The organism is Cohnella sp. (assembly GCF_041641335.1).
In the GTDB taxonomy this organism is placed as follows: domain Bacteria; phylum Bacillota; class Bacilli; order Paenibacillales; family Paenibacillaceae; genus Cohnella.
Genome location: NZ_JBEPYQ010000012.1, coordinates 1 through 57,671, shown reverse-complemented (window position 1 = coordinate 57,671; position 57,671 = coordinate 1). Strand labels below are relative to the sequence as shown.

Below are 57,671 nucleotides of genomic sequence, written 5' to 3'. Positions count from 1 at the left end.
TCTGCTGCCGAAATAAAACCTTCATCCCGCATTAAGCCGAGCACGAGATTTCGTCGTTCCAATGCGAGCTCCATGTTCTTAAGCGGGGAATAACGACTGGGAGCTTTCGGTAGTGCGGCCAATAAGGCAGCTTCGGCTAACGTCACCTCTTTCGTATCTTTACCGAAATAACGCCTGGCTGCTCTTTGTATCCCCCATTGACCTTCACCGAAATAAATTTGATTCAAATACATTTCGAGAATCTGGTCTTTACTATAAGAAGACTCAATCTTGAGAGCGTAAGCCGCTTCCGTCAGCTTGCGTGAGAACTTTTTTTCTCCGGTCAAAAATACGTTTTTAGCAAGTTGTTGGGTTATCGTGCTTCCGCCCTGCGCTGCGCCGCCTTCCTTCACATTGCGGAACACGGCTCGGGCAATTCCTAAGACGTCCACTCCTGTATGGTCGTAAAATCGCTTATCTTCGACCGCGACGATCGCTTGCCGCATATGCAACGGGATTTGGGCGAGCGGAACGGATTCGATTTTGACGGAGTTTATCTGGGAGCTGGGGTTCCCATTCTTATCTATCAATTGAGTCGGAGCCAGTACCGGAACAACCAACTTCTCAATATCAAGAGAATGTATCCAATAGACTCCGTAAGCCGCCAGCGACAAAAGTCCGAGAACGGTTGCGATTATCCAGATCCGGAATCGCAAGAGCAGTCGGTAGAAGCCGGGCAATCCGGAAAGTCTGCGAAGTTTTTTTTGTTCCTTATGTACATTCTGTTCTTTCATATCTGTCTCCTAATGGGGTATATCGTGTAGGTAACCCAATATATATAAGTTGAACCAAATAGATAGCTTTTAACTTAATAATCGTAGGGGGAACGACTGTAGTCAAATGAATATTCTACCAATTGATTGCGCCGCCTCCGTCAGCGCCTATGAAAATCGCCGCTCTTCTTCCGATGGCTTGGAAGAAGAGCGGCGACAGGGTCATCTAATTCACGCGGTGTAGCCCAAAGGTCAGCCGGAGTTACACCTTGAACCGGCTGACGGCTGTGTCCAACTCGGCCGACAGCGCGCGAAGCTGCTCGGAGGAGTTGGCGACTTCTTCGACCGACGCAAGCTGCTCCTCCGAAGCGGCCGCGACTTGCTGGGCGTGCGCGGAGGAAGACTGGGCGATCCGTTCGAGCTCGTCCAGGGAAGCGGCGATTTCCTCGCTTCCGGCCGACATCTGCTCGGAGGCGGCGGATACTTCCTGCACTTGTTCGGACACTTCCTTGATCGAGGACAGGATAAGACGGAACGTATCTCCCGTCGCGTTCGCCAGCTGCGTGCCTTCGCGGGCCTCATCGGCGGATACCTCCAAGGAAGCGGCGACCTCCTCGGAACGGGACCCGATCGTATGCAGAATCTCGGCGATTTCCTGCGAAGATTCTCTTGAACGTTCGGCCAGCTTGCGGATCTCGAGGGCGACGACGGCGAAGCCTTTGCCGTGTTCTCCCGCGCGGGCGGCCTCGATCGAAGCGTTCAGCGCAAGCAGGTTGGTCTGGTTGGCGACTTCGGCGATATGGGAGAGAATGTCTCCGATTTTGCCGCTGTACTGGTTCAACTCCCGCATGGAGCTGGCCGCGCCGAAGACGTGGGACTCGATTGTCTGCATCTGACGCACCGTTTGCTCGACGACCGCGGCTCCTTCCGAGGCCTGCTTGGCCGCGTGCGTGGCAAGGTCGGAGACGACGGTGGAGGATTCGGCGATTCGCTGGATGCCGACGGCCATCTCCGTCATCGCGCGCTGGCATTCTTGGGAGCTGCCGAGCTGCGTTTCCGTGCCTGCTGCGACGTTCTGAATGGCCGAGGCGATCTCGTTGGTCGCCTGGGCCGTTTGCTGCGCCGTCATTTTCAAGTCCCCGGAGGAGGTCGACACTTCGCGGGAGTTGCTCTGAACGCGAAGCGCAAGTTCTCTAAGATTGCCGATCATCGCGTTAAAAGAGGCGGAGGCTTGCCCGATCTCGTTGCCTGTCGTGACCGGCACGGCGACGGTCAGATTGCCTTGAGCGGCCTCGTTGGCCGTAAGGGCCAGGAGGCGCAGCGGAAGAACGATTTGGCGTACGAGGTAGAGGACCAGCGAGATAGCGGCCAAGGCGGCGATGACTCCGAATGCGATCGCTTCCCATAATATCGATATCATCCGGTCCTGAACCCGGTCGTAATCGTAGTCGATCCCGAAAACGGCGATCGTTCGCCCCTGGCTGTCGACGATCGGGGCCGCATAGGTGATCCATTCCCCGAATTCGTCCGCGTAGGCGGGGGTCAGATGCGCTTCGCCTCCGACGGCGCGATCAAAGGCGTCGACGAACACTTCGGGCGGGATGAATTCCGAGCCCGCACCGCTCCCTGCCGAGCTTAGCGATTCACTGGTTTGAAGAAAGCGCATAACGGCCCGATCATCCTTCTTCTCGGTGACGGAGGAGAAGTAGTAGGCATTGATCATCAGATCGTCGTCCGTCATGCCGTTCAGCAACTTTTCCAGAATGGCCGACTCGTTGGCAGGCGGTTCTTCTCCGGCCTTCACCGCCTCTGCGACGGAGGAGATGAGATTGGAATTGGCTTGGGCCTGCACTCGGAGCTTGTCTCCAAGCTCGATGAATTGACGATACGCGTCTCTTTTTTGCACGTTGTACAGCACGGCGACCATGACGCCGATAACGATCAGGAACAGCAGGGACAATACGGCGGAGCTGGTGTACAGCAGGCTTTTGCGTTTAAGCCATTTAATCAAGAAGAAACACCTCGCGAATCGGTTAAAGTTAGCTCACATTATAAACGGGAAATGTTAGTTAAATTCGCGATTAATCGTTTGGACGATGTGAGGAATATAATACGAGCTATCCATAAGCGATTCATTCAGAGCCGTAGGCCGACTGCATCGGGTTAGAGAGGGAAAGAGGCGGGATGTGGGAGCTGCAAGCCGACTGCGTCGGGTTAGAGCGGGAAAGCCGTAAGCCGCCAGTGTCGGGGTAGAGCGGGAGAGTATCAGTAGTGGACTAAAGAGCCCTGCCTCGACAAGTCGCAAAGAGCTTGTCCAGACAAGGCCTTTCCTTCGATTATCCCCCAGCGAAACGAATCGCCCGGCTGATCAAACCGGGCAGCAAGGAGACGTGGTTCTCGTCCTCGAACGATCGGTACTCTACGCGCAGCCCCGGCCGGTTCAGAGCGTTCAGCCTCAAGCCGAGCTCATGGGCATGGTCGACCATCCTGCTCTTGTGGTTTTCCTCTAGCGATCCGACGGCGATCAGCAGGCGGATTTCCTCATTCGCTCCGCTGTCTCGGGAGGCAAAAGCCGCCTCCTCCGCGAGAATGGATCCCTTGTTCCAATGAATCGACGGGCTTCCCGCTATGTATGTGCGGAAGGCGCCTGGGGAAGCGAACAACGCGTACAGCGTGAACAGCCCTCCGAGCGAATGTCCGAATAGCGTCTGCCTGGAAGCGTCCACGGCATAGCTCCGCGCGATTTCCGGTTTCAGGCAGCGCTCCAGGAAGCGCAGGAATTGCCGGGCTCCTCCCTGGGGCGGCCATTGTTCGCCTCGCGGATGGGAGGGCAGCACCGCCGGATCGCTGTCCAGGGTGAAGTCGTAGTGCCGGTCGGGAGGGAACGGTTCCTCCGAAGAATAGCCGATCCCTACGACGAGCGAAGGAGCCACCCCGGTCTTGTCGGAGCGGCGCCCTTGAACGTTCACGGCTTCCGCGGCTGTGCCGAATACGGCATTGGCGTCTAGCACGTAGAGGACGGGATAGCCCGATGGCGGGGGAGGCTGCGTCGGCTTGGCTATCCGGATCCGGTACGTCCGGCTGCCGTTCTCAGAACGCATAAGTTTCTCTTCGATGTGCATGGCTTACATTCTTCCTTTCCGGCGATACAGCAAATAGACGAAGCTCGGCACGCCGAGAATGGCGACGATGATGCCGGCGGGCAGCTCGACCGGACTGAAGACCGTCTTGCCGATGAAGTCCGCGGTCAGCACCAGCAGCGCGCCGACGATGGCGCAGATCGGCAATATGCGCTGATGAGCGCTGCCGACCAGCCGCTTGGCGATATGCGGCGCAATCAGGCCGATGAAGCCGATGCCGCCGGCCACGGATACGCATGCGCTGACGAGTCCGATGCCGCTCAGCAGCAGAATGGCCTTTTGCCTCTCCAGGCGAACGCCGATGCTGCGAACGGTGTCGTCGTCCAGTTGAAGCAGATTCAACGTGTGCGATCTGGCGTAGACGACGGGCATCAGCACCGCGAACCAGGGTAAAATGGACACGATATACTTCCAATTGGCGTTGTAAATGCTGCCGGACGTCCACACGGCGACCATCTCGAAGTCCTGGGAGTTCATGCGCAAGGTCAAGAACAGCGAGATCGCGCTAAGGCCGGAAGCGATCGCAAGGCCGGTCAGCAGCAGCCGCTGAGGCTCCAGACGCCCGTGCTTCCAGGCGAACAAGTAGATCAGCAGCGCCGCGAGCAGTCCTCCGAACAGGCCGAACAGCGGCATGGCCATGACGGACAGCCAGGTGACTTCGCGAATCTGCCCTTGATAGAAGTACAGGAAAATGACGATGGCGACGCCTGCTCCGGCGTTAATGCCGAGCATTCCCGGGTCGGCCAGACCGTTGCGGGTCACACCCTGAATCACCGCTCCCGCGACGCCGAGTCCCATGCCGACTAGCACGGCGATGACGATGCGCGGCAGGCGAAACTCGAAGACGACGAGATCGTGGTCGCGATTCTGATCGATGCGCAGCAAGGTACGGACGATGTCCTTGACCGTAATGTCGAATTCCCCGTTCGTCAGACTGACGTACACCATCGTCGCGATCAGTCCCAAGCCGACGAGAAGCAGGAGGGCGAAGGCTCCTTTAATTTTTGCGGGCACGCATTCCGCCTCCCTTCGTTCGGATCAGGTAGAGGAAGAAGGGCACGCCGAAGATGGCCGTGACGACTCCGATCGGCATCTCGAACGGGTAGTTCAGGAAGCGGCTGCCGACGTCGCACAAGACCAGGAACAGTCCTCCGAACGCGGCGGACAGCGGCACGATCCAACGGTAGTCGACGACGCGGGCAAGCATGCGGACGATATGGGGAACCAGCAGTCCGACAAACCCGATTCTTCCCGCGAGCGCGACGGCAATCCCCGTCAGCAGCACGACGCTGAGCATCGCCGTCAGCTTAACCGCGGTCGTCTTCACGCCCAGGCCAGCGGAGACGTCCTCGCCCAGGGAGAGCATCGTAATCGACTTGGCGACGAGCATGGCGAGCAGCAGGCCGACGACGGCGAACGGAATCGCCAGCTTGATCATATTCGGTTCCAGCTGGTGCAGACGCGCATTGTACCAGAAGCTGACGTTCTGGGATACTTGAAAAAACATTCCGACCGCGGCCGCTACGCTGCTCAAGAAGGTGCCGATGACCGTGCCCAGAATGGCCAAAGAGACCGGCGAGAGCCGGGTGAACACGGATGCGGCCAACCCGAAGACGATGGCTACGCTGAATGCCGAGCCCATCAGCGAATAGAAAATCATCGTGAGCATCGGGGCGTTGGGGACGACGACCATGCAGACGGTGATGGCGAACATCGAGCCGTCGGTCACGCCCAATATAGAAGGGGATGCAAGGTAGTTCCTTGTCATCCCCTGCATAAGCGCTCCGGATACGGCCAGGAAAGCTCCGATCAAGAGAGCCCCGGCCGCCCTGGGCAGCCGGGAGTGTCTGACGATCTGATGATCTACATTGTCCGGATCGAAGTGCAGCAAGGCGTCGCGAATCGTATCCAGCGGAATGGCCTTAGATCCGTACACGACGGACAGCGTCAGCGCGAACGCGATGGCGACCGGAGACAATGCGAGCAGCAGAACCGGCAGAGTGGCTTTGAATTTCATGTTGATCTTCTCACTTGCCTTTATAGAGCTTGGTTTGCTTCAAAGCTTGAAGGAAAGAAATTTTGCTGTAAGCCGTACCGCCTTGAGCGAGCGGATCGACGATGTTGACATAGACGTGGCCATTTTTGACCGCTTTCAGGCTCTTCCAGATCGGATTTTTTTGCAGCTCTTCGAGCGCCTTAGGCTGATCCGCGTTCTCTTCCGGAGAGAACTGGACGAACAGGTAGTCCGGGTTGATCTCGGCGAACTTCTCCAGCGAGAGGTTCTGCTGCGCTTTCGCCGCGGCAACTTCCTTCGGCACGGATGCGCCCAAATCCCTGTACAGAGACGGGTTAAAGAAAACGTCCTTCGGATAGATGAACAGATTTCCCGCGCGGATGCGGATCGCCATAACCGTCTTGTCTTCAAGCTTCGGGGCGAGCGCCTTTTTGACCAATGCCAACTCTCTCTGATACTGAAGAACGGCTTGCGTAGCCGCGTTCTTGTTGCCGATCAGATCGCCGAGCAGCTTCAAGTTGTTAACCCAGTCGGTCGAGATGTGCGAGACGGGAATCGTCACGGCGATTTTGCTCAGCTTCTCGTTCGTCTCGGCCGGGAATTTCGTGCTGGTGAGAATAACGTCCGGCTTCAGCTTCAGGATCGTTTCCAGGTTAGGCTGCGTTTTCTCGCCGATGCCTTGGACGCCTTTCGTAATCCGGGAGAACAGGGCCGGGAATGTGCCGCCGGTCGTCGGCGCGCCAAGAGGTTTGAAGTTCAGGACCAGCGCGTCTTCCATCGCTTCCAATGCGCCTACGATGACGATTTTGTCGGTTTTGACCGGTACGGTATAGACTTGGCCCTTATACGTAATCTCCCTCTTTGAATTTGCCGCCGGCGCCGCGCCAGCGACGGACGTAAGACCGAATACAAGCGCGCAAGCCATGACCAGCGCGGTTAATTTCTTAAACATAACCTCAACAACTCCGTTTCCTTGATCAGTAATGATAATCATTCTCACCAAAGGATTATATACGGAAAACGAACCGATGAACATGGATAATCCCCGGATTTAATCTGGACGATCTCCGCATAGGCGACGCGCCAGATCATCCGTCATCCGGCTTGCGGCATGAGCGGAGTACTCGCGCCACGGATCGGAGGGAAGTTCGTATACTTTGTTCCTGCGAACCGCCTTCAGATCCTGCCACAGGGAGGAAGCCTGACGGATTCGCCATTCGGCGAGCGTCTCGGGTTCTTGGCAGACGTTCAGCAGAATGCGGTCGGCATCCAGTTCCGCGATTTTGTCCGCTGCGATCGGCGTGTTGTACCGGGCTTCCTCGAAGGGGCCGAGAAGATTCAACCGCAGCTCCTGCCGCACGACTTCCGTCATGCCGCGCGTCGGGCAGTAGTAGAACTGTCCTTTGAAGAAGCTGAGCGGGAGAACCGACTCGTCGCGAAGCTCGCGGCGAACGCTCTCCCGAACGAACTTAAGCTTGCGTTCGAATTGCGCCAGCCAAGTCTCCGCGTCCCCGTCGGCGTTCACGAAGCGGGCGATCATCCGCAATTGCTGGCGCCAGTCGACCTCCTTGGACGGGATAACGAGCAGCGGGCCGATCGCTTCGAGCCGTTCCCTTTCTCCCTGATGCAAGTAATCGAGCGTGATGATCGCGTCGGGACGGGTATCCGTCAATGCGGCGATATTGGCTTCCCAATCTTCGTTAAAACGGTAGGCGCTGAGATGGAGCGGGATGTCCGTCCGGTAGACATTGTAATAGTAGGGCGTCCACTTCGGATGGAGAGGAGCGGCGTAAGGCATCAGGTTGAGCGCTAGCAAATGGCCGGCAACAGGCGACATGTAGGCCGCGACTTTGCATCGGCGGTTTTTCGCGTAAGCGGACGGCGTCAGCCCGGTCGCCTGCTTGAACTTGCGGCTGAAGTAGAATTCGTCGTTGTAGCCGACTTGGTGGGCGATGTCGCTCAGCTTCATATCCGATTGCGCGATTAATCGCTTGGCATGGTTCAAGCGCGCTTCGGTCACGTAATCGATGGTGCTGACACCGTACGTCTTCTTGAACAGCTCGGCGAAATATTTCGGGCTGAGCTCGGCGATTCGCGCCAGCTGCTCGAGCGTCAGATTTTCATGATAATGGCTGTCGATATAGGCTTTGGTTCGTTCCAGCGCCGCCCGGGAATTGGCCGCGGACGTCCGCGGAATCGGCTTCAGAATCCAGTAAAGCCACTCCTGCAGGACGGCTTGCGCGCGGAGACGCTCCAGCGGACCGCCTTCCGTCCAGTGCTGGTGAAGCGCCTCGCTGCTTGTCCCGGCTTCCGCGTGAGGAGGAGGCAGCTTTCCGCTCGCTGGAAGGTTGGCCTCCGAACCGTCCTCGCGCTTGACGCGAAACCGGATCAGATAGAGGGAGAACGGATCGTCGCCTTCCGGATAGACGGCGATCGTCTGTCCGGGAGAGACGAGATAGGAGATATCGGCGTCCACCCTGCTCTCTTGAAGGTCGATCGTCAGGCGTCCCTTGCCTTGCTTGATGACCAGGATCGCATGCGAATCGACGAGCTGCGGCTCGATTCGTCCGCGGGGAATCCATTCCGAGCCGGTCAGCTTGACCCAGAGGGAGTCAAGCTCGTGGAGGGACTGCACATCGTGCGAGAGGAGGTCGGGCACCGTCATCGTCCTTTCGGGCAAATTTTCATTATTGAGAATAATTATCAATAACGTAGCATGAAGGCGCTAAAGGGTCAAGGTTAACGGCGCGACAGACCGTTAACGGGCCCAAAGTTGGAGGTTTCGCGGAAATAACGGTGCGACAGACCGTTAACGGGGCCAAAGTTGGAGGTTTCGCGGAAATAACGGCGCGACAGACCGTTATCGAGCCCCAGGTTGAGGGGTTTATGGGCCCCGCAAAATAGCGATGGCCCGGACCGGGACCGCGCAGAGGAACGCGGTACCAGGTTCGGGCCAAGCCGGTTTAGTCTTTTTTCTTTTCCATTGCCGCTTTCAACAGATCCCCGAGGCTCGTGCCGAGAGGCTCCTGCTGCTTGGAATATTGACTAACGAGCCGCTGCTGCTCGCGTTTGTTCATGTGCATGCTGTCTTTGTTCAACGTCTCCGTCAAGCCGCACGGCAGACACTGCACGTATTTGCCCGCTTTGCCTTCCTTCAGCACCATTTTCTTATGGCACTGGGGACAGCGCCGGTTCGAGAGCTGCTGCTCGCCGGAGCGCCGATAGCCGCAGTCTTCGTTGGGGCAGGTAAGCAGCAGGCCGCGCTTCGTCTTCTTCTCCAGCATTCGCGTGCCGCAATCCGGACAGTGGCTGGCCGAGACGTTGTGCGGTACATAACTGGCCTCGCTGTTCTTGACGCCGGAGACGAGCTCGCGGGCCATGTCGCGAATGCCCTTCAGGAACGGATCGGCTTTGCCTTGTCCGCGGGCGATCCTCTCAAGATCCGCTTCCCAGCGCGCCGTCAGCTCCGGCGTGCGCAGGTCCGAAGGCGCCAGCTCGATGAGCTGTTTGCCTTTGCCCGTCGGATGAAGCAGGTTGCCCTGCCGTTCGATCGTATCCGAGCTGACCAGCTTCTCGATAATGTCCGCGCGGGTGGCCGGCGTTCCCAGGCCGTGCTTCTCCATCTGCGTCAGCAGGGCGGCTTCGGTGTACCGCTTCGGAGGCGACGTTCTTCCGGTCTGGAGGCGACATTGCTTGATCTCGACCGTCTCGCCTTGACGCAGCTCCGGCAGCACGGTGTCCTTGTCTTCCGAGGAATCGTCGTTCTCTTCGTCCTCCATCGACTGTCCGTCGTAGACGACTCGCCACCCGGCATCCTTAATCGTCGTCCCCTTGGCGGACAAAGTTTCTCCTGCCGCCTCGACCGTTACCGCCACCTGATCGAAGCGGGCCGGTCCGTAGAACAAGCTGATAAACCGCCTCACGATCAGATCGTACAGCTTCCGTTCCTCGTTGCTGAGCGCGTTCAGCATCACGACCTGCTCCGTCGGGATAATGGCGTGGTGGTCGGTCACTTTGCTATCGTCGACAACGCGCTTGCTCAGCGGCAGCTGGCCGCGCAGCAGTGGACGCGCCAGCGGCGCATACGGCCCGATAGCAACGGCGGACAAACGCTCCTTCAACGTATCCGTCATATCCGAAGTCAGGTAGCGTGAATCGGTACGCGGATAGGTGACCAGCTTGTGCTGCTCGTACAGCCGCTGCAGCACGTTCGACGTCATTTTGGCGGAGAAGCCGAGCAGCCGGTTCGCATCCCGCTGAAGCTCCGTCAGGTCGTAGGCGAGCGGGTGCGGAACCGACTTCTCGCTTTTCTTCAGAGAGGAGATGCGGCCGCTTTTTCCGGCGAGCTTATCCTGCAAATCCTTGGCCTTGGCAGCATCGAAAATTCGCGAATCCCCGTTCGCTCCCCGCCATAACGCTTCGAACTTGCCGAGGTTGACGCGCAACTGGCTATATTCTTCCGAGTGGAAAGACAAAATCTCTTTCTCCCGCTGCATGATCATGCCCAAAGTCGGAGTCTGCACGCGGCCTGCGGAGAGCGGCGAACCGAACTTGCATGTCAAAGCGCGCGTAACGTTCAGCCCGATCATCCAGTCTGCCTCCGCCCGGCAGCGGGCGGACTGGTACAGACGTTCGTACTGGCTGCCCGGCTTCAGGGAGGCGAAGCCTTCCTTGATCGCCTTGTCGGTCTGGGAGGAAATCCAGAGCCGCTGGAACGGCTTTTTCCATTTGACCATGTCGATGATCCACCGGGCCAGCAGTTCGCCTTCCCGCGCCGCATCCGTTGCCACGATCAGCTCGCCGATGTCTGGCCTGCGCATGAGCTGCTGCACCGCCTTGAACTGATGACTGCTTTCGCGCAACACCTTCAGCTTCATGCTCTCGGGCAAGATCGGCAGATCCTCCAGCGCCCAGCTCCCGAGCTTGGCGTCGTAATCCTCCGGCTCCGCAAGGCCCACCAGATGCCCCAAAGCCCACGTGACGACATACTTCGGTCCTTCGATATAGCTCTTATTCTTATTATGGCTGCCCATCACCCTGGCGATTTCCCGCGCGACGGAGGGCTTTTCCGCTAATACCAATGTTTTCATAAGTTTGTCGGACACTCCTTCCTTCGTTCATTATACTATTCGGGACGCGAAATTGCAGGAATGCGCGGGCTCGGAGTGTAACGTATTGCTCTATCTGAAGCGGCAATTATGGTTATCGCTTATGTTGAGCGGCATAGGCAAGAAGTGTGTTTCAGGCGGCATCGACATTAAACTATAATTGGACAAAAGGGGGCGATAATAAATGAAGCTTCCAACTCTGTTGGAGCAAGTCGTCGAGTGGGAGAAAAGTGTCGCGGGAAGGCTTCCGGATTGGGCGGCGCCCTCGGGTCTGATCTTGGGAGTAAGGGGAGACGGAGACGGGGGATACGAGTGCACTCCGGAGCGTTCGATTACTTTCGCGCACACGGGGGGCGACGGCATCCATTTCGCCTGGATTGCGGATCGGAGAGGAGCCTCCGACGATCTGTGGGAAGCTCCGGTCGTCTGCGTGTCTCCGATGGATTTCGACAATCCCGTACGGGCCGTGGCGCGGAATATCCGGGATTTTTTCTCTCTGGTGTTCTATGGCCACGATCTGCTGTTGAATAACGACTTCGGCAGCCGGGAGCATTACGAGAAGGCATTGCGAGAGCAGGAGCAATACGATGCGGAGTCCCCGTATCTCCAGAAGTGGGGAGAGGAGGCACGCAAGCTCGCGCTGGAGGCCAGAGCCAAATTCGGACTGGCTCCGATCGACGATCCTTATGGCTATATTCGACAGGTTCGTTCCGAGATCTCAAATTTCGGCTGATCGTTCTTAATTTGCTACGTTTTTTTGCTCAGTAGGAATAGCAAACGGGTCGGACATTAGCGCGATGGCCAGCTTTGCTCCGTCACGCATTCCTTGTAAGTATAACCGTTCATTTTCCAAGGCTCGACAGTAATGATGCTTGTCTTCCCACTCCATAAACTCGGGACATTGCGTTGTATCCACCCTGGCAAACAGCTCTTCAAAAACGTTTTCTCCTCTGCCCGGTGCTTACTCAGGTCCGGGTGGAATTGAATTCGCGCGGATACTTCATGGTCGGAAAACGGATCCGTGAAATTAGAAAGGCGCAGGGGTTATCTCAAAGCGCTCTTGCTGAAAAATGCGGATTTACTTTTTCATATATTGGCGGTGTGGAGAGGGCTGAAAAAAACTTCTCACTGCTTAATTTAGATAAAATAGCCGAAGGCTTGGGTGTAGGTGTACATCAATTTTTTACGTACTCGTACCAATATGAGCAACTCCCCGTCAGTGAAAAAGTAATCCGAGAAATCGTCTCCATGCTCGTCCGACACGACGAACAAACGATTGAAATGGCAAGAAGTCTTAAAACATTCCAGCAAGTAAGCCATGTCGACCAAATCGGCATGGCTTATGTTTTTTTCTACAACTGGCCTGATCCTAAGAGGTGATCAACCGCTAAAATCCGCCCGCGTAACGACCTCGCAGACCGCAAAAAGCGTTCAACCGCAGGAACCCGCCCGCGTAACGGCCTCGCAGACCGCAAAAAGCGTTCAACCGCTCAAATCCGCTCGACAACGGCCGCGCAGACCGCAAGATGCCGAGCCAAATGGGGCACCTTTAAAAAACAAACATCAACTCTTAAGTAACTTTATTGTTCGTCCATGCGCTTGGGCGGATAATGGGGCTATCACAACATACAAGGGGGATGTACGATGAAATTCCTGAACAGAAAGATGCTTCTCTCCGCTATGGCAGGGGTGCTTGCAGTCAGCTTGGCCGCTTGCGGATCTTCCGGCAACAACAAAAACGATACGAGCTCTCCGGGGAGCAGCCCCGCGGCTTCCGAATCGCCTAAATCCGGCGGCGGCAACGAGAAGGTCACCATTACGTTCCAAAACATTTATCCCGACCCGACCGATCCGAAGTACAGCATGCTGCGCAAGATCGTCGCGCAGTACGAAGCGGATCATCCTAACGTCAAGATCGAGTTGGATTCGCTTAACACCGACCAGCAGAAGCTGAAGCTGAAGACGCAAGCCGCTTCCAAGGAAGTTCCGGACATCACGATCGTGAACCCGGCCGCTCAGATGAAGCCTTTCGTAGACGCGGATCTGTTCGCTCCGCTGAACGAAATGGTCGAGAAGAACGGACTGAAGGACACTTTCCAAGAAGGCATCCTGGATTATTATTCGTTCAACGGCAACCTGTACGCTTTGCCGGACGGCAACAACATCGCTCTGATCTATTACAACAAGAAAATGTTCGAAGAAGCCGGCGCGAAAGTGCCGACGACGTTCGAAGAGCTGGTCGACACCGTCAAGCAGCTGAAATCCAAAGGCATGACGCCAATCGCGATCGGTGAGAAAGATTCCTGGACCGGTTCGTTCCTGTTCATGAACGTGCTGCTTCGCACGAACGGCGGTCCAGGCTTCCTGCAAGACGTGCTGGACGGCAAGAAAACGTTCGAAGATCCGGCATTCGTAGAAGCGGTTGACGCGTTCCAAAACCTCGTTCAAGCCGGCGCGTTCCAAGAAGGCGCGACTTCCTTCGACTACAATGCGGGCGAGAACTTGTTCAAAACGGGCAAAGCGGCTATGTACTTCATGGGCAGCTGGGCTACCGGCGGCATCGAGACTTCTACGGTAGGCGAGAACGGCGAAGTCGGCGTGTTCAAGTTCCCTACGGTCGGCGGCAAAGGCAACCCGGACGAGTTCATGTTGGCGCCGGGAAGCGCGTTCGCGGTATCCAAGAACAGCAAGCATCTCGAAGAGACGCTCGACTTCCTGAACTACTTCATGCTGAACTATCCGAAAGAAGCGTTCGCGGTGAAAGGCGCCGTCGGCGTTGCGCAAAACATCGACGAAGACTTCAAAGCGGCAGGTTACTCCGACATGGCGATGGAAGTTCTGGGCATGTTCAAGGACGTTAAAGGCGGCGACCTGGCATTCGACAACACGATGAATCCGGGAACGGCTCAAGTCCACCTGTCCAGCATCCAAAACCTGTTCGTAGCGAAGAAGGACTCGGCCGAAGTGGGCAAAGAGCACCAAAAAGGCTACGAAGAGAACAAGGAATAACGTCCACATAAGAATGGCGAATGGATGCTTAATGAATCGTCAAGAATGGAGGGGCGCGTTCGCGCCCCCCCTTCGTCATCGATGAGAGAGCTTGAAGGGGGCGGGAGCCTTGAAAGTGTTGAAAGTATCGGGATGGACGATCGCGGCGTTCGTGCTGCCTTGCTTGTTTCTGTACGTATGTCTGGTGTTCGCTCCAATCATTGTGTCCGTCTATAACGGAATGCTCGATTGGAACGGCATCGGCCAATCGAAGTTCGTCGGTCTGGCCAACTTCGAAAAAATGTTCACCAACGATTCCTTGTTCTGGCCTGCGGTAGGCAGAACGTTCCTGCTCGCGGGATTTTCCATGCTCATTCAATTGCCGGTCGCCTTGTTCGTGGCGATTCTGATCAGCCGTTTCGTGCGTCGCACGGGTTTTCTCGTTTCGAGTTATTTCCTTCCCGTCATTTTGTCCGTAGCCGTAATCGGCCAACTCTGGAAGACGATTTATAATCCGGCTCCCATGGGGGGCATGATCAACCAAATTCTCATCCAGCTCGGTTTGGAGTCTTGGACGCATTCGTGGCTGACCGAGCCGAAGATTGCCATCTACGCTATCATCGTCGTCGCGTTGTGGCAGTATTTGGGGTATCACATCCTCATTCAATTCACCGGAATCCAGAACATTCCGGCCGATATTTACGAGGCGGCCAAAATCGACGGCGCTTCCGGCTTCAAAGCCGACCGCTACATTACGCTGCCCTTGATCGTCCCGATTTTCAAAATTTCCGTTGTGCTCTCGTTCATCGGCTCGCTTCAATCGTTCGACCTGATCATGGTCATGACGGGCGGCGGCCCCGCAAACGCGACCAACGTTCTTGCCAGCTATATGTACAATATGAGCTTCCTGTCCATGAAGTACGGGTACGGAAGCGCGATCGCTTCGTTCCTGGTCGTCGTCTGCCTGGCGGCTACCGTAGTCATCAACCTGCTGTTCAACCGGCTGGACAAACGATTCTCGTAAAAGGAGGCGCTCCGCATGAACCCATCCGTAAGCCTGAAGAAGGATGCGCCCGTCGTTAAGGTCCGCAACAAACGCCGGGTATCCGTTGGCAAAATCGCCGTATTCGCCTTCTTCGGAGTTCTGCTCGTCACGCAGCTGTATCCGCTGATCTGGCTGCTTATTTACTCGCTCAAGACGAACGAGGAGATCCTGTCGGGCAGTTTCTTCTCGCTCCCGGCGGTTTGGCAGTGGAGCAACTATTCCGCCGCTATCGAAAGCGGGAACTACTGGAAGTACCTGTATAACAGCGGCTTCGTAACGATTGTCACGATGCTGAGCATTATTTTGCTGGCTTCGCTGACGGCGTTCGCGATTACCCGTTTTCGCTGGAAGTACGGCCAGGTCGTCATGCTCATCTTCCTGCTCGGGATGATGATTCCGATGCAAGCGACGCTGCTGCCGCTCATGCTCATTTTCAAGAACATCGACATTTTGAACACGCACTTGTCGCTCATTTTGCCTTATATCGCTTTCCAGACGCCGATTGCCGTATTCATTCTGAGCGGCTTTATGAGAACGATCCCGACGGAGATCGAGGAATCGGCGATCGTGGACGGGGCGGGAGTATTCCGGATTTTCGGCTCCATCGTGCTGCCGGTCTCCATTCCTCCGGTCATGACCGTCTGTATCCTGGCTTTCATCAACATTTGGAATGAGTACATCATGGCGGCTACGTTCATCTCGTCCGAGAAGCTCAAGACGCTTCCGTTCGGCGTATACAGCTTCGTCAGCCAGTATTCGGTCAACTACGGCGCGATCGGGGCGTTCCTCGTACTCGGCGCATTGCCTGTCGTGCTCATTTATTTCCTGCTCGCGGAGAAAATAACGAAGGGGATGGTAGCCGGCGCGGTAAAGGGGTAACATGGTGGAATGATAAACTTCCGATCCATTCACGGGCGTTTGTTTCTTATTTTTCTCTTCAGTATGCTCGGCCTGCTGCTGATCGTCAGCTTCGTCTACTATCAGAGGGCGACCGACCAGCTTCGCGACAAGATGAGCGTCGTGGCCGAGAAGAACATTTCGCAGACGGTCGGCTTGTTCGATTTGATGCTGAAGGGCTACGACAGCGTCACGAAGGCGCTCAATTCCAATAACGAGCTGATGAGGCTGCTCCGCAATCCGTCCTCCGACCAGACGGTCGAGGGCGTGAATTTGGAGCGCAGAATTACCGATATTCTCGGGGCCATCTTTTACTCCCGCAACGATATCGTCGGCATTCATATCGTGACTAACCGCGGCAAAGTGTTCAGCTTCGACCGTTCGGTCGGAGCGACCGTAAGAGACCACTCCGAGCAGGAGTGGTATACCCGGCTGCAGCGGTCCACGGGAGAAATGATCTGGCTGGGCGTCTATCCCCATTCACTCTTGAGCGGGGGCATCGAGCGTCCCGTATTTGCGTTCGGGCGTCAGCTATTCGAGCTTAGCGCGCTCAAGTCGATCGGGATCGTCCTGATCGAGACCGACGCCGATGCGATCGCCGGAGCGCTCAGGAACGCCAGTCTCGGTCCCGGCAGCAACGTCGTCATTCAAGCTGCCGACGGGGTAGAAATTATTCGGACGAATCCGGTGCAGAGCGAAATGGACCGAATTCCGCTAGGGTGGCCGGGCCCGCTTAAGCCGGGAGAAGTGCTGTTTACCGACCGGGAGGACGCCATGATTACGGCGGCCGGCATCGCCATGGCGGATTGGACGGTCATCGGGATTACGCCCAAGCGGGATTTGCAGTTGGAACTGCAGGAGACGCAGCGTTTTCTGCTGTCCGTCGTCATCGTGCTCGTCTTGGCCGCCACCGTGCTCGCCACGTTCGTATCGCGGTCCTTCTCGTCGCCGTTCAAGAGGCTGATTCAGCAGATGAAGCAGGTGGAGATCGGCAACTTCAAAGGACAGGTGCACGTGCAATCGTATCAGGAGCTGAACGTGCTTGTAAGCTCCTTTAACCGAATGGTTTACCAGATGGACGACCTGATCGAACGGATCAAGCTGGCCTCCATCAGCGAGAAAAACGCGCAGCTCCAAGCGCTGCAATCTCAGGTGAACCCTCACTTTTTATTCAATACTCTGGACATGATCTACTGGATGCTGGACGAGCGCGAGAACGACCGCCTGGGCAAAGTGATTTTGTCCTTGTCGCAAATTTTCCGTTACGGCAGCGAATGGGAGGAAGCCTCGCGGGCGCCGCTCCGACGCGAGCTAGAGCAGCTTCGCCACTATCTGACCATTATCCAAACCCGGCTCGGAGGCCGGGTGCACACCGAATTCGCGGTCGAGGAACGGTGGCTCGACATCGAGGTTCCGAAGATGTTTCTCCAGCCGATCGTCGAGAACGCCGTCAAGTACGGTCTGGAACCGCTCGACCGTCCGGGATTGCTGCGCATTTCTTCGAACGAGCGCGACGGCAAGCTGGAAATCGTCGTGGAGGATAACGGCGTCGGGATGGACGAAGAGACGGTTGCTCGCCTGTCGCGTTCCCTGGACGGGGATCGTTCATGTAAAGAGGAACTCGAAGACGACGTGCGGGTCGGCTCCGGCAGACGGGGAATCGGCTTGCAGAACGTGCATCTTCGCATTCGACTCATGTTCGGGGAGAGCTGCGGTGTTGGAATCCGAAGCCGCTTGAACAAGGGGACGACGGTCGTCGTAACGATCCCCATTCCGCCCGAGAGGGGGTAATCTCTTGAATATTCTCGTCGTGGACGACGAAAGCGTCATTCGCAGCGGTATTGAACGAACGATCCGCAACCAGTTTCCCGAGCACGCCGTCTACTTGGCCGCGAGCCCGGAAGGCGCCGTCGATCTGCTGAAGAACGAATCGATCGATCTCGTGCTCACCGACGTTCTAATGCCCGGGATGACCGGGCTCGAATTGATGGAAATTTCCCGCAAGAGCCATGCGCATGTAAAATGGGTCGTCATATCGGCCTATTCCGAGTTCGCTTACGCCCAGGACGCCGTCCGTTTGGGGGCCAAGGATTATCTGCTCAAGCCGATCGGCAAGGATAGCCTGGTCCAACTGATCCGCAAGCTGGGGGACGAGATCGCCGAAGAGAACGTCCGCTCCAAGGAAACGTACCTGTTGAAGAACAATCTACGCCTGCTGAGAGAGGCCGTGTTCGCCCGTTGGGCGTCGGGGCTGGATCTCGGCGGCCTAGACTTGAAGCCTTTCACGGAAAACCATCCGAGCTTCCATCTGATCATGGTTCGCATGGAGAGCGAACGGGATATGAAGTTGGAACACTTTATCGTGGAGAACGTGCTGACCGAGCTGATCGAATCTGCGGGAACCGGCTTCGTCGCCAGCGTCGACGCCAAGAGCCTGCTCGGCCTTGTGACGCTGCGGAAGGAGAGCACTCCCCAACGGCTCGTCGATCAGTTGAGAGGCCACCTGAAGCGATATCTCAAAGCGCCGTTCCAGGTGCTGCACACCGAGCGGCTCTCCGACTTCAAACAGGTGCCGGCCGAAGTGAAGCGGATGAGGAAAGCCGCGGCCAGTCAGGTGTACGACCACTATGCCAGCGGCGGGGATCAGTCGGTCGAAGTCGCGCTCCAGTACATTCAGGGACATTACCATACCGACCTCTCCCTGGAGAAGGTAGCTTCGATCGTTTATTTGAACCCGATCTACTTCAGCCAGCTGTTCAAGCAGAAGACCGGCCACGGGTTCAAGGAATACGTCACCCAGCTGCGTCTGGAACGGGCGATGGAGCTGCTGCGGGAGTCCGAGCTGAAGATTGCGGACATCTCCGAGCGCGTCGGATACCCGGATATGCGCCATTTCTCGCAAGTGTTCCGCAAAAAGACCGGCCTCACCCCGTCGGAGTATCGGCAATCCGCAAGCTCGGGCGCAATCCTCGACATCGGCGCGGTCGTGGACCCGAGTCCGGGCACTGGCTTGGGCACCGGCGCAGACTCTGGCGTCAGTGACGACAGCGTTATCCCCGTCGAGCAGGAATGAACGAAGAGCTAAGCCAGCCGACCCCCGGACACGCCGAACAAGCCCGCCCCACGAGCTAAGCTCGCGGAGCGGGCTTGATCCGTTTCGACGCCCCCTACAAAGCGCCCGAATCCTGAACGATCCGCAGAGCTTCGTCGTAATCGTCCTCGTGAACGATCGCGGTCAACAGAATGTCCCGTCCGTTCACCCGGTTGTCCGATCCGCCCGAGTCGAATCCGCTCGCGCTTGCGCTTGCCGCGGCCAGAACGCCTGCGTCGATAGCGAAATTCCCCCCAAGAGTCAGATAGCCGAGGCCCGGAAAATCCGCGGAAAGCGGATTTTCGATTTTGTCCAGATGCTGCGCGCCTTCCCCCGGATACCCGTCAAAACGGTCGATCGAATGCTCGATCAGACGGAGCGACTTGAGCTTTTCCACCGCTTGCTGCGCTTCCCGGGGCGTTTTGAAATAAGCCATCAAAGTTCTTTCGGACACTTGCCATCCTCCGTTTTCGCTAAGGGTAATTTTCCCTGTAGTATGGGGCGAACGGGCGCAGAACTATTCGGTCTCATCCTCTAATGCTTAGAATTCGCAGTCCTCCAATCGAAAACATCGATTCGACCCTCAAGCGGAATCAGGTACAATAAAAGCAGTAACCTAAATACGCACCGGGGGCGATCGACATGGAGACAAAAGGGCAAACGAATGGCGGATATTACGCGGTGATTTTCACGAGCCTGCGTACGGAGGGAGACAACGGGTACGGCAGGATGGCCGAGGAGATGGAACGGCTCGCCTCCGCCCAGCCGGGCTTTATCGGCGTAGACAGCGTCCGGGACGCATCGGGAGCCGGCATTACGATTTCGTATTGGGAGAGCCTGGAGGCCATCGCCGATTGGAAGAGCAACACGGCGCATCGGGTGGCTCAGGAACGCGGGAGGTCGGAGTGGTACGAGGGCTATAAGGTGAAGATTTGCAAAGTGGAGCGCGAATACTCGTCCGGCGGGTAAACGCCGGGAAATCCGCCATACGACGGGAAGCTGGGGATGGCAGCCGCCCGCCAGCGATGGCAGGATAACGGCCGACCTCGTGACGCTTCCCGTCCGCTGGCGTGCGGGAGAGAATCCGATTCGCGCCGAACCGACCTGCGACGAAACGTTCGGATGGGGACTCTGTGCCGCTATTCGAACGAATCGATAACGTCCAGCAGAAGCACGAGCTCATCGTTAATCGGGATTGATACCGTCCGAATCCACAGGTGCGTGTCCAGATCGGCATATTTGCCTGAAATCTTGGCTTCCGTCTCCGTCGAGGCGTCATGGGACAGATGGGGGATGAAGTACGGCCTCCAGCTCCAATCGGCGAAGCGGTATTCGAGATTCGTTTTCCAGCCTTTCGCATCGCTGCGGGAATGGTTGGCGGACAATTGGATTCCCGTCGTCCGGCACAGATAGACGCGCATGCAGGAGTCGTCCAAGCGCGGCAGCAGCAGGCGGATCGCCTCGTCGGCAAGCTCTGCCTCTTCGCCGTCGTTCGGAGAGCGCCGTTCCAGCAGCTCCCGAATGCCGGACTCCCGCACGCGCTCGACCAGCCTGTTGCCGATCCCTTCCCAGAGAAGCCGGGTTTCCTTCATCAGAAGCTTGTGGGCGATTAGCTCCGCTTCAATCAGCGAAGTGAAGGCGTGCCGGTCCTGGTAGTCCGCCTGCGCTTGCGAGAACAGATAACCTTGGACGTATCTTGCCCCGGCCTGAATCGCCCTTTTCAAATCCTGGCTAGTCTCCACTCCCTCCAGCAGCAGGGACGCCCCGATCTGTTCCGCCAGGTTGGAGAACGACCGAAGCACGCCGAGATATCCGCTGTGGGTGGCGCTCTTTTTCATCAATAGAATATCGACCTTAAGCAGATTGGGCCGGATTCTGGCCATGCGGTCGAAATTGCTGAATCCCGTTCCTATGTCGTCTATGGCAATCTGACAGCCGGCCTGCCTATAGAGATCCACGATTTGCGTCAGCTCGGACATGGAGTCTCCGAATTCGTCCTCCGTGATTTCGATGCACACCCTGCGAGGATCAACGCCGTATTTCTGCAGCAGTTGAAGCGTGTGCAGTTCCCCCGTTCTTTTGTAGTGCCGATAGATCCACGAAGGCTTCAGATTGACGAACAGCAAGGGAGGGTCCGCTTCCTTGCTTAGTTTGGCTATCGCCTGCTCGCGAAGAATGCGGTCGATGCGAACATGCTCCTCCACAGGAACGGTATTGTCCGTGAAGAAGGGACCGAGGCTGCGCACCGCGCCGTCGATCCGTTCTCTTCCCAATGCTTCGTAGCCGATGATCGCGCGAGTTTCCATGGCGACGATAGGCTGATAATAGGCCAGTAGTTGTCCTTGCGGATAATGCCGGGAGATGACATCGCAGTCAGTTTGGTTGCTCATAGAAGCCCTTTCCGATCATGATGTTAGATAAGGTCACATCTAGTTCTGATTGTATAGAAGCGAAAGCGATCCTACAAGTAGTAAAATGCTGAACCGCATCGGTATTGACAGCTCTACCATTAGTGTGTATATATTATATATACACTAAATACAATGGATCGAGGGAATCCATGAACATTCAAATTTCCAACGCGTCCGGGGAACCGATTTATTCGCAGATCGTCGGGCGCGTTCGAGGCGCGATTCTGAGCGGCGAGCTCGCTCCGGGAACGATGCTGCCTTCTATTCGTCAGTTGGCCAAGGATTTGCAGATCAGCGTGATTACGACGAAGAGGGCGTACGAGGAACTGGAGAAGGAAGGCTTGATAGATTCCGTAGTCGGCAAGGGTTCGTTCGTATCCGGAGCGAACGAAGCTTTCATCCGGGAGCAGCGTCTGAGGGCGATGGAGACCAAGCTGCTGGAGGCCATTAAGGAAGGCAAGTCGCTCGGGCTTAGTCTGGAAGAAGTCATCGGACATATTCGACTGCTGGATCAGGAAGGAGAGTCGGAAGGATGAACGCGATCGAAGTTCGCGGCCTTGTAAAGAAGTATAGTTCCTTTGCGCTCGGATCGTTGGATTTGAACGTTCGCCAAGGCTACGTGACCGGGCTTGTCGGTCCGAACGGAGCGGGGAAGAGTACGTTGATCAAGCTGCTCATGGGCTTGTCGGCAGCCGGCGCCGGGGAGATACGGATTTTCGGCGAGCAAATGCCCGAGCAGGAAGCGGGGATCAAAGCGCGAATCGGTTTCGTGTCCGAAGAGAATACCCTGTACGAGCATCTGTCGATCGACGCGATGAGAAGCATCTATGCTCCGTTCTACAAGCGATGGGACGCGCAAACGTTTCGCGATTGCCTGAATCGGTTCGAGCTCTCTCCCCGCAGCCGAATTCGCTCTTTGTCCAAGGGCATGAAAATGAAGCTGTCGCTCGCATTCGCCCTCTCCGGCGGAGCGGAGCTGCTCATTATGGACGAACCGACGGCAGGGTTGGACCCCGTCTTTCGGAGAGAAATGCTGGAGATTCTCTCCGGTCTGATGCTGGACGAGAACAGAACGATCCTGTTTTCCACCCACATTACGACGGACCTCGACCGGATCGCCGATTACATTGTGTTTCTCGATCGAGGAACCGTTGTTTTCAACGAGTCCAAAGAAGATCTATTCGACCGATATGCCCTGATCAAGGGCGATAAGAAATGGTTGGATCGCGACGTCCGTCAAGCGTTCGTAGGCATTAGGGAAACCGGGACGGGATTCGAAGGGCTGGCGCGCGATCGCGGGGAAGCGATTCGAATGTTCGGAGACGGCGCGATTATCGAAACGCCCACCTTGGAGGACATTATGTATTTTACCGTTAGGGGTGAACGGCATCGTGCTGAATCTCGTGCGTAAAGATCTGCTCGTGCTGCGGTGGCACTATCTGTTCGTCGCGTTATATGCGCTGCTCTTCGGGTTACTCATTACCAAGGGGACGTTTATTCTGTTGGGCGCGCTTCCGGCCGTCATGATGCTCGTTATGGGATCGGGTCTGGAACTGAAGAACAGAAGCTTGGTGTTCGTAGGCAGCTTGCCCGTTACCCGCGGCCAAATCGTAAGAGCTCGCTATGCGACCGCTCTGGTCTTTACCGCTGCAGGGATTGCCGTTACGGTAGCCATGAATTTGATCAATCGTTACGCGCTAGGAAGAGAGCACGGGTTCTCGGGGCTTATGATCGCTTTCATAATCGGAATCGTTCTCTTCTTCTCGGCAATCTACTTGCCCGCCTATTATTGGCTGGGATCCAAAGGGGAACATGTGGCGCTTGGGGCGGCGTTGGCGTTGATTGTATTGGCGGGATTCGTAATGTCCGGCGTATTAGGCAGCGTATACGGGAGCGGATACGAGCTGGGAGTAAGGCTGAGGGCATGGCCGCCGATCGCATTGGGAGGCCTGGTCGTCGCCGTATCCGTTCTGCTGTTCGTTCTGTCGGGCTGCATCTCTTATCGTATTGTTCGAAGGAAAGATTTAGGAACATAAGGAGCAGGCCCGCGGCGAAGTCGACTTCCCGGCGGGCCTGTCTATTTTTCATGAAGAACCATAGTAACTTTCTGACTCTTTCGACGTCTATAAATTAGCTGAAGATTTGCTGAAACTTTCGCCGGCGTTCGAGCGTCAAATTACCAAGATCATGAAACGCGAACGCGGAAAAGGGAATAAAACTCATTTTTCGCCCAGAGAGGATGAATTCAGTGCGTAAATTTCTTTCCTTGCTAGCGGCATTCGCCATCGTATTGTCTTTCTTTCACCAACCGCAAGGAGCCAAGGCCGCCACTCCGATCCGTATTTTCATCGACGGCCAAATTCTTCAAACCGACCAGCCTCCGCTGCTGATCGGAGGGTACACGATGGTTCCGCTTCGCGGCATCTTCGAGGCCCTGAACGCGCAAGTGCTCTGGAATCAGAAGGCCCAGACGGTTACCGCCAAGAAGCGCGACACGACGATCGTGCTGACGATCGGCGCCAGGACGGCGACGATCAACAACCAGACGGTCACGCTGGATTCTCCGGCGCGCGTGCTGGCCGGCCGCACGATGGTTCCGGTCCGGTTCGTCAGCGAGGCTCTCGGGGACGACGTGCGCTGGGATAAACTGTCGCAAAGCGTGCTGATTACGACCAAGGCCGTTCAGGAAGTCGGCAAAGTCACTCAGCTCGGTGTGACGGAGGTTTCCCAGAACGGCGACGGCCGGGATCTGCAGGTCAGCTTCTCGACGCCGGCCGACCAATCGAACGTCAGCGGCTACCGGATTTTGGTCGTGAAGGCGGAGAACGTCTCTTCCTTCAATCTGGCCAAAGCACTGGCCGTCGGCGCGGCCAACTATACGTCCGTATCCAAGTCGGGTTCCTACCAACGCGTAACGCTTACTGCGCAGAGCCGGGATGTCGACGGGGCGCTGCTGCGCGCGAATCAAGCATATAAAGTATTCGTTCTGACGGTGGGGTCCGATGCGAACGCGCTCTCCGACTCTTCCATCTCGATTACCCTGAAGTCCAACCCAGCCGTAGGTCAGGCGACAAACGTGAAAATCGAGGACGTTGCGGATCAAGGAGACGGCCGGGATCTGAGGGTTACGTTCTCCAGAGCGTCTAGCGAAAGCAACGTATCCGGCTACCGGGTCATGATCGTCAAATCGGCCAACGCTTCCGGATTTAATCTATCCCAAGCGAACGGCATGTCCAGCTCCTACTATACGAACGTTGCCAAGACGTCGGGATCGGGCGCGCTCAGCGTGACGCTCAACTCGTCCGCTCGGGATACATCCGGCGATCTCATCCGCAATGGGGTAGCGTACACGGCCTTCGTCATGACGGTCAGCTCGAATACGGCCAACTGGTCGCACTCGCTGTCCGCGAGCTCCGCCTCCGTTACGCTCGGCGCATCTGCTCAGACTCCGGTCATTACGGGCGTCGCGGATGTGGACGACAACGGCGACGGACGCGACCTGCAGGTGACGTTCAACAAGCCTTCCGACGAATCGAGAATCGGTTCGTACAGAATTTTCGTCGTCAGAGAAGGCGATTACTCGTCCTTTAACCTGACGGAAGCGAACCGGGTGTCTTCCGGCAACTATTACGATCAATATCGAACGGGCAACAATTACAACGTCGTTCTCTCTTCGAATATGAGAGACACGAGAGGCAATCCGGTGACGAACGGCGTCGCCTATCGCGTGTTCGTCATGGGCGTATCCAACAACAACAATTACGCCAATTCGCTTTCTGCGGCTTCCTCCAGCATCACGTTGACGTACTCCGGAGTACAAGCGGTAACGAACTTGTCGGTCAGCGACGTGGCAGATAACAACAACGGCCGCGACCTGCAAGTATCGTTCACGAAAGTCTCCAACGAGTCGCTGATCAAGAACTACCGTGTATTCGTCGTCAAGGAAGCGAACGCAGGAAGCTTCGGACTGGCCACGGCGAATGCCGTCACGAATTCGAACAACTATACGACGATCAATAAAACGAACTCGAACATCGTTCAGGCGCTGGCGTCAGGCGCGCGCGACGTGGACGGAGCGACGATTCGGAACGGGGTCGCTTATCGGGTATTCGTCATGTCGGTGGGCACTGTGAACGGCAGCAACGCGCTGTCTTCTCCGTCCGCTTCGATTCAGCTTAGCAATAACAACGTAACGGCGGTCACGAACGTCGCCGTCAGCGATGTGGCCGATTACAACAGCGGCCAAGACTTGCGCGTGTCGTTCACCAAAGCGGCCAACGAGAACAACATCGCTCATTACCGGGCGTATGTCGTGAAGGAGATCGCGGCGCCTAATTTCAACCTGAACTTCGCGAATGCCGTTCAGAACTATACGGTGATCAACAAAAAAGGAACTAACATCGTTCAGGAACTGAACGCAGATTCCCGCGACATCGACGGCGCGCTGATTCAGAACGGCATCAAGTACAAGGTGTTCATCCTGTCGGTAGGCGTCTCCAACGTTTACGGCAACGCGCTGTCCGCCGCTTCTCCAACGATTCAGTTGGAGAACAAAGGCACCGTAACGGCCGTTACGAACGTCGCGGGAACCGATGTGGCGGATAACGGCAACGGCCAAGATTTGCGCGTATCGTTCACCAAGGCGTCCGTGGAAACGAACATCGCCCAATACCGGATTTTCATCGTCCCGGATGCGGCGTCTTACCAGTTCAACTTGAACGCTGCTAACGCGATCACGAATCCGGCGCTGTTCACGACGGCTAATCCCGGCGCAAACCATAATGCAGTGCTGGCAAGCAATGCCGTCGACATTCACAATCAACCGATCAAGAACAACGTGCCGTACCGAATTTTTGTCCTGTCGGTAGGTTTCGGTACTGCTCACGGCGTGAACGCTTTGTCTGCGGCTTCTCCGGCGGTTACTTTGACGACTTCCGGGGCTCCCGCGGTGACAGGCATCGCCGTCAGCGATACGGGCGACCAGGGAACAGGCGCGGACCTGCGGGTCAGCTTCAATAGAGCAGCGGACGAGAGCAACATTCAAGCATACCGAATATTCGTTGTCAGAAGCGGCAGCGCCTTTACGCTGGCGACGGCGATTAGTGCCAATCCGTATGCGACGTTCGCTCCGAACGGATCTAATCCGATCTTGAATCTGGGAGGGGTCTCAACCGATACGAGCGGTGCGGTTATCGCGAACAACGTCAGCTATCAAGTGTATGTGCTTTCTGTAGCCAAAACCGGCAGCAGCTCGTTGTCTGCTCCTTCGGCAGCCATCAGCCTAACCTCCCCGGTTCAGGTAGCCCAGGTTACGAATGTGGGCGCTGTACAGGCCGGCGCCGATAAACTGGTCGTCACCTGGACTCCAGGCGATCCGAAGGGAGTTCTGCAATACGTAGTGTTGTTATTGAGTCCGGCTGGAGCTATGGATGCGAATACCGCATACAACCTGCGCGGCCAAGCGTCCGCCACGGTGACTCCGGCAACGAACACGGTCGAACTGTCTCTGGGCAGCACGGTTATCGGCGGCACATTGGCGGCCAATACGGCTTATCAAATCTACGTCCTGTCCGTAGCGGACGGAACGAACGCTACGATACACAATATTTCCGCTCCCGGCAGCGGGGCGATCACGGTAGCGTCTCCTGCGCCTACTGCGGATCCGGTAACACCTTAATAGTTTTTCGTAGTCGCCTCTAATGCCGACCAAGGAGCAAGTATCCTCTAACGCGGCTCGCACAATGGAATGCGAGCCGTCGGAGGGGGGGCTTGCTTCTTTTTATTGACTCCGGCGAGGAATGTGATTTCAATCCCCGATCATGCTAGAATAATAGAAAAAGGAAAAAGGAGTGTCCGCGTGAAGGTGTTCAGAAAAATACGCAGCTGGGTAGGCTCACTGGCGATCGCCTACATCTTGTCGCTGCTGATCGGAATCTTTCTTCTTCAGCCCTATCGAGTGGACGGGCACTCTATGGATCCGACGCTGCGGGATAGTCAGCGGCTGTTCGTGTCGAAGCTGTCCCATACTTTTTCCTATATGCCGGACTACGGCGATATCGTCATTATAGACAGCAGAGTGAACCGGGACCGCACCTTCATGGACGACGTGATGGAAAATCCGCTGATCCAGCTGCTGACCAGGGATGAAGATCGGATCTACTACGTAAAAAGGGTGATCGGCAAGCCGGGCGATATGCTGGAGCTTACCGGAGGGCAGCTGTATCGCAACGGCGAACGTCTCGAGGAGTCGTATATAAAAGAAGAGATGAACGCGTTCGTCGGCGGCATCTGGGAGGTGCCGGAAGGGCATGTGTTCGTCATGGGCGACAATCGCAACCATAGCGACGACAGCCGATCGATCGGTTATATCCCTCTGAATCACGTGCTGGGCAAGAAGCTGTAACGAAATCATAAAACGGCGCGTTGGAATCGAATTGACCAATGAAACGGGTAGCGATACGTCGAATTAACGGCGATAACCCCTGTAACGGGCCGGTTGTCGTCTTTTTTTCGGGACTTGTGCTTGGGGGCGAAGACGGATGAAGCATCGCATGTTCTATCTGGCGGCCGCGGCGCTGCTTATCGTTCTGGGACTCGGCGTCCGAAGGTATTCGTCCGGGCTTCCGCCGCTGATCTCCGTGCATGCCGGGGACGCGCTGTGGGCGGCTATGGTCTATTGCGGCTTTCGGGCGCTGCTCGTCGGGAGAAGCAAACTGGCGGCCTTGATGGCCGCGCTGATGTTCAGCTTCGCTATCGAGTTCAGCCAGCTTTATCAGGCGGAGTGGATCAATGGCGTTCGGGCGACAACGGTAGGCGCTTTGATTATGGGACACGGTTTTCTGGCGGTGGATTTGATTCGTTATTTTATCGGCTGTGCGGCGGCTTTCTTTATCGATAGGTTATGCGCGGGAGGCGGCAGTCCGCGGACAATTCGGAGGCAGTGAGAAAGAAACCGGACCGGATTGACGGCCGCGGCCGTTTCGGATACATTCAAATAAGCGGCGATAACCCCTCTGAATAGGGCCGGTTGTCGCCTTTGTTACGTCTAATGGCGCGAGGAGGCAAGTTATGGGCAAGACCGCGAAAACCAAATCGATCGGGCATTACTACGAGATGCTTAGCCGATACTTGCTTCCGCAGAGAAGCGCGTTAATCGGTCTCGCGGCGCTGCTGTTCGGCTCGATCGGCTTACAGTTGGTCAATCCGCAAATCATCCGCTATTTTATCGATACCGCCCAATCCGACCGTTCGTTGGAACCGCTTTATTACGCTGCGCTGCTGTTCATCGGCTTCTCGCTCATTCAGCAGGTCGTCTCCGTCATCGCGACTTACGTGAGCGAGAACTTGGCTTGGCGCACGACGAACCGGCTGAGGGGCGACCTGGCCGAGCACGGCCTGAAGCTCGATATGTCGTTCCACAAGTCGAACACGACGGGCTCGATCATCGAACGGGTGGACGGCGACGTGAACGCGCTCGCCAACTTTTTCTCCAGCTTCATCATCCACTTGGGCGGCAATCTGCTGCTGATGGCGGGCATCATCGTCCTCCTCTTCCGAGAAAACGTCCTGATCGGAGCAGGCATGCTGCTGTTCGTGATCGGCGCCGTGTTCGTTATTCAGTGGATTCGCAAATACGCGCTTCCGGTATGGACGAAGTGGCGGCAGGTCAATGCCGAGTTTTACGGCTTTATCGGCGAGCATCTGGAAGGGACGGAGGACACTCGCGCCAACGGGGCGACGGGCTTCGTCATGAACCGCTTCTACGGCCTGCTGAGCCGGATGCTGCCGATCCGCACAAAGGCGTTCCTCGGGTTCGCGTCGATGTGGGTGACGACGATTATCGTGTTCGCTCTGGGCAATGCGATGGCGTTCGCGATCAGTGCGTACCTGTGGAAGCAGGGCAGCATTACGATCGGGACGGTGTACCTGATTTTCTACTATACCGAGCTGCTCGCCAAGCCGATCGAGAAAATTCGCACCCAGATCGAGGATTTGCAGAAGGCCGACGCCAGCCTCGTGCGTATCCGGGAGCTGTTGGGAACGCGCTCGAAAATTCAGGACGGTCCGGGAGCAGAGCTGCCCTCGGAACCGCTGGCGGTTGAATTCGACAACGTCACGTTCGGATACGACGACGAGCCGACGCTGGACGGCATCCGGCTGCGGCTCGCTCCCGGCGAAGTGCTCGGGCTGCTCGGCCGGACCGGCAGCGGCAAGACGACGCTCGCGCGCCTGCTGCTTCGCTTCTACGACCCGCGGGAGGGTAGCGTGCGGCTCGGAGGCGTCGATATCCGCGAATGCATGCTTGGAGAGCTGCGGACGAAGGTCGCGCTCGTCACGCAGAACATCGAGATCATCCAAGGCAGCGTGCGCGACAATCTGACTTTCTACGACGAGAGCGTGCCGGACGAGCGCATGATCGGCGTGCTTCGCGAGCTTGGACTGGGCGAGTGGTACGATTCGCTGCCGGAGGGGTTGGATACGCCGCTGGCTTCGGGCGGGGGCAGCCTGTCCGCGGGAGAAGGGCAGCTGCTCGCATTCGCGAGGGTGTTCTTGACCGACCCGGGCTTGGTCATTCTGGATGAAGCTTCGTCCCGGCTCGACCCGCTGACGGAGCATCGGCTGGAGCGGGCCGTCGACAAGCTGCTGGCGAACCGGAGCTGCATCATGATTGCGCATCGGCTGGCGACCGTCGAGAGAGCCGACAAAATCGTCATTCTGGAGCAGGGCCGCATCGTCGAGAGCGGGCCGAGGAAGGCGCTCGCCGCCGATCCGGACTCGCGCTTCAGCCGCATGCTGGCCGCCGGGCTCGAGGAGGTGTTAGCATGAGTACGTTCTCGTATATGTGGCGATTGATCCGTTACCGCCCGGGATGGTATGTATTCAACGCGCTCGTGTGGACGGCGATTTACTTGATGCCGATCGTGCCGGGCCTTATCACGAAGGAATTTTTCGATTCGTTGACAGGGCACGCGGCAACGGAACTGGGCACGTGGACGCTGGTCTCGCTGCTGGTCGGGTTCGCATTGGCGAGAAGCGCGACCGTCTATCTGGGGTTCATTACGGACGTGAATTTCCGTTTTCGAATGGGGATGCTCCTGCGCCGCAACGTGCTCGGGCATATTCTGAAACGTCCGGGAGCGAGAGCGATTCCGGGTTCGCCCGGGGAGGCGATCAGCCATTTCCGCGACGACGTCGATCAATCGGAGGAGGCGGTCAGCTGGTCGGTGGACGTCTTCGGCATGACCTGCTTCGCCGTCGTTTCGTGCTTTATTCTCCTGCGGATCGACGCGGAATTGACGATGCTCGTGTTTCTGCCGCTCGTGATCGTGATCGTCGCCGCCCAGTTGGCCACGACAAGGCTGCAGAAGTACCGCGCGGCAAGCCGGGAATCGACGGCGAAGGTGACGGAAGCGATCAGCGAGATGTTCGGCAGCGTGCAGGCCATTCAAGTGGCCGGCGCCGAACGTAGAGTGACGGAACGGTTCAGAAGGCTGAACGACGAACGCCGCAAGTCGTTGCTGAAAGACAAGCTGATGACGGAAACGCTCGGTTCGGTTTTTTCCAATACTGTGAATCTGGGAACGGGGCTTATTCTGCTGATATCCGGGCATAAGATGCGCGGAGGCGAGTTCACGGTCGGAGATTTCTCGCTGTTCGTGTACTATTTGACGTTCGTAACCCAGTTCATCTCCAACTTCGGCACGTTTTTGACTTATTTCAAGCAGATGTCCGTCGCCAAGGAGCGGCTGACCGACCTGCTTCAGGGCGCGCCGGCCCAAATTCTGACGGAAGCGAATACGCTTGGCGGGAAGGAGCGGGAGCCGGGCGCGGCAAGGCTGCGGGCGAATGCTTCGGACAAGAACGAGCAAGCATCCGCGGTTGCGGGACACCGGATGAACAAGGGGCCGGTCGTTGTCGGAATGGCAGCGGACGAACGGTTGGAGCAACTTGACGTCAGCGGACTGACTTACCGGTATCCGGAGACGGGAAGGGGCGTCGAGGACATTCGCCTCCATCTGCGGCGCGGCTCGTTCACCGTTGTCACGGGACCGGTCGGGTCGGGCAAGACGACGCTCGTACGCACGCTGCTCGGCCTGCTTCCGCAGGACGCGGGGACGGTTCTCTGGAATGGACGCAAGGTGGAGGACGCCGGCAATTTCTTCGTGCCTCCTCGCAGCGCCTATTCCGCGCAAGTGCCGAGACTGTACAGCGATACGCTACGTGAAAATATTTTGCTCGGTCTGGAGGACTGCGGCGGTCAACTGGAGCGCGCGCTGCATACGGCCGTGCTGGAGGAGGACTTGCGTCATTTCCGCGAAGGGTTGGACACGGTCATCGGGCCGCGCGGCGTGAAGCTGTCCGGGGGCCAAGCCCAGCGGACGGCCGCGGCCAGAATGCTCGTGCGGGATGCCGAGCTGTACGTATTCGACGATCTGTCGAGCGCGCTCGACGTCGAAACCGAGCAGAAGCTGTGGGAGCGGCTGTTCGGCGATCGGGGAGAGGCGACCTGCCTCGTCGTCTCGCACCGCAAAGCCGCGCTTGCCCGAGCCGATCACGTCCTTGTTCTGAAGGACGGCCGCATCGAAGTGGAAGGCACTGCGGAGCAGCTTCTGGAGCGAAGCGAGTCTTTCCGCAGACTGTGGAGCGGGGACGAGAGCGGCTCCTAGAGCCGGGTGCCGGCAGGGCAGCAAGGGGAAAAGCCTGCAATCCAGCAATATTTCGAGAGCGGATTCAAGAGTCGCATGGATGGACGAAAGGGCAACTCCGGGCTATCGCGGCCGAATGACCGCAATAGCCCGGAGTTGCCTCTTTATGTGCGCATAAAAAAATTGCACGACGAGATGCGTTGTGCTATGATTAAAACGCATATTTTGTATTTGGATACAAGAGTAACATTCTATTTACAACTTAATCTTACCATGGCGATCGGCGGCGTGTCAAGTGTGATTATTTTTCCTAAAACGAATGAACGGGGAGCGTGTGCTTGAGGATGACGAACGCACGGGTTTGGCAGGCGGAGCAGGAACGGCTCGACTCGGTGACGGACAAATTGGAAGCTAGAATCGCCGAACTGGAGCCGGAGGCGGCGGGGCTGCGGGAACAGGTCACGGATATGCGCAAGCGCTTCTGGGAAGAGGTTACGGTGAATACGAGCACGGATGAGGACTTCGAGGAAACCTTCTTCACGATCCGGCAGCAGGCGGCGGTATTGTCCGAACGGGAGCGCAGCCATCGGCAGCTGATGAAGCAGTGGAACAGCCTCAACCGGCTGCTGCCGTCGCCGTATTTCGGACGGATCGATTTCCGGGAGGACGGCTTGAGCCTGAGCGAGCCAATCTATATCGGGGTTGCGTCATTCCTCGAAGAGGATGGCATGGATTTCCTCGTATATGACTGGCGCACGCCGATCGCGAGCATGTACTACGACTATTCACCGGGTCCGGCCGATTACGATACGCCGGGCGGACGCATTGCCGGGAAGATGGAGCTGAAGCGGCAGTTTCGGATTCAGGACGGCCGCATTCGCAATCTGTTCGACGCGAACGTCACGATCGGAGACGAACTGCTGCAGCAGGTGCTAGGGAAGGGCGCGGACGCGCAGATGAAAAGCATCGTGGCGACGATCCAGAAGGAGCAGAACGAAATCATCCGCGACGACAAGAGCAGGATGCTGATCGTCCAAGGGGCGGCGGGCAGCGGCAAAACTTCCGCAGCGTTGCAGAGAGTGGCTTACTTGCTATACAAACACCGCGATAAGCTTAGCGCCGACCAGATCGTTCTTTTTTCGCCTAACCCGATTTTTAACAGCTATGTCGCCACGGTCCTCCCCGAGCTTGGCGAAGAGAACATGCAGCAGGCGACTTTTCAGGAATATCTCGAATATTGGCTCGGCTCGGGGTTCTCGTTGGAAGATCCGTTCGATCAGATCGAATACGTTCTTTCCGCTCGTAAGGAGCCGGGATACGAGGCGCGGATGGAAGGGGTCAAATACAAAGCGTCGGAGGCTTACCTGCAAGCGCTCCAGCACTATGCGAAATGGCTTGAGAGGGGAGGAATGCGATTTAACGCTATACGGTTTCGGGATCGGGAGTTGATTAGCGCGGAGCGGATGGAGGCGCAATTTTACGGGGGAGATCCGTCCATCCGCTTGGCCAATCGCGTCGCGCTGCTGCAAGAATGGCTTCTCAAGGAGCTTCGGACGCTGGAGCGTAAGGAACGGGAGGCTTCCTGGGTTCAGGAGGAGCTAAATTACCTCGACAACGATCGATACGCGGAAGTTCACGGCCAGCTTCACAAGGAACGCGGCGTGTTCGATTTCGCCGAGCAGTATGCGGTCATTCAAGAGAAGCTTCGCAACGAGCGCCGGGGGGACGAAGGAGATTTCGACTACGCCGAGCGGGAGGAGGAGCTGCTTCGCCAGATGGTGGTCAAGGAAAGCTTTGCTCCGTTAAGGCGCAGCGTGAAGAAGCTGGCATTCATAGACATGAATAAGCTGTACGTCCAACTGTTCGGCGACGAGGTCGAGTATCGGAAGATGACCGGCGAGTCCGAAGTTCCTGCATTCTGGGCGGACATCTGCAAACAGACGAAGGAGAAGTTGAGCCGTTCCGAATTGTTCTACGAGGATAGTACGCCTTACCTGTACTTGAGAGAGCTTGTCGAGGGGGTCCGCACGAATACGGAGGTGCGGCATGTGTTCGTCGACGAGGGGCAGGACTATTCGATGTTCCAGTACGAGTATTTGAAAAAGCTGTTCCCCCGCGCGCGCATGACGGTGCTTGGCGACTTCGGCCAGGCGATATTCACTCAGGCGACAGATTTGCGAGGGTCCGGATCGCCGCTAGTACGGCTGTACGGCGAGGACGACACGACGCTGATCCGCCTTGTCCGCAGCTATCGTTCTACCCGTGAGATCGTGGAGTTTACGAAGCGGCTGCTGCCGGATAACGATGAGATCGTGCCGTTCGAGAGGAGCGGCGGCAAACCCAGGCTTATTCAGTCCGGCGATCGCGAGAATCGGGCGGCGAGAATCGCGGCGGATCTAACGGAGCTTCGGGACGAGGGCTTTGAGTCTATTGCCGTCATTACGAAAACGGCGGCCGAGAGCGCGGAAGCTTATGAGCTTCTGACGGCCCGAGGACACATGGATCTGCGGCTCATTACGAAGAAATCTCTTTCCTTCGAGAAGGGCGCCATGGTCATCCCTGCTTATTTAGCCAAGGGCGTCGAATTCGACGCGGTGCTGATCTACGACGCTTCCTCCGAAGTTTACGGGAGGGAAAGCGAGCGCAAGCTGTTCTATACGGCTTGCACCCGCGCCATGCACCGGCTTCGGCTGTATGCGTCGGGGGAGTGGACTCCGTTCCTTCAAGGGGACTGATCCCCATTTTTCGGAGTCCGGGCAAGCGATACCGTGGCAATCCGGGATAAAAAAATTCCCGCTTTCTCTTTCATTCAATGGCCTGCGGGGTATAATAAGGCTGGATCGTTGGAACGGTGAAAAAGTTTACTGGGAGCAAGGTGATATTGTGGAAGAGAACAACGAGCCGCGAAGAGCGGGATGGAACTTCGATAACAGCTACGCCAGGCTGCCGGAGACGCTATATACGAAGATGGAGCCGACGCCGGTGCGCGCGCCGAAGCTGGTCGTTCTGAACGAACGGCTTGCGGCGGAGCTTGGGTTGAACGAGGAAGCGCTCCGGGACGGCGATGCGACGGACGTGTTTGCCGGCAACCGGATTCCGGATGGCGCGGAGCCTCTCGCTCAGGCATATGCGGGGCATCAGTTCGGCCATTTCAACCGGCTTGGCGACGGAAGGGCTCTGCTGCTTGGCGAGCAAATTACGCCTTCGGGGGAACGGTTCGACATCCAGCTTAAGGGCTCCGGCAGAACGCCGTATTCTCGCGGAGGCGACGGCAGGGCGGCGCTCGGGCCGATGCTTCGCGAATATATCATTAGCGAAGCCATGCATGCGCTGGGCATTCCGACGACGCGCAGCCTGGCTGTCGTGGCGACCGGCCAGCCTATTCAGCGGGAGAGGGAACTGCCGGGCGCGGTGCTGACCCGCGTGGCGGCCAGTCATATTCGCGTCGGGACGTTCCAGTATACCGCGGCATGGGGGAGTGTGGAGGAGCTTCGTGCGTTGGCTGATTATACGCTGCGGCGGCATTATCCCGAGGCGGCGATCGGAGACCGGAACGACGGCAACGAAAACGGAAAGGGCAACGCCCTTGCGCTTCTGAAGGAAGTCATCCGCCGCCAAGCCAAGCTGATTGCCCAATGGCAGCTGGTCGGCTTTATCCACGGTGTCATGAATACCGATAACATGGCGCTTAGCGGAGAGACGATCGACTACGGACCTTGCGCCTTCATGGACGTCTACGATCCTGCGACGGTATTCAGCTCGATCGACTCCAACGGACGCTACGCCTATGGCAATCAGCCGCAGATCGCGGTTTGGAACTTGGCGAGATTCGCGGAAACGCTGCTACCGCTGTTGCACGACGAAGAGGAGAAGGCAATTGCCTTCGCGGAAGGCGCGCTGGGGGAGTTCGGGGAGCAGTATCACGGCCGCTGGATGTCGGGCATGCGGGCGAAGCTGGGGATTGGCAACGAGGAAGAAGCGGATGAGGAGCTCGTCAAAGACCTTCTTATCTTGATGCAGAAGCATCGTGCGGATTACACGAACACATTCCGCGCGCTGACCGCTGACGCGCCCCAAGAGACGGCGCTCCGCGGCGTCGAGGAGTTTCAACGATGGCATGAGCGGTGGCAGGCGAGATTGGAGCGGCAGACGGCAAGCCGGGAAGAAGCGCGGCAGTTGATGCGAAGCAGCAATCCCGCCGTCATTCCCCGCAACCATCGGGTCGAGGAGGCGCTGGAGGCCGCGTCCGAGCGGGGAGATTACAGCGTCATGAAGCGTTTGCTCGACGTGCTGGAGCAGCCTTACGCGCATTCCTCCGAGCAAGCGCCGTATGGCGAGACGCCGGAGCCGTCAGGTCTCCCTTACCGGACCTTCTGCGGCACTTGACGGGGAGGCGTACCGGGAGAAGAGTTTCCAGATCAGCTCCCTGCGGCTGGATGCCCCCGTCTTGGAGAAGATCGACTTGAGATGATCTTGGACGGTGTAGACCGAGATGTGAAGCTCGGCCGAGATTTCCTGGGTCGACAGCCCGCGGACGACTGCGCGGAGCAGCTGCTTCTCGCGTTCGGACAGTCCGTGGGCTTCCGCGATCAGAGGAAGTCTGTCGGCCGGCTGGGCCTGTTCGAAAATAACGGCAAGCTGTACGCCCGGGGTCCGGCCGGTCAGCTTGTCGGCCCGAATCGTCACATACGAGCCGCCCGTGAGCCTGACGCAGGTACGGGCGGCTTTGCCGTGTTTCGGCCCCTTGTCCGACTCTCCGACCAGAGCGCGAGTGCATACCGCCCTGATCGGCCGGGGGAGAAGTCCGGCGTCAATGCCCTCGGTCTCGCGGAGCGCAGCCAGCCAGCAAGCGGCCGAATCGGTGGCGGCCAGCTCGAGCAACGAGGCGCCGTCGGCGGCCACGATGAGCACGCCCGGCTCCAACCCCGCCTCCTCGCCGAGATCGTCGGCCGCAGCCAAGCTCGTTCGCCGCAAAGCGGAGGCGATCGAAGGCGCAAGCGACGTCAGAAACGCCAGCTCCTCCGCCGTAAAACGCGGCCGATCCTGCCCGCGAAGCAGGGTCAGGAAGCCCCAGCATTTGCCCCCGCTCACCAGAGCCGCTCTCATCTCGTCCCCGAAGCCGGCGGGTCGCAGCACTTCTCGGAACCGGACGCTGCGCTCCGGATCGCCTTCCGTCACCAGCCCTAGCGCGGCAACCGGCCGGTCCGCTTCGGCCAACTCCTCGAACCGGTTAAAGTCCTGATACCCGTACTCGAATTCGAACAGGCGATGATGAATCGCCTCCACGCCGTCCTCGGTGACGGCTCCCGCGGAAAGAAGCGTTCGCGGGTCGACGACGGTGCAGCATGCTCCTTCGAAGGGGAAGGCTTCGCGAAGGAGCGCCAGCAGCGCCAATCTGAATCCTTTGGAGGAAACGGCTTGTTCGGCCAACCGTTCGATCCGTTTTTTAATGTTATCCATATTTTCGCCTGCGGCGGAAATCCCACCTTTCTGGGATGGCGCGGCAGCTCCTTATTCGTCTAAAGTGGGAATAAATCTTATACTATCTAGAATAAGCAAGGGAGCTGGCAAGGGCAATATGGATAAAGACCGGATCGTCGTCGTAGGAGGATATGGGGCGGTAGGCAGCCTCATATGCGAGGAGCTCGGACGCAGGTTTCCCGGCAAGGTCTACGCGGCGGGAAGGAGCCTGGAGCGGGCGGAACGGTTCAGCCGGGCAATGGAGGGGCGGGTACTGCCCATGCGTCTGGACATTGGCCGGCCTGTAGATCCCCGGGAGCTGGCCGACGTCAAGCTGGTCGTCATGTGTTTGGATCAGGGGGACGCTTCCTTCGTAAGCACCTGCTTTCTGAGCGGCGCGCATTATATCGATGTGTCGGCAAACCTCTCGTTCCTGGCCCGGGTGGAAGCTCTCCGGGATGAAGCGGAACGCGGCGGCTCGACAGCCGTTGTGAACGTAGGGCTCGCCCCGGGCGTAACGAATCTGCTGGCGTTGGAAGCCCATCGGCGGCTCGATCGGACGGAGGCGATCGAGATTACGATTTTGCTCGGGCTGGGCGATCGGCACGGCAAGGCCGCCGTCGAATGGACCGTGGACAATCTGGGAGCAAGCTTCGAGATTACGAAGAACAATCGCACGGAGATGACAGGCAGTTTTACGGATCCGAGGGTGACGGATTTTCGGGGCGCGATCGGACGGAAGCGGGCCTACCGATTTCCGTTCTCGGATCAGCGCTCCCTGCCGGGGTCGCTGGGCGTCCCCAGCGTGTCGACGAGGCTGACCTTCGACTCGGGCGCCGTGACGGCGCTGCTCGCGGGAGTACGGAAGCTCGGCTTGCACCGCCTGCTGAGGCTGAAGCCGATTCGAGCGGCGGCGATCGCCGGCTTCGGCCGGGTGCATCTCGGCTCCGAGCGGTTTGCCGTCCAGGTCGAAGCGATCGGCGAGAAAGCCGGCCGTCCGACCGTCGCCGAATATCGGCTGGAAGGCCGTCAGCAGTCCGAGTTGACGGCCAAATGCGCGCTCGATGCGGCCGAAGCGGTCTATGCGGGCGGGATGCCGGCAGGCGTCTTCTCGATCGAGCAGCTGCTGGATTGGACGAAGATGGGCCGGCTGAAGAGGGAGAAGCTGGAGGCGGATGTCCGCGATTAAGATAGGGCATTCGGCTCGATCTCGAACCCGAGGTCCTCGATGAGTTCGTGATCGGCGGTGACGGCTTGGCCTTCCGTCGTTAAGTAATCGCCGACGAAAATGGAGTTGGCCGCATACAGCGCAAGCGGCTGCAGCGCGCGCAAGTTGACCTCGCGCCCTCCGGCGACGCGAATTTCTTTCGACGGGCAGATGAACCGGAACAGGGCCAGTACCTTCAACGCCTTCATAGGCGGAGTACGGCCGGCCTTCTCCAGCGGGGTTCCCGGAATGGCGTTCAGGAAGTTGACCGGAATCGAGTCGGCGTCCAGCTCCCTGAGCGCATAGGCCATCTCGACGATTTCCGAATCCGACTCGCCCATGCCGATAATGACGCCGGAGCAAGGCGACATGCCGGTCGCTTTCGCTTGGCTGACTGTATCGACGCGCTGATCGTAGGTATGGGTCGTCGTGATGGAAGGGTAGTTGGCTCTGCTCGTGTTCAAATTGTGGTTATACCGGTGAACGCCGGCTTCCGCGAGCCGTTCGGCCTGATCGTCCTTCAGAAGGCCGAGGCACGCGCAAATTTTCAGAGGCATCGTAGCGCGGATCTCCCGCACCGCTTCGACGACCTGGTCCAGCTCCTTGGCGGTCGGCCCCTTCCCGGACGCCACGATGCAGTAGGTGCCCGCTTGCCGGGCCAACGCTTCGCTCGCTCCGGCCAGCAGCGTGTCCTTGTCGAGCAGCGAATACTTCTTGACGGGGGCCGTTGATACGATCGATTGCGAGCAGTAACCGCAGTCTTCGGGGCAGAGTCCGCTCTTGGCGTTGATGATCATGTTCAGCTTCACTTTTTTGCCGAAGTAGTGCTTTCTCACCGTAAAGGAAGCCTGCAGCAGCGGCAGAACTTCGTCATTGTCGGCACGGAGGACGGCAAGGCCCTCTTCCGGAGTCGGACAATGTCCGTTCAACGCTTTTTGCGCAAGCGATTGCCAGCGATCGACCGCGGCGGTGTTCATGATGGGCAGCCTCCAGTATCATCCATTGTTTCGCCAATTGTTAACCAATATCAGAAATTGTGGTTAACAATTGAACGTTGAAATTCTATCAAAACGCAAAGTTCTTGTAAAGCGGGGATAGATTCGCTTGCAGGCCGTGCTATAATAATCCAACGAACAGGGGGAGTGACCGGTGACGGAAAACGAGATACAGCGACTATATAAAAGAACGCTGATGATCGTGGCGATCTCGCAAATCTTCGGAGGGGCGGGGCTTGCCGCGGGGATAACGGTAGGAGCGCTGATGGCTCAGGAGATGCTCGGCACGGACAGTTATGCGGGCATGCCGGTCGCGCTGATTACACTGGGATCGGCAGGGTCGGCCTATTTGGTGGGACGGCTTACGCATCGTTACGGACGCCGGATCGGCTTGTCGGCGGGATTTCTGGCCGGCGGCGCCGGAGCGGCGGGCATCGTGCTTGCGGGGGCGACGAATCAGCTTGCGCTGCTGTTCGCTTCGATGCTGATCTACGGAGCGGGAACGTCTACGAATCTGCAGGCTCGCTATGCCGGCACCGATCTGGCCAGGCCGGAGCAGCGGGCGAAGGCGGTCAGCCTGTCGATGGTGTCCACTACGTTCGGCGCGGTGGCAGGACCGAATCTGGTCGAGCCCATGGGAGACTTCGCGGCAGCTTTCGATCTCCCCGCGTTGACCGGCCCGTTCCTGCTTGCGGCTGCCGCGTTCTTGCTGGCCGGGGCGTTCCTGCTTGTGTTTCTGCGGCCCGATCCCTATCTCGCGGCCAAAGCGATGGCCGCCGAGCAGGAGGCAAGCCGGCCACAGGCCTCCGACCGCGACTCAAGCGGGTCGTCGTCCCCGTTCCGCAATCGCGGATTGATCGTCGGAACGACCGTCATGGTGCTCACGCAGATCGTGATGGTCGCGATCATGACGATGACGCCGGTCCACATGCAGCATCACGGGCACGGGCTTGGAGAAGTCGGCCTCGTTATCGGCATCCATGTCGGAGCCATGTACCTTCCTTCGTTGGTCACCGGAGTGCTGGCGGATAGAATCGGCCGCCCCGCGATGGCCGTCGTCTCTGGAGTCACGCTGCTGCTTGCCGGGATTCTCGCCGCCGCGGCCCCTGCGGATTCGATGCCGCTGCTGATCGCGGCGCTGGCCCTGCTCGGGCTCGGCTGGAACTTCGGCCTGATCAGCGGCACGGCCCAGATCGTCGACGCGACGACGCCGGCCACCCGGGCCAAGACGCAGGGGACGATCGACGTGCTGATCGCGTTGACCGGAGCCTCGGGCGGCGCCTTGTCCGGGATGGTCGTCGCCGAGTCGAGCTATGCCGTTCTTTCCTTCGCCGGCGGCGCGATGTCCTTGCTGATCATTCCCGTGGTTTTATGGGCTCGCCGGTCTCGGCGCAGTGGGCGCAATGGCGAGTCTACTTCAACGAACCTTCCGTCAGTCCGCTGACGATTCGTTTATGGAACAGGATGTAGGCCAGAATCATCGGAATGGTGATGAGCGCCAGCGCGGAGAACAGCAGCTTGTAATTGGTGACGTAGCGGCTGGAGAACGCGAGCAGGCCGACGGGAAGAGTCTTCAGATCGTCGTTCTGAATGTACAGCATCGCCAGCAGCAGCTCGTTCCACGCGTTCAGGGACGAGAAGATCGCCACGGTTGCCATGCCCGGAGCCAGCAAGGGAAGAATGATGCGAACGAACAGCACGCGGTTGTTGCATCCGTCGATCCGGGAAGCCTCGATCAGATCCTTCGGCAAGGAGTCGAGGAACGACTTGAGCAGGAAGACCGCCAGCGGCAGCCCGACTCCGATATAGGGCAGAATAAGGCCCATATAGGAATCCTTCAAGCCCAGTCTCTCGAAAATATAGCTTTGGGCGATAAAGAAGGATTGCAGCGGCATGAACAGTCCGACGACAAACATCATGAGCAGCGCTTTGCCGCCTTTGAACGGCAGCTTGCTGAAGGCGAAAGCCGCCATGCTGGCGAACAGCAAGATGCAGACGACCGTCAGGGAAGTCACGATCGCGCTGTTGCCCGCGTATTTGCCGATATGCCCGATGCGCCAGGCTTCCGACCAATTGTCGAAGTTCACTTGCTCAGGCCAGCGGAACGGGCTGGTGAATATGACCTGGTTTTCCCGGAAGGAGGAGAGGACAAGCCAGATCATCGGGTAAAAGTAAAAACACGAGAGCGCGATCATTAAAACGTAATACGACAAGCGGGACAGCCAGCGGAACGGTTTCTTGTCCGCCTTGCCGTCGCTCGCGCTCCAAGCGGCAGTTGCCATGGTCGACACCTCTTTCTATCCGAATCCTGGCGGCGTTCTCTTAATACTCGAGAGCGTCGCTTTCTTTTTTCTTCAGCTTGTTGGTCAGAATGCCGAGAATCGCGATCACGATCGACATAAGCACGGCAAGAGCCGAACCGTAGCCGACGCTCATATTGCTGAACACGACTTTGACGATGTAGGTCGTTACGATTTCCGTGGAGTTGTAAGGTCCGCCGTTGGTCATGACGTAGAACAGGTCGAACGCTTGGAAGCCTCCCAGCACGCACAGCATGATCGCGACGTCGACGAGATCCCGGATCATCGGAATTTTGATCTTGAAGAAGATATCGCGATCGGTCGCCCCGTCCAAGTAGGCGGATTCGTAAATGTCGTTCGGAATACGCTGGATGCCGGCGTAGAAAATGGTCATGTAGTAACCGGCGTATACCCAACCGGATACGAAGGTGACGGCGTACAGGGCGATTTTCGGATCTCCGAGCCACACCCGGGTCCAGCTCTCCAAGCCTACGCTACCGAGAACGGCGTTGATCAGTCCGAAGTCGGAATTGTAGACGAATTTCCACAAGTAGGAGACGACGATCATGGGCAGCATGACCGGCGTAAAGAAGGCGACCCGAAACCAAGCGCTTCCGCGTCTCTTCATCGTAATCAATCCGGCGAGCAGCAGCCCGCAGAACACTTCGAGAATAACGGTCAGGACGATGTAAATGAAAATATGCCAGTAAGACAACAAGTACACGCGATCGTGAAAAGCCCGGACGTAGTTGTCGAAGCCGATGAACGTCATCGTGCCGAAGCCGTTCCAATCGTAGAAGCTGAACGCGAACGTCAGCACGATGGGGACGATGATCGTCAGACCGAACAGCAGGGCGGACGGAGCGACGAACAAGTAGGGAGAAATGCCGAATTTTCCTTTGGAGCGATTCACGGTTACACCTCCATCATGCGAATGCCGCGGAAGGCCGGCGTCTCGATTATCGAAGAGACGCCGGCCTCCTTAACGATTATTTTTTAAGCGGAGCTATCGTCTTGTCCAGTTCGGCGAGCGCCTCTTCGGCTGTCTTGACTCCTCCCAGCACTTGGGATACGGCCATATTGAAGGCGTTCGCGATTTCTACGTTGTAGCCGATGTCCGGAGGGGATACGACCATCGAGGACGACTTCATCATGTCGATCAGGCTGAGCGACAGAGCATCGGTATGCTCCGTGTCCACACCGCCCTTGGCGATCGGCATCGCCCCCGCGTCGGCGAGCTGCTTGGAGGACTCCGGCGAGCTGTATTCGGCCATAAAATCGACGGCTAGCTGGAAATGGGGCGACTTGGCGTTGATGACGAAGCCGTTCTGAACGCCGAGCACGCTCGTCTGATCGCCCTTGCCGCCCGGCATGGCCGGGAGGTTGAAGTAACCCAGATCCAAATCCGGCGCGCTCTCCATCGCTCCGGAAACGAGCCAGCTGCCGATCGGATGCATGGCCGCTTGGCCGTTGAAGAACAGGGAGTCGGCCTCGTCGTCCGCGATCGCGTTGACGCTGTCGTTCAGATAACCTTTGTCCCACAGCTCCCGCGCATATCCGAAGGCGGCGACAAAGTCGGGGGAGTTGAACGGCTGCTCCAACTGCAGCGCGTCTCCGTAGGCCTGTTCTCCGACGACCCGGGAGACGAGGTGGGCGATCCAGTTGCCGCCCGGCCACAAGTCCTTGTTGCCGGAGACGATCGGCTTAATGCCCGCAGCCTTCAGCTTCTCGCAAGCCTCCAGAAACTGCTCCCACGTCTGCGGAGGCTCGACGCCGTTTTCGGCGAAAAGCTTCTTGTTGTACCAGATGATGTTGGAGACGTCGCTGGCTGTCGGGATCATGTAGGTTTTGCCGTCGAGCTCCATGCCTTTGAAGTCTCCTTCGGAGAAGACGTCCTTAAAACCTTCCTGCTTCAGCGCTTCGGTCAGATCGGCCGCATAGCCTCCTTCGATCCGGTTGCGAAGTCGCTCGCCGGCCCATTCGAAATAAATGTCCGGGGCGTTCGCGCCGCTCAGCAGGTTGGGCAGGCCCACGGATTGATAGATGGCGTCTTCTTGATAGTTCAGCTCGACTTTGATGCCGGGGTGGGCGTCTTCGTATTTGTCCCGGATTTGTTCCCAGACTTTAATAACTCCCTCGCCGGGGGACACCATCGCGATCCGCAGCGTAATATCGTCCTTCTTGGAGGAGGAGCCGGAGCATCCGGCAAGGGCGGTCGCGGCGATCAGCGTCGCGGCCAGTACGGTAAGCGTTTTCTTCATGGATAATGATCTCCCTTTTATCGTTTATTGGCATTGCTTCTTTCCGTTCTTTCCGCAGAGAGTCCATCGGGAGAACCCGATGCCCGACAGGCGAATGGCGCTCACCACCTTTAAGAATAAGAGGTCGTTTGTAGTGTTACAAATCGCTTATTCGGCTAATTTGTAGTAACAATATAATTGCATTGTATAGATCGTAACAACATATTGTCAATGAGTTTCTTCGGGTTTAGTAAGGATTTTAGCATTTTCATAACGGATTCATACGCTGTGGAAGTGCATATAAAAAGGAATCGTTTTTTATTACTACAAAATAAATATATTGACAATTTGTTATTATCATAAATAATTAAAGATGAAATGTTACTACAATTTGTTTGGGGAGGGGACGAGAGGAGGCTTGGATCTGGAACCGCTTTCGTGGATCGAGTCGAAACGGTATCGTGCTGCAAGCGGGGCTTGCCCCGGATAAAGCTAAGGGAGGAACGAATGTGAAAAGAACAATGCAAAAGAGCATCGCTATCGCCATGACGTCGGCTATGGTATTCGCCTTCGGACAATCGGCGAGCGCGTCCGCGGCCAAGGAGCCGATTCCGGCATGGGCTTCCGCAGAGATAGACTACTGGAAGGAGTCGGGATTGCTGAAAGGGGATCGCGACGGTCTGATTCGCCCGCAACAAACGATCAACAGAGCCGAGTTTATCGCTTTCGTGAACCGGGTGTTTAATTATAAGGCGAAAAGCGACAAGAAATTCGGGGATGTGGACGCTTCGGCTTGGTACGCCGAAGAAATCGCCAAGGCCCATGCCGCCGGCATACTGGAAGGCGACTCTCGCGGCAACGCCTCGCCTCTGGCGACGCTGACCCGGGAAGAGGCGGCGGTTATCCTGAAACGAGTGTTCGACGTCGCTTCCTCTTCCGCGACCGGCCCGAGGTTCGCGGACGACGAAGCGATCGCTTCGTGGGCGGCGTCGGCGGTGTATGCGCTGAAGGAAGCGGGATACGCGCAAGGGGCGGGCGGAGCGTTCCAGCCTAAAAAGGGGATGACTCGCGCGGAAGCCATCAAGATGATCAATAACATCATGGGCAGTCTGATCGCCGATTCCTCCGTTCACGAGAACGTGAGCTCGCGCAACGTAGTGATCAATACGGCCGGAGGCGTCCTGAAAGGAGCGAAAATATCGGGGGATCTGTACCTCGCTCCCGGAATCGGGGAAGGCGGCTTCACGATCGAAGATTCCGAGATCGAAGGCACGATCTATGTGCTCGGAGGCGGGGAGCAAGGCATCGTCCTTAAGAACAGCAAAGCCAAGACGGTCAAGATCAACAACCCGCTGGACACGCCAAAGCTCATTCTGAGCGGCACTTCGTCCGTGGACGGCATCGAGGCTTTGACGGGCGCTTCGATCGTCAACGATTCGGCTTCCCCGATCGGCAGCTTGAACGTTCGCGGCGGCGCATCGGGAGCAATTACCGTAAGCGGAGACGTCACTCTTCTGACGATAGATTCTCCCGCGGCCGTGAGCGTGGGCACGTCCCGGATCGGAACGCTTACGTTCACCAAGCAATCCGGCGGCGCCGAGGCCAAGCTGGACGGCCAGGCCCAAGTCGACAAGGTCGTCGCGGACGCCGGCGTGAAGGTGACGGGCTCCGGCAGCATCGGCGAAGCCATCATTAACGCGGAAGGCGCGATCTTCGAGAAAGCGCCGGGCAAGTGGACGCTGAACGCGAAGCGAGCGACGATCGCCGGCAAAGACGTCACGCAAAGCTCCGGCAGCGGAGGCGGCGGTGGCGGCGCAGGCGGAGGGGGCTCCGGCGGGGGGAACGATTTGAGCACGAAAATCTATAGCTACGATCAAGTGCTGAGTTTATTCGCCGAAACGGGCGCGTACGGCGACGCGAAGCAGTATGTGCGCTTCCTGAAGGATCCGACCTACGATCCGAATACGGCGAACACGGTGATCGGATCGACGCTGCCGAAATTCACGAACTCCCGCACGTTCGTCAATGGCGAGTATGACGTGAAGCCTTCCATTTTCGCTTCTCTGAGAAGCGTCAATACCTCCGTGCTGGATGTTCGCCGCGAGAACTTGTGGATCGGCACGGACACCGGCGTCACGAAAATCAATTTGGCGACGAATGCCATGACGGAATATACAGCGGAGAACAAGCAGCTTGCGGATAACAAAACGCTGCTTCTGATTTCGGATGGCGGCTCGGGCGTGTTCGCCATTACGGAGAACGGCGTATCGTACATTCGACAATAAGGAAGGGGATAGAACCAATGTTCATCACGACCACGCGAACCAAGATCATGGCGGGCGCCCTGGCGGCGGCAATGCTCTTCTCGCTTCCCGTCGCTCAGGCGTTCGGAGCGGCCGGCAAGCCCGCTGGCGCGAAATATCAGGCTTATCAATTAGAGGCGACGCCGGTCAAGCACGTCTCTTACTACAAAACGGGAGCGGCGTTGCCGCAGCCGATTGCTTGGGTGACGTCTAAAGAGGACCTGAAGTTCCTGCCCTCCGCGGTAACGGGAGACGTGACGAGCGCGATCAAGGACGCGGACGGCGTCTACTGGATAGGCACGACGAACGGGCTTCAGCGCGTCAACTTCAAGGAGAAGGAAGCTCGGGACATCGTTCAGTATATGGCCGGTCCCCGGTATTTGTATGGCGGAGACGACGTCGTCACCGGCCTGGCCAGCGACGGCAAGGGCGGCGTATGGGTGCGGACGGCCAGCGGAGTGACGCATATCGAAGTGCGGGTCAAAACGATTTACGAGAAAACGCACGTCTACGAGAGGCTGAACGATTCCGTACAGGATCGTCGCGGCATGGTAACGGGGACGGAATATACCTTTACGCCGGATCCGGGCCAGACGGGCATCGATTTCGATAAGGGGACGTTTACGTCTAATCCGAAGACCGACGACAATGACGGCTTGTGGACGTCTATGTATGCGATCGGGGAAATTTTCCGCTACCGGACGCTCAAGGCGGAGGGAGCAGAGCAGAGCGATATTGATGCGGCCAAGGCGGACGCGATTCGCGCAACGAAGGCGGTATTGCTGCTGGATTACGTCTCGGGGCGGGGCAACGGCTTCCCGGCGCGCTCCTACATGCTGACGTCCGAGAACGCGGCGCAGACTTCGACGGGCGACGACTACGGATTTCAGAGCCAGAACGGTTTCTGGTTCCATCATCGCGTGAGCGTGACGGATGCCGTCTATGCGGCCTCCAATCCGATCATTCCGACGATGCAGCGGAGCGACGGCGCGCAGCCGATCGGCTATGCGGTCGTTCGGGTGACTAAGGATGCGATCACGAAAAAGGGCAGCAGGTTATTCCCGTCCGGCGGCACCGATGTCATGAATTACAATGGGCTAGGCTTAAGCCAGGATGCGATTGACGCATTGAACGCCAATCGTCCGGTTGGGCAGAAGCTAGGCATCGACATTAAGACGAGAGTCGAAACCGTCGACGGTACGGACGTCTATCAGGTGCTGCCGGTCATTACAGCCAAGACGAACAATGCCAAGGCTGACGAGGACATGACGACCAGCGCCGGCAATCCGCCGCTGTTTCAGTTGACCGTACCGGTGTACGAGCGAATTCCGACCTTCTTCAACGATCTGTTCCCGCCAAGCGCCATTGGAGCCGACGGTTATATCGACATGAACCAGATCGTCTACAAGGCGGATACTTCTTCGGACGAAGTAGCGGGCCATTCCGCGCTGTTCTTCACGGCGTATCGGTACCTGTGCGACGACCTTTCGGACCCCGAGCTCGTCCAATTGAAGCATTATGTGGCCGAGGCGACCGACCGCATGGCCAACTTGATCCTGAAGAACGATCATTATTATATCGAAGACGCGACGGGTAAATCCACGCAATGGTCCCGTTGGTTGGCCAAGTATTTCAACGACGGCAAAGGCGTCATGGAGAGCCAGCCTCAGTGGTCCTCCCAAGTAGGCGTGGACGCGGACGGGAACGATGCGCTGTCTTACGGCTTCGAGGACGGCCCGCTTAACGCGCTGCAGCTGATGGCGTTTCTGAAGACCGCGTCCTACGTAACCGCCGAGCAATATCCGCTGGATTCGGCCAAGTTTCAAGCCGCTTACGATATGGCGTTCGATGCGCAATACAGTAAAGCCGAGCCGTACGTAAACGGTAAAGGATATATTCACATGGCTCAGGAATATATCGAGCGCAGGCTGATCCGCCAGGCGACGAACGCTTACAATAATAACGACAATGTTCCGGTGACCAGAGACAACATCAGCTATCCCGTTCTTACCAATGGCATGAAAGAAGCCGACAAAGCCCAGATGGATTCGAACGCCAACGCAACCGTGCATCAAGACTGGACGCAGTATATCAACTATTCCGACGAAGAGCTCGGATGGTTCCCGGTCTATCAGCTGATTTTGCAGGAGCAAGATCCGGCTAGGCGCGCGGAGATCGTCGCCGCATTCGATCAATGGTACGCAAACGAGGTTCGCGAAGAGAATCCGTTCTACACGTTCCTCTATCAATTGGCGCACCCCGAGGATACGACCGTAGACATCGCGTCTGCCGTTCGCTACATGTACCGCATGCCGGAATATTTAATTTCTTTCCCGATGCAGTATAACCGTCAAGACGTCTTCTTCATTGAAAACGGCGACCGGGACAAACTCGACAAGCAGGTGAACTACGCCCTGCCGACGGACGAACGGCGGGTCATGAAAAACAACGGCAATCCGTTCCGTACCGACAACGGCAAGTACAGCGTCGATCCGAACTACAACTACACGTACAAGACGATGGAGAGCGGAACGATCGTTACGCTGCCCTATTGGCTGGGCCGCTACTTCGGCATCATCGAGGAAGCGAAGTAAACCGGCGCCTAGGCTGCGCAACGCACAAAAAAAGAGGGGGTTTCCCCTCTTTTTTGCGGTCGCGGTCAGAAGAATCGCTCGATCGTATAGTTCGGAAAGTCGCCCCGGAAGACGCCGAAGCTGTATTCCAGCGGGGTGTTGTCGGACAAGTAGGTGAACGTCTTGATCTGCAGGCATGGAGAGCCTTCCTTGACGTGAAGCAGCTTCTTGGCGATTTTGTCGGCGAGCACGGGCTTTAATTGCTCGACTGCGCGATGCACCTTCAGGTTGTATTTGGTTTCCAGGAAATCGAACAGGGAGCCGTCCTTATAATCGTTGATCAGGCCGGGAGCCATGCTCCAAGCGATGTGGGTTCTCTCGTACAGCAGCGGTTCGTTGTCCGCGTAGCGCACTCTGAGCAACTGGTTGATCGGGGCGCTCGGGGGGATGTGAAGGAATTCGTCCAGCGGCGTTTCGGCGGGTATGACTTTGGCTTCCAGCAGCTTGCTCCGGGGCTCCTTGCCCTGCATGAGAACGTCCTCGGTGAAGCTGCGGGTCTGAATCAGCTGAAGCTCCTTCCGCTTGACGAACGTGCCCTTGCCCTGGATGCGTTCCAGTATGCCTTGAAACTCCAGTTCGTTCAGTGCGAGCCGTATCGTAGTCCGGCTGGCGTTGTACATGACGCATAGCTCGGCTTCCGTTGGCAGTTTTTGTCCAACGCTGTAAATCCCTGTTTGGATTTGCTTGAGCAGCTTCTCTTTAATGTTAAAGTACAAGGAACTATTCTGTCTCTTTGTCACTACAAATTTCCTCCACGCGTTCATTTGAAGATAGTATAGCACAGTGCATATTCATAGTAAAAGAGCACATATTTTTGCATGACGGTTTACTAGAAAGGTTATTACAAATTATCAATTTACCAGAATATAGACAAGTGAAAATCAAAGACAAATTTCAAAGAAACAGCGGATCAGTCTATCGTCCTCGTGGAATATTCGTTGACTAAATGTTACTACAAATAGTACAATTGAGTTAATGTAGTAACAAATTAAACAAAAAATGATAGAAAGATCAAACCGCTCGGCGGATGCAGAGAGAGCCGGACAGAGATCCGGCGCAAGCGGAAAGGAGCATGGGAATGGCGCGGAAAGAGCATTTAAAAGTAGCCGTTATCGGAGGAGGTTCCTCCTATACCCCGGAGCTGGTGGAGGGGCTGATCAAACGCAGGAGCGAGCTGCCGGTCAAGGAGCTGTATCTGGTCGACGTCGAAGCGGGCAGGGAGAAGCTGGAGATCGTAGGCGCGCTTGCGCGACGCATGGTCGAGAAAGCCGGGGCGGATATTCGGATTTATCTGACGCTCGACAGGACGGAGGCGATCCGGGGGGCCGATTTCGTTACGACGCAGCTGCGGGTCGGGCAGTTGGATGCCAGAGGCCGGGACGAGAGGATTCCATTGAAATACGGCTGCATCGGACAGGAGACGACGGGAGCGGGCGGTTTCTCCAAAGCGCTCCGGACGATTCCGGTTATTCTCGACATCTGCAAGGAGATGGAGGAGCTTGCCCCGGACGCATTCCTGCTGAACTTCACGAATCCGGCGGGCATCGTCACGGAAGCCGCTCTGAAATACAGCAAGATCAAGACGATCGGCTTGTGCAATCTGCCGATCGGACTGCGGATGCAGATCGCGGAGTTTTACGGAGTCGACGCGTCCAAGGTGCATATCGAGATGATCGGCATCAATCATCTGAACTGGACGACGAAGATCGTCGTCGACGGGGAGGATGTGTCCGAGTCGTTCCTCGCCAAGGCGGCGGGAGCGAAGGGACTGACGATGAAAAACATTTCCGATCTGGAGTGGGACGGAGATTTCCTTCAGTCGCTTGGCGCGCTGCCTTGCAGCTATCATCGCTACTATTACATGAGAGACGATATGCTGGCCGAACAAATGGAGGATCTGGGGACGGACGGGACGAGAGCCGACGTCGTGAAGCGGGTAGAAGCGGAGCTGTTCGAGCTGTACAAGGATCCGATTCTCGCGATCAAGCCGCCGCAGCTGGAGCAGCGGGGCGGAGCCTATTACTCCGAGGTCGCCGTTAATCTGATGTCCTCGATCTACAACAACAGGAAGGACATCCAGACGGTGAACGTGCGCAACAACGGCATTATTCCGTTCTTGCCCGACGACGTTTCCGTCGAAGTCAATTCGCTTATCGACGCGGAAGGGGCTCATCCCATACAGCTCTCCAGAAGCGTAGGTCCGGAAATTCGCGGCTTGATGACATTGGTGAAAGCTTACGAAGAGCTGACGGTCGAGGCGGCCGTGCATGGCGACCGCAAGAAGGCTTTGCAGGCGTTGGCGCTGCACCCGCTGGTCGGCACCGCCGAGCTGGCGCGCAGCATGCTGCGCGACATTCTGGAGCAGCACGAAGCCTATCTGCCGCAGTTCCGGCAGTAGCCCCATACGTCCCGAACATCCCGCCCGAAGCGCCGCAGCGCGTCCAAGCGGGATTTTTGGCCTTGCCGTAGGATAAGCGCCGGCCGTCATTTGATGCCGAACCGGACGAACGAGTCGACGATCTGACGGCGCAGAACGAGGTAGAGGAGCAGAATCGGCAGGCACGATACGGCGGTCGCCGCCATCATCGAGCCCCACATGTTGGTATCCGAGTTGACGAACATCCGGAGACCGATCTGCAGCGGGGCGTTCTCCATCTTTTTCGTGATCAGCATCGGCCATAAGTATTCGTTCCAGCCGTTAATGAACAGGATGATGCCGAGCGAGGCGACGGTCGATTTGATGTTGGGCAGAATGAGCCTTGTCAAAATGCCGAAGTCGCTTTGCCCGTCAATGCAGGCGGCCTCGATCAGCACGCGAGGGAACGAGTTGAAGCTCTGGTAGAGCGACAGAATCGCGAAGGTCGAGACGGCGAACGGCAGTACGATTCCGATCAGCGATTCGTTGAAGCCAAGCTGATTCACGAGCACGTAGTTGGGGATCATGACCGCTTGAAAAGGGATCAGCCAGGTTAAACTCAGCAGGGCGAAAATAAATCCCTGGCCACGGAATCTCCAGCGAACGAGCGCATAAGCGGCCAGCAGGCCGGTCGCGAGCTGGGAGGCGGTCAGCAGCGTCGCGACTCCGAACGAATTGAACATCATCCGAACGATCGGCATCTGCTCGAAAGCGTACGTGTAGTTGCTGAAAATCGGCTTAAGAGGAATCAGGGAGGACGTGAAAATCTCCGATTCGTTCTTGAACGAGGAATTCAGCATCCAGTAGATCGGGAACAGGGCGATCAGGCACATGATGGCTAGCGCGGCATGCTGCACGATCGCGAGTCCCGAAAATCGTTTCTTCATCGGGGGCTCCTCCCGTTCTAGTTGTCGTAAAAGGAATACCTTCTGGAAAGCTGATTCAACGTCAGCGAGATGACCCCGAACACGATGAAGAAGAGCAGGGCGGCCGCGGCGCTGAAGCCGGCGTTCAAGTTGGAGAAGGCGTACTTGTACATCTCGTAGTAGACGTTGGTCGACGTTCCGTAAGGGCCGCCCGTCGTCAAAATATCGATATAGGCGAACGTCCACTGGCTGGAAAACAAAATGCTCATCGTCAGCATGAACAGGATCATCGGCGACAGTAGCGGAACGGTCAGGCGGTAAAACTGCTTCAGGCTGCCGGCGCCGTCGATCGCCGCCGCTTCGTAATATTCCCGGTTGATGCCGGTGAGCGCCGCGGAGAACATAATCGTGCTGAAGCCGACCATTTTCCAGCCGGTGATGAACAAGATCAGCCATTTCGCGAAGCTCGGATCCGAGAAGTAGGCGATCGGCTGGCTGATCGCTCCGAGCCGCAGCAGCACGTCGTTGACCAGTCCGTTGGACGGGTGGAACAGCCAGCGCAGATGGCGCTGACCGACACGGGAGCGAGAATCATCGGCACGAAGAAAAGCGCGCGGTAAACCTTTTTCATTCGGCCTTCCATCTGGTGAGTAACGGATGCCAGCAGAAGCGGGATCAAGATGGAGAAGGGCAGCAGGCCGGCCGTGTAGAACAACGTGTTGCCGATCGATCCGATAAAGCTCTTGTTCTCCATCAGCCTCGCGAAATTATCAAAGCCGACGAATTCCGGCGTCGTTCCCGGAACCATGCCCCACTTGTGGAAGGCCAGATAAAAAGTGTTCAACAGCGGGCGGTACATCCAGATGCCCAGCAGCAGCAGCGCGGGCAGAAGGTACAGATAAGGCTTCAGCTTGCGCCAGAGCTTCGCTCCGTTCAGGCTTCTATTCCGCGCGATCGACGGCTTCCCCGGCAAAGGGGGAGCATAGGAGGTTTCTAGTGCTTGGCTCATCGCAGTTCCCTTCTTTACTGAATCATCTTGTTAATTTCGTCCGCGGCCTTCTGCAGCGTCTCGGCAACATTGCTGTCGGAGATGACCGACTTGCCGATCGCGTCGGAGAACAGAGTCGTAATCTCCGAAGCGTATTCTCCCGGCCAGATCGCGACAGGGTGGATATGCTTCAGCTGTTCGAGGTTGATCCGGTAAAGCGGGTGTTGATCGATAAAATCTTTCAGACCGTTCGGGTCGTCCGCCAGCGCCGTACGCAGAGGCAAATAGCCGATCTCCGAGGTAATGATCGTATAGCCGCGGTCGCTGGTGACGAACTTAATGAACTCCCACACGGCGGCGTTCTTCGCCGGGGTGTCCGGGCGCACGGCAAGCATGCTTCCGGAGTTGACCGGAACGGACTTCTTGTCGCCGAACTGCGGCAGGCCTGCTCCGTAGACGTCCCAGCCGCCGGCTTCGGACGCTTTGCGAATACCGCTGTACAGCGCCGTCGAGGTGATGTACATGCCCATATTGCCGGCCATGAATTGCTCGGCCAGCTCGGCTTCCGCGCCTACGGCGTGGGCGCCGTTCTTGTACATATCCTGCCACATTTCGATCGCTTCGACGGCTGCCGGCTCGGAGAATTTGACCGATTTGCGGTCTTGGGCAAGCACCTCTCCGCCGTTGCTCAGAATTAGGCCCTCGGTCGTCCAGCCGTTGTTCGGGGCGAGGCCAAAGCCGTCTTTGCCCGTGGCCGCCTTGATCTTCAAGGACGCTTCCTTGATGTCGGCCCACGTCTTCGGCGCGTTGGCCGGGTCGAGCCCGGCGTCGCGGAACAGCTTGCCGTTCATGAAGACGATCGGCGTGCTGAACGTAAAGGCGAGGCCGTACATTTTGCCGTCGATCTTGCCCAGTTCAAGCGCGTTCGGCTCGATGCCTTTCAGATGCTCCTCAAGCTGCTCCTTCGGAAAGACATCTTCGTAAGCTTTGAAGCCCAGGTTCAATCTGGAGGCGTCCAGCGTGCTGAACGTATGCTGCACGATGTCGACCGCCTTTCCGGCGGAGATGTCCGCTTTATATTGCTGGAAAGTCGGATCGGCGACGGCTTCGACGATAACGCCTTTTTCTTGGCCGATCGTGTCGTTGAACTCCTGGATGAGATGCTCCATGCCGGCTTTCATCGTCGGCGCGGCCAGACTGTAGGAGTAGAACGTGATTTTGGTCGGATTGGCGGGGTCCAGGGCGGCTTGCCCGGCTTCGTTCGAAGAGCCGGCCGCTCCGGCTCCGCAGGCGCTCAGGCCGATGGCGGTTGTCGCCGCGAGCAGCGCGGACAATCCTTTGTGCATGCGATTCATGGATATAAACCTCCCGAATAGGTGTCTATTCTAGACAGTGAGATTGGATTCGTTGCCGGACGGCCTCGTCAATGCCGAATTCCGTCTCCAGGTATCGCTCGAAAGTGCCGTAGCTGGTCAGAATGCTGTTCATGGACGCGTCCAGATAACGAGGCTGCAGTTCCATCGTTTCCCGAAAAATTTGCAGTTCTTCTTCGTTGATATACTTGGAGACCGCGTCGTACATTTGTCCGTGATAATCAGCCAGCGTAACGTTGGAGAGGAGATAGTCCTCCATTACGGTTTCGTAGGGAACGCCGAGCGTCAGCAGGATCAGCATGCTGCCGACTCCGGTGCGATCGCGTCCGCCCGCGCAGTGATGCACGAGGGGCAGATGGGCTTCCGGCTCGCGCAGCAGCGCCATCAGTTGCTTGTACGACGGGTTGTCTATCGGCAAGGAAGCATAGAGCCGGAGCAGCATGTCTTCTCCGAACATCTTGTGCAGCCCTTTGGCGAACAGATCTTCGATCGACAGATGGGGCTGGTCTTCGGCCGCCGCGTTAGCGGGAACGCGGGTGAGGATGGCATTGCCGATTTGCGGGTCGGGCTTCTGCTCGGCTTCGACGCGATTGCGGTAGTCGAAGACGCTCTTCAGGCCGATCGATTCCAGCAGCGCGATATCTTCTTGCGTTAATCCCGTAAGCTCTGCCGCGCGGAACAGCAGCCCGGATTTCACCGTGCGTCCGTCTTCGGCGCGCAGGCCGCCCATGTCGCGGAAGTTGAACGCGCCGCTCAGCGGAAGCAGGCATTGCGGCATAAGCGGTTGAGTCATCGTGTTCGTTCTCTCCTTGAAAGTCGTTTAATGTTGCGTTGCGAGGGCCGCGAAGGAAAATTTGAAAAATTCGGTTCCGCTCGTCGGCAGGGCGACCGTCTGAATAGATACTCCCTCTCCCGGACTTACGGAGACGATGTTGTAGCTGCAGGCGTCGACCATGCGGAAGTGTTCAGCGTCGGCCATTTCGCCCGCAAACGCGGTGCCTGCCGCGGCGACGTTAAGGACGCCGTGGTACAAGCCGATGTTGTTGGAATGCACGTGGCCGGCCAGGACGGCGACGACGTCGGTACCGGACAAGGCTTGTCCGACCTGTTCCCGGTTCGCGAGGATGTGGTCTCCCAGCACTCCGCCGATGCTCAGCAGCGGATGGTGAAGGCCGATGACCGTGCCTTTCGGAGCCGGGGTTTGGAGCTCTTGCTTCAGCCAGGAGAACTGCGTCTCGTCGAGATTGCCGTTGTGGCTGCCCGGTACTTGCGTATTCAGGCCGATCAGACGCAGGCCGTCGATCGTGTGCGAATAGTAGTAAGGTTCTTCCGAAGGCTGTTCGCCGAGATACCCTTCGCGGAAAGGGCCGCGGTGATCGTGGTTGCCGAGCACGACGTGGACGGGAGCGCCGATCCGCTCGGAGCCTTCGTCCAACAGCTTGCGGATGTGGGCGTAGTCTTCCGCGTCTCCCTCATGGGACAAGTCGCCGGTAATGAGGACGAAGGCCGGCGCGATTCCGGTCTCTTCGATGTGGCGGAACACTTGGACGACTTTGTCGGCGAGCTGGAACTTGGCGAACTGTCCGTCTTTGCCGGGAGCGTTCATGTGCGTGTCGGTCAGATGGACGAATTTGACGGGTTTCATATCGGGGTAACCTCCAGATGAATTCGAATTTGAACTCTTGTACACAACAATTATTGATCTTGTATGTAAGTCGGGTATAAACCTGGCTGCGGAATTTTGTAAAAAAACACGGCTCGAATCGGCCTGTTGCCTGATGGGCAGGAGATACTCGACAGAATCGATTAACGGGGAGGCAAACGAGGCAAATGGGCAGGAGATACTCGACAGAATCGATTAACGGGAGGACGGACGAGGCAAATGGGCAGGAGATACTCGACAGAATCGATTAACGGGGAGGCAAACGAGGCAAATAGGCAGGAGATACTCGACGGAATCGATTATCGGAGAGGCAAACGGGGCAAATGGGCAGAAGAAAAGGCCGCCCCCTCATCTGGCGATGACGAAGGGGACAGCCTCGGTGAAGCGGTAAGTATTATTAGACCGAAGGAATCTGCCAGTCGATCTCTTTCTGGCCGGTCTCCCGCAGGAAGGCGTTGCTCTTCGAGAACGGGCGGCTTCCGAAGAAGCCCGCATGGGCGGACAGAGGGCTGGGGTGGGCGGACCGGATGACGCAGTGGCGCTTCCCGTCGATGAAGGAGGCTTTCTGCTGCGCATGGCGGCCCCACAGGATGAACGCCATCGGCGTCTCCCGTTCGTTCAGGCACGCGACGATGCGGTCGGTGAATCGCTCCCAGCCGAGGCTCTTATGCGAGTTGGCTTCGCCCTGCCGCACGGTCAGCACCGCATTGAGCAGCAGCACGCCTTGCTTGGCCCAATGCTCCAGATGGCCGTGGTTCGGAATGTCGCAGCCAAGGTCGGCCTTCAATTCCTTGAATATATTCTGAAGCGAAGGGGGCTGCCTGACGCCCTGCTGAACCGAGAAGCTGAGCCCATGGGCTTGTCCCGGGCCGTGGTACGGGTCCTGCCCGAGAATGACGACCTTCACTTCCGAGTAAGACGTCCAGTGCAGCGCTTGGAAAATCTGATAAGGATTCGGGTAGACGACCTGTTCCCGATATTCTCCGGCCAGGCGCTGTCTTAACTCCTGATAATAGGGTAATTCCATCTCGGGGTGGAGCAGATCGCCCCAATCGTTGTTAAATAGAACGGCCATGCCAAGCTTGTCTCCTCTCTAGAAAATGTCCAGCGCGATCGGACAATGGTCGCTGCCCAG

At 57.5% G+C, this 57,671-nt stretch carries 46 protein-coding genes (1 of these 46 running past the window's edge); 23 read left to right on the top strand and 23 right to left on the bottom strand.

All coding sequences use genetic code 11. The features are described from left to right. The 8 genes from ACESLM_RS05755 to ACESLM_RS05720 all read right to left on the bottom strand — a co-directional run. Positions 1-773 carry the beginning of a transglycosylase domain-containing protein gene (locus ACESLM_RS05755; protein ID WP_372630537.1) on the bottom strand. Its footprint begins 1,330 nt before the window's first position, so only the first 773 of its 2,103 coding nucleotides appear in the window; the start codon lies at positions 771-773; its stop codon lies beyond the left edge, outside the window. A 241-nt stretch (positions 774-1,014) separates the two neighbouring features. Then, on the bottom strand, positions 1,015-2,763 hold the full coding sequence (locus ACESLM_RS05750) for a methyl-accepting chemotaxis protein (protein WP_372630535.1): 1,749 nt from the start codon (positions 2,761-2,763) through the stop codon (positions 1,015-1,017). Between the two features lie 325 nt (positions 2,764-3,088). Beyond that, a complete protein-coding gene (locus ACESLM_RS05745; protein ID WP_372630533.1) occupies positions 3,089-3,853 on the bottom strand; it encodes an alpha/beta hydrolase in 765 nt (254 codons plus the stop codon). A gap of 24 nt (positions 3,854-3,877) precedes the next feature. After that, positions 3,878-4,840, bottom strand: coding sequence for a FecCD family ABC transporter permease (locus ACESLM_RS05740; RefSeq protein WP_372630605.1), 963 nt, complete (start codon positions 4,838-4,840; stop codon positions 3,878-3,880). A gap of 49 nt (positions 4,841-4,889) precedes the next feature. After that, positions 4,890-5,909: a FecCD family ABC transporter permease gene (locus tag ACESLM_RS05735; RefSeq protein WP_372630531.1), complete on the bottom strand. Its 1,020-nt coding sequence runs from the start codon at positions 5,907-5,909 to the stop codon at positions 4,890-4,892. A 10-nt stretch (positions 5,910-5,919) separates the two neighbouring features. Further along, positions 5,920-6,858, bottom strand: coding sequence for an ABC transporter substrate-binding protein (locus tag ACESLM_RS05730; protein WP_372630529.1), 939 nt, complete (start codon positions 6,856-6,858; stop codon positions 5,920-5,922). Positions 6,859-6,957: 99 nt separating this feature from the next. Then, entirely contained in the window at positions 6,958-8,571 is a 1,614-nt protein-coding gene (locus ACESLM_RS05725) for an AraC family transcriptional regulator (RefSeq protein WP_372630527.1), read from the bottom strand. Between the two features lie 298 nt (positions 8,572-8,869). Beyond that, positions 8,870-10,996, bottom strand: a complete 2,127-nt coding sequence (locus ACESLM_RS05720; protein ID WP_372630525.1) for a DNA topoisomerase 3 — start codon at positions 10,994-10,996, stop codon at positions 8,870-8,872. Positions 10,997-11,198: 202 nt separating this feature from the next. Here ACESLM_RS05720 and ACESLM_RS05715 point away from each other — a divergent pair, with 202 nt between their 5' ends. The 7 genes from ACESLM_RS05715 to ACESLM_RS05685 all read left to right on the top strand — a co-directional run bounded on the left by ACESLM_RS05715 (position 11,199) and on the right by ACESLM_RS05685 (position 19,017). After that, positions 11,199-11,747: a hypothetical protein gene (locus tag ACESLM_RS05715; protein ID WP_372630523.1), complete on the top strand. Its 549-nt coding sequence runs from the start codon at positions 11,199-11,201 to the stop codon at positions 11,745-11,747. Positions 11,748-12,016: 269 nt separating this feature from the next. Next, positions 12,017-12,394, top strand: coding sequence for a helix-turn-helix domain-containing protein (locus ACESLM_RS05710; protein ID WP_372630521.1), 378 nt, complete (start codon positions 12,017-12,019; stop codon positions 12,392-12,394). 264 nt (positions 12,395-12,658) lie between these two features. Continuing rightward, positions 12,659-14,023 (top strand): extracellular solute-binding protein, encoded by a 1,365-nt coding sequence (locus ACESLM_RS05705; protein WP_372630519.1) that lies wholly within the window; start codon positions 12,659-12,661, stop codon positions 14,021-14,023. Between the two features lie 109 nt (positions 14,024-14,132). Beyond that, positions 14,133-15,026 (top strand): carbohydrate ABC transporter permease, encoded by an 894-nt coding sequence (locus ACESLM_RS05700; RefSeq protein ID WP_372630517.1) that lies wholly within the window; start codon positions 14,133-14,135, stop codon positions 15,024-15,026. Positions 15,027-15,041: 15 nt separating this feature from the next. Further along, entirely contained in the window at positions 15,042-15,926 is an 885-nt protein-coding gene (locus ACESLM_RS05695; RefSeq protein WP_372630515.1) for a carbohydrate ABC transporter permease, read from the top strand. A 9-nt stretch (positions 15,927-15,935) separates the two neighbouring features. Beyond that, positions 15,936-17,735 (top strand): sensor histidine kinase, encoded by a 1,800-nt coding sequence (locus tag ACESLM_RS05690; RefSeq protein ID WP_372630514.1) that lies wholly within the window; start codon positions 15,936-15,938, stop codon positions 17,733-17,735. Positions 17,736-17,739: 4 nt separating this feature from the next. Further along, a complete protein-coding gene (locus ACESLM_RS05685) occupies positions 17,740-19,017 on the top strand; it encodes a response regulator (protein WP_372630512.1) in 1,278 nt (425 codons plus the stop codon). Between the two features lie 94 nt (positions 19,018-19,111). On the opposite strand, the gene ACESLM_RS05680 is transcribed toward ACESLM_RS05685, so the two are convergent. Then, a complete protein-coding gene (locus ACESLM_RS05680; protein ID WP_372630510.1) occupies positions 19,112-19,489 on the bottom strand; it encodes a hypothetical protein in 378 nt (125 codons plus the stop codon). A gap of 188 nt (positions 19,490-19,677) precedes the next feature. Between ACESLM_RS05680 and ACESLM_RS05675 the strand changes: the two genes are divergently transcribed. Then, positions 19,678-20,004: an antibiotic biosynthesis monooxygenase family protein gene (locus tag ACESLM_RS05675; RefSeq protein WP_372630509.1), complete on the top strand. Its 327-nt coding sequence runs from the start codon at positions 19,678-19,680 to the stop codon at positions 20,002-20,004. Positions 20,005-20,174: 170 nt separating this feature from the next. Here the strand turns inward: ACESLM_RS05675 and ACESLM_RS05670 are convergent, their stop codons facing one another. After that, positions 20,175-21,425: an EAL domain-containing protein gene (locus tag ACESLM_RS05670; RefSeq protein WP_372630507.1), complete on the bottom strand. Its 1,251-nt coding sequence runs from the start codon at positions 21,423-21,425 to the stop codon at positions 20,175-20,177. Positions 21,426-21,595: 170 nt separating this feature from the next. Between ACESLM_RS05670 and ACESLM_RS05665 the strand changes: the two genes are divergently transcribed. The 10 genes from ACESLM_RS05665 (at position 21,596) to ACESLM_RS05620 (ending at position 36,478) form a co-directional block, all read left to right on the top strand. Beyond that, positions 21,596-21,982, top strand: coding sequence for a GntR family transcriptional regulator (locus ACESLM_RS05665; RefSeq protein ID WP_372630505.1), 387 nt, complete (start codon positions 21,596-21,598; stop codon positions 21,980-21,982). Beyond that, positions 21,979-22,857 (top strand): ABC transporter ATP-binding protein, encoded by an 879-nt coding sequence (locus tag ACESLM_RS05660; protein ID WP_372630503.1) that lies wholly within the window; start codon positions 21,979-21,981, stop codon positions 22,855-22,857. Before ACESLM_RS05665 ends, ACESLM_RS05660 begins: the two co-directional genes overlap by 4 nt. Then, entirely contained in the window at positions 22,838-23,482 is a 645-nt protein-coding gene (locus ACESLM_RS05655) for an ABC-2 transporter permease (protein ID WP_372630501.1), read from the top strand. Before ACESLM_RS05660 ends, ACESLM_RS05655 begins: the two co-directional genes overlap by 20 nt. Positions 23,483-23,694: 212 nt before the next feature. Next, entirely contained in the window at positions 23,695-27,123 is a 3,429-nt protein-coding gene (locus ACESLM_RS05650) for a stalk domain-containing protein (RefSeq protein ID WP_372630499.1), read from the top strand. Positions 27,124-27,303: 180 nt separating this feature from the next. Continuing rightward, a complete protein-coding gene (gene lepB / locus ACESLM_RS05645) occupies positions 27,304-27,849 on the top strand; it encodes a signal peptidase I (protein ID WP_372630497.1) in 546 nt (181 codons plus the stop codon). A 136-nt stretch (positions 27,850-27,985) separates the two neighbouring features. Then, a complete protein-coding gene (locus ACESLM_RS05640; protein WP_372630495.1) occupies positions 27,986-28,390 on the top strand; it encodes a ribosomal maturation YjgA family protein in 405 nt (134 codons plus the stop codon). Between the two features lie 124 nt (positions 28,391-28,514). Further along, entirely contained in the window at positions 28,515-30,272 is a 1,758-nt protein-coding gene (locus ACESLM_RS05635; protein WP_372630493.1) for an ABC transporter ATP-binding protein, read from the top strand. Beyond that, on the top strand, positions 30,269-32,113 hold the full coding sequence (locus ACESLM_RS05630; protein WP_372630491.1) for an ABC transporter ATP-binding protein: 1,845 nt from the start codon (positions 30,269-30,271) through the stop codon (positions 32,111-32,113). Before ACESLM_RS05635 ends, ACESLM_RS05630 begins: the two co-directional genes overlap by 4 nt. A gap of 323 nt (positions 32,114-32,436) precedes the next feature. Next, a complete protein-coding gene (gene helD / locus ACESLM_RS05625; RefSeq protein ID WP_372630489.1) occupies positions 32,437-34,827 on the top strand; it encodes an RNA polymerase recycling motor HelD in 2,391 nt (796 codons plus the stop codon). 148 nt (positions 34,828-34,975) lie between these two features. After that, a complete protein-coding gene (locus tag ACESLM_RS05620; protein WP_372630488.1) occupies positions 34,976-36,478 on the top strand; it encodes a protein adenylyltransferase SelO in 1,503 nt (500 codons plus the stop codon). On the opposite strand, the gene ACESLM_RS05615 is transcribed toward ACESLM_RS05620, so the two are convergent. Then, positions 36,443-37,552, bottom strand: a complete 1,110-nt coding sequence (locus ACESLM_RS05615) for a LuxR C-terminal-related transcriptional regulator (RefSeq protein WP_372630486.1) — start codon at positions 37,550-37,552, stop codon at positions 36,443-36,445. The genes ACESLM_RS05620 and ACESLM_RS05615 overlap by 36 nt on opposite strands. A gap of 118 nt (positions 37,553-37,670) precedes the next feature. Here ACESLM_RS05615 and ACESLM_RS05610 point away from each other — a divergent pair, with 118 nt between their 5' ends. Next, positions 37,671-38,741, top strand: a complete 1,071-nt coding sequence (locus ACESLM_RS05610) for a saccharopine dehydrogenase family protein (RefSeq protein ID WP_372630484.1) — start codon at positions 37,671-37,673, stop codon at positions 38,739-38,741. Here ACESLM_RS05610 and bioB read toward each other — a convergent pair. Further along, positions 38,738-39,736, bottom strand: coding sequence for a biotin synthase BioB (bioB, locus tag ACESLM_RS05605; RefSeq protein WP_372630482.1), 999 nt, complete (start codon positions 39,734-39,736; stop codon positions 38,738-38,740). The two genes, ACESLM_RS05610 and bioB, sit on opposite strands and share 4 nt — an antisense overlap. Before the next feature lie 214 nt (positions 39,737-39,950). On the opposite strand from bioB, the gene ACESLM_RS05600 reads away from it, so the two are divergent. Continuing rightward, the gene (locus ACESLM_RS05600; RefSeq protein WP_372630603.1) at positions 39,951-41,198 is read left to right on the top strand and encodes an MFS transporter; all 1,248 of its coding nucleotides are present in this window, start codon (positions 39,951-39,953) and stop codon (positions 41,196-41,198) included. On the opposite strand, the gene ACESLM_RS05595 is transcribed toward ACESLM_RS05600, so the two are convergent. From ACESLM_RS05595 to ACESLM_RS05585, 3 genes are all read right to left on the bottom strand, one after another. Further along, entirely contained in the window at positions 41,167-42,036 is an 870-nt protein-coding gene (locus ACESLM_RS05595) for a carbohydrate ABC transporter permease (protein ID WP_372630480.1), read from the bottom strand. The two genes, ACESLM_RS05600 and ACESLM_RS05595, sit on opposite strands and share 32 nt — an antisense overlap. A gap of 40 nt (positions 42,037-42,076) precedes the next feature. Further along, the gene (locus ACESLM_RS05590) at positions 42,077-42,967 is read right to left on the bottom strand and encodes a carbohydrate ABC transporter permease (RefSeq protein ID WP_372630478.1); all 891 of its coding nucleotides are present in this window, start codon (positions 42,965-42,967) and stop codon (positions 42,077-42,079) included. A 76-nt stretch (positions 42,968-43,043) separates the two neighbouring features. Beyond that, on the bottom strand, positions 43,044-44,315 hold the full coding sequence (locus ACESLM_RS05585; protein ID WP_372630476.1) for an ABC transporter substrate-binding protein: 1,272 nt from the start codon (positions 44,313-44,315) through the stop codon (positions 43,044-43,046). Between the two features lie 488 nt (positions 44,316-44,803). Between ACESLM_RS05585 and ACESLM_RS05580 the strand changes: the two genes are divergently transcribed. Further along, on the top strand, positions 44,804-46,579 hold the full coding sequence (locus tag ACESLM_RS05580; protein WP_372630475.1) for an S-layer homology domain-containing protein: 1,776 nt from the start codon (positions 44,804-44,806) through the stop codon (positions 46,577-46,579). Positions 46,580-46,596: 17 nt separating this feature from the next. Then, positions 46,597-49,191, top strand: a complete 2,595-nt coding sequence (locus ACESLM_RS05575; protein ID WP_372630473.1) for a hypothetical protein — start codon at positions 46,597-46,599, stop codon at positions 49,189-49,191. A gap of 65 nt (positions 49,192-49,256) precedes the next feature. Here ACESLM_RS05575 and ACESLM_RS05570 read toward each other — a convergent pair whose 3' ends face one another. Further along, on the bottom strand, positions 49,257-49,970 hold the full coding sequence (locus tag ACESLM_RS05570) for a GntR family transcriptional regulator (protein ID WP_372630471.1): 714 nt from the start codon (positions 49,968-49,970) through the stop codon (positions 49,257-49,259). A 338-nt stretch (positions 49,971-50,308) separates the two neighbouring features. Between ACESLM_RS05570 and ACESLM_RS05565 the strand changes: the two genes are divergently transcribed. After that, positions 50,309-51,628: a 6-phospho-beta-glucosidase gene (locus ACESLM_RS05565; RefSeq protein WP_372630470.1), complete on the top strand. Its 1,320-nt coding sequence runs from the start codon at positions 50,309-50,311 to the stop codon at positions 51,626-51,628. 86 nt (positions 51,629-51,714) lie between these two features. Here the strand turns inward: ACESLM_RS05565 and ACESLM_RS05560 are convergent, their stop codons facing one another. From ACESLM_RS05560 to ACESLM_RS05530, 7 genes are all read right to left on the bottom strand, one after another. After that, complete coding sequence (locus ACESLM_RS05560) at positions 51,715-52,533, bottom strand: carbohydrate ABC transporter permease (protein WP_372630468.1); 819 nt, start codon at positions 52,531-52,533, stop codon at positions 51,715-51,717. 17 nt (positions 52,534-52,550) lie between these two features. Continuing rightward, positions 52,551-53,033: a carbohydrate ABC transporter permease gene (locus ACESLM_RS05555; protein ID WP_372630466.1), complete on the bottom strand. Its 483-nt coding sequence runs from the start codon at positions 53,031-53,033 to the stop codon at positions 52,551-52,553. Beyond that, positions 52,961-53,521 (bottom strand): carbohydrate ABC transporter permease, encoded by a 561-nt coding sequence (locus ACESLM_RS05550; protein WP_372630464.1) that lies wholly within the window; start codon positions 53,519-53,521, stop codon positions 52,961-52,963. The genes ACESLM_RS05555 and ACESLM_RS05550 overlap by 73 nt, the downstream gene beginning before the upstream one ends. Positions 53,522-53,535: 14 nt before the next feature. Then, positions 53,536-54,855 carry an ABC transporter substrate-binding protein gene (locus ACESLM_RS05545; RefSeq protein ID WP_372630462.1) on the bottom strand — a complete coding sequence of 440 codons (1,320 nt, stop codon included), beginning with the start codon at positions 54,853-54,855 and terminating at the stop codon, positions 53,536-53,538. 25 nt (positions 54,856-54,880) lie between these two features. Further along, on the bottom strand, positions 54,881-55,666 hold the full coding sequence (locus tag ACESLM_RS05540; RefSeq protein WP_372630460.1) for a tyrosine-protein phosphatase: 786 nt from the start codon (positions 55,664-55,666) through the stop codon (positions 54,881-54,883). A gap of 27 nt (positions 55,667-55,693) precedes the next feature. Further along, entirely contained in the window at positions 55,694-56,518 is an 825-nt protein-coding gene (locus tag ACESLM_RS05535; protein ID WP_372630458.1) for a metallophosphoesterase family protein, read from the bottom strand. 415 nt (positions 56,519-56,933) lie between these two features. Further along, the gene (locus ACESLM_RS05530; RefSeq protein ID WP_372630456.1) at positions 56,934-57,611 is read right to left on the bottom strand and encodes a uracil-DNA glycosylase; all 678 of its coding nucleotides are present in this window, start codon (positions 57,609-57,611) and stop codon (positions 56,934-56,936) included. Positions 57,612-57,671: the final 60 nt, after the last annotated feature.

Bases quoted from the DNA above. Each gene is read 5' to 3' on its own strand.
- ACESLM_RS05745 (WP_372630533.1), bottom strand. From the start codon at position 3,853: ATGCGTTCTGAGAACGGCAGCCGGACGTACCGGATCCGGATAGCCAAG.
- ACESLM_RS05740 (WP_372630605.1), bottom strand. From the start codon at position 4,840: ATGGTGTACGTCAGTCTGACGAACGGGGAATTCGACATTACGGTCAAG.
- ACESLM_RS05735 (WP_372630531.1), bottom strand. From the start codon at position 5,909: ATGAAATTCAAAGCCACTCTGCCGGTTCTGCTGCTCGCATTGTCTCCG.
- ACESLM_RS05730 (WP_372630529.1), bottom strand. From the start codon at position 6,858: ATGTTTAAGAAATTAACCGCGCTGGTCATGGCTTGCGCGCTTGTATTC.
- ACESLM_RS05725 (WP_372630527.1), bottom strand. From the start codon at position 8,571: ATGACGGTGCCCGACCTCCTCTCGCACGATGTGCAGTCCCTCCACGAG.
- ACESLM_RS05720 (WP_372630525.1), bottom strand. From the start codon at position 10,996: ATGAAAACATTGGTATTAGCGGAAAAGCCCTCCGTCGCGCGGGAAATC.
- ACESLM_RS05715 (WP_372630523.1), top strand. From the start codon at position 11,199: ATGAAGCTTCCAACTCTGTTGGAGCAAGTCGTCGAGTGGGAGAAAAGT.
- ACESLM_RS05710 (WP_372630521.1), top strand. From the start codon at position 12,017: ATGGTCGGAAAACGGATCCGTGAAATTAGAAAGGCGCAGGGGTTATCT.
- ACESLM_RS05705 (WP_372630519.1), top strand. From the start codon at position 12,659: ATGAAATTCCTGAACAGAAAGATGCTTCTCTCCGCTATGGCAGGGGTG.
- ACESLM_RS05695 (WP_372630515.1), top strand. From the start codon at position 15,042: ATGAACCCATCCGTAAGCCTGAAGAAGGATGCGCCCGTCGTTAAGGTC.
- ACESLM_RS05690 (WP_372630514.1), top strand. From the start codon at position 15,936: ATGATAAACTTCCGATCCATTCACGGGCGTTTGTTTCTTATTTTTCTC.
- ACESLM_RS05675 (WP_372630509.1), top strand. From the start codon at position 19,678: ATGGAGACAAAAGGGCAAACGAATGGCGGATATTACGCGGTGATTTTC.
- ACESLM_RS05670 (WP_372630507.1), bottom strand. From the start codon at position 21,425: ATGAGCAACCAAACTGACTGCGATGTCATCTCCCGGCATTATCCGCAA.
- ACESLM_RS05665 (WP_372630505.1), top strand. From the start codon at position 21,596: ATGAACATTCAAATTTCCAACGCGTCCGGGGAACCGATTTATTCGCAG.
- ACESLM_RS05660 (WP_372630503.1), top strand. From the start codon at position 21,979: ATGAACGCGATCGAAGTTCGCGGCCTTGTAAAGAAGTATAGTTCCTTT.
- ACESLM_RS05640 (WP_372630495.1), top strand. From the start codon at position 27,986: ATGAAGCATCGCATGTTCTATCTGGCGGCCGCGGCGCTGCTTATCGTT.
- ACESLM_RS05635 (WP_372630493.1), top strand. From the start codon at position 28,515: ATGGGCAAGACCGCGAAAACCAAATCGATCGGGCATTACTACGAGATG.
- ACESLM_RS05630 (WP_372630491.1), top strand. From the start codon at position 30,269: ATGAGTACGTTCTCGTATATGTGGCGATTGATCCGTTACCGCCCGGGA.
- helD (WP_372630489.1), top strand. From the start codon at position 32,437: ATGACGAACGCACGGGTTTGGCAGGCGGAGCAGGAACGGCTCGACTCG.
- ACESLM_RS05615 (WP_372630486.1), bottom strand. From the start codon at position 37,552: ATGGATAACATTAAAAAACGGATCGAACGGTTGGCCGAACAAGCCGTT.
- ACESLM_RS05610 (WP_372630484.1), top strand. From the start codon at position 37,671: ATGGATAAAGACCGGATCGTCGTCGTAGGAGGATATGGGGCGGTAGGC.
- bioB (WP_372630482.1), bottom strand. From the start codon at position 39,736: ATGAACACCGCCGCGGTCGATCGCTGGCAATCGCTTGCGCAAAAAGCG.
- ACESLM_RS05600 (WP_372630603.1), top strand. From the start codon at position 39,951: ATGATCGTGGCGATCTCGCAAATCTTCGGAGGGGCGGGGCTTGCCGCG.
- ACESLM_RS05595 (WP_372630480.1), bottom strand. From the start codon at position 42,036: ATGGCAACTGCCGCTTGGAGCGCGAGCGACGGCAAGGCGGACAAGAAA.
- ACESLM_RS05585 (WP_372630476.1), bottom strand. From the start codon at position 44,315: ATGAAGAAAACGCTTACCGTACTGGCCGCGACGCTGATCGCCGCGACC.
- ACESLM_RS05575 (WP_372630473.1), top strand. From the start codon at position 46,597: ATGTTCATCACGACCACGCGAACCAAGATCATGGCGGGCGCCCTGGCG.
- ACESLM_RS05565 (WP_372630470.1), top strand. From the start codon at position 50,309: ATGGCGCGGAAAGAGCATTTAAAAGTAGCCGTTATCGGAGGAGGTTCC.
- ACESLM_RS05560 (WP_372630468.1), bottom strand. From the start codon at position 52,533: ATGAAGAAACGATTTTCGGGACTCGCGATCGTGCAGCATGCCGCGCTA.
- ACESLM_RS05550 (WP_372630464.1), bottom strand. From the start codon at position 53,521: ATGAGCCAAGCACTAGAAACCTCCTATGCTCCCCCTTTGCCGGGGAAG.
- ACESLM_RS05545 (WP_372630462.1), bottom strand. From the start codon at position 54,855: ATGAATCGCATGCACAAAGGATTGTCCGCGCTGCTCGCGGCGACAACC.
- ACESLM_RS05540 (WP_372630460.1), bottom strand. From the start codon at position 55,666: ATGACTCAACCGCTTATGCCGCAATGCCTGCTTCCGCTGAGCGGCGCG.
- ACESLM_RS05535 (WP_372630458.1), bottom strand. From the start codon at position 56,518: ATGAAACCCGTCAAATTCGTCCATCTGACCGACACGCACATGAACGCT.
- ACESLM_RS05530 (WP_372630456.1), bottom strand. From the start codon at position 57,611: ATGGCCGTTCTATTTAACAACGATTGGGGCGATCTGCTCCACCCCGAG.